Here is a 49,343-nt window from a genome sequence, read left to right on the forward strand (position 1 = left end):
AATAGAATCCAATGTACTCTGAGAGTATAAGTATAAATTTAAGCGTCAGAGCTGTCTTTTTTTATTCATAATTGACAGAGAAAGTGGATAAGAATATAATAAAAATGCATGTTTCATAAGAACGGAAGAAAAGGTAAAACATATTGCAGGGAAAATAGAATGGAAAAAGAGAGCGAAGTATATCAGTTTCCGGAAATGAACCTGATTGCAGGATGCGGAGCGGAAAAAATAATTCAAAAGATTTACAATTCTTCTTTAGGCAGCAGATTGCTCCTCAAAAATGATAAATATTTGAATAAGGAATGGTATCGGGAAAATTTAGTGAATTATCTCGAATTTTTTTCTCCGGAAGAAGGATTTGCAGATACCGTCAAGGAACTGGAGGGACTTTTTTTTATGGAGGCTTCTGAATGGGAGCAGGAAAATGATCCTGAGAAGAGCCAAGAGAAACTGCAGTCTGATCTGGAGAAGAAGCAAGAAGAATTACAGTCTGATCTGGGGCAGAGGCAAGAAGAATTACAGTCTGATCTGAATCAGAAACAAGGAGAACTGCAGGTAGTACTGTATCAGAAACAGGAAACAATATGGCAGATAGGGGACAAAAATCCCAGGGTTCATTTGAAAATCATGGAATGGCCTTTTCAGATTCCCTTTGAACTGGAATTGATCCCCTATGCGGGAAAGGCAGTTCAGGTGAAAGAAAAAGAGCTGGAAAGCAGATTTTCCGAAGAAAATATTACTTATTGCATGTTTTCCGAAGAAGAATACCTGTCCAGAAGTTTTTATAAAATGTTGGAACATCTGGAATTAATTAATCTCATGTCCTGGTACAAAGAAAGTTATGATATTCTGACGGGGCAGATGGTAAGTGGAAGAAGGGTATCTGAGAGTTTCGGACAGCTTCTTTTGGATAATAATATTCCTCTGCTGAAAGAACGTTTGGAAATTGTTGACAGTTTCAAAAATTACAGGTATATGGAGAAAAGATGGAAAAATTACATGAGCCGGTTTTTCCCAGAACAGACGCGGACGCAGGATAAACCGCAGTCTGTCTTGGAGCCTTTATCAGAAAATCCAATGGATCTCCATATGTTAGAAAAAGAAGAAATCGACGGTAACCTGCAGGAGGAGATCCGCGAGGATGAAAGTGATTGTCCTGAATGGAGCCAGGTAATAGAGCTTCTTGTGAGGTTTTTTACTCCGATATTTGATATGGTTTTGAGAAATGAATTATTTATCGGAGACTGGATGCCGCAGATTGGAAGGTACTTAGATTAAACAAGAGGAAATGAAAAATACAATATTGCAAGGCAGGAGGCTGCATACAGGAGAATATTTTAAGAAAAAGGGAGATTGTTTATGAATATTAATTCATTATTAAAGACAGTGGATGATCTGGTGTGGGGACTTCCGCTGATTGTACTGATTCTTTTAGTAGGCTTTTTTTTGACGGTACGGCTGCGGGGACTTCAGATCCGCCGTCTTCCACTGGCAATCCGCAATTTAATTTCAGATGAATCTGCCGGGGAAGAGGGAGAAGTGTCCGGATTCGGAGCTCTTTGCACTGCATTGTCCGCTACCATTGGAACCGGAAATATTGTAGGCGTTGCCACAGCTATTGTTGCCGGCGGGCCAGGGGCTTTGTTTTGGATGGTAATGGCAGCAGTATTGGGTACGGTTACAAAATATGCTGAATGCCTGCTGGCTATTAAATTCCGTGTCGTGGCAGAGGACGGGCATATTTTGGGAGGACCTTTTTATTACATAGAACGGGGAATGGGAAAGAACTGGAAATGGCTTGGAAAGCTGTTTGCTTTCTTTGGAATCGGAGCAGGAGTTCTTGGAATCGGTACTTTTACTCAAATTAATGGAATTACCAGTGCAGTAAACAACTTCTTTGATCCGGAGAACCAGTGGAGTATAAATCTGCTGGGAAGAGAGTATTCCTGGACAGTGATCATTGCAGGCATTATTCTGACACTCTGTGTAGCCCTGGTGCTGATCGGAGGACTTCAGAGGATTGCGGGCGTGGCCCAGGTGCTGGTTCCTTTTATGGCTGCTACTTATATTACAGCGGCTGCATTGATTCTTATCTTTCATTTCAAAGAAATTCCGGCAGCTTTTGTTACCATTGTACAGAGTGCATTTGGGTTGAGGGCAGCAGCGGGAGGTGCACTGGGAGCTATGCTGCTTGCTATGCAAAAAGGCGTGGCAAGAGGAATTTTTTCCAATGAAGCGGGTTTAGGAAGCGCGCCTATTGCTGCCGCTGCAGTTCAAACGGATGAACCTGCCTCCCAGGGCTTGGTATCCATGCTGGGAACAGTCATTGATACTGTGATTATTTGTACCATGACAGGGCTTACCATTGTAATTACCGGTACCTGGAATATAGGCCTGGAGGGTGTGAATGTAACTACGAAAGCATTTCAGATTGGGCTGCCTTTTGCTCCGGCGGTTTCTTCCTTTATTCTGATGTGCTGTCTGGTATGCTTTGCATTTACAACAATCCTTGGCTGGGATTACTACAGCGAAAAATGTCTGGAATACCTTACCAATGGAAATCAAAAGGCAGTGAAAATATACCGCCGGATTTATATTTTATGTATTTTGGCAGCGCCCTTTATGACTGTTTCTGCGGTATGGACCATTGCAGATATTTTTAACGGATTGATGGCAATTCCTAATCTGATTGCGATTATTGCTTTGAGCGGTGTGGTTGCTGCGGAAACAAAGCAATATTTGAAAAAAATTGATGGCAAAGCATAAATTGTCCTATTATGCCAGTGAGATTCTTATATAGCTTGTGTTGGGAAGGGCAACCCTGTATTTGAGCCCGTATCCAAAGAAAGTTCACTGCAGCAGAGATAATTCTACATAATTTGCGCAAGAATAACGCTGGCAATAGTTCCGACTAATGTGGTAAAAAGCGCACCGGCCAGGGTATATCGGGTTTTCTGTACCTTGGCGGTCATAAAATAAATACTCATGGTATAGAAAATGGTTTCTGTACAGCTCATCATAATGGAAGTTATGGTTCCGAAATAGGAATCCGGCCCAAATTCCTTGAAAATATCCAGCACCAGCCCTGTGGCTGCGGAAGAGGAAAACATTTTTACAATGGAAACCGGCACCAGCTCCGCCGGAAAATGCAGAGGTTCGGTGAGTATTCCAAGGGCTGAGGAGAGCAGATCCAGAAAACCGGAAGCCCGCAGGATGCCTACTCCTACCATCAGTCCAATGAGGGTAGGCATGATGCCAATGACTGTCTGGAATCCGTCTTTGGCGCCTTTGATAAAATCATCATATACATTGTGATGGCTTAAAAGTCCATATCCCACAATAGAAAAAATTAAAAGTGGGATCATGGCATCTGATAAAAAGAGGAGGATTTTCAATGAAAAATACCTCCTTTTTTCTTTTTCGGCAAACCAGTCTGAGATGCTTCGCGGCGAGAAAGATTCTTGTTATAGAGCCCTTGCCTTTTTTCCGGCAGGGCATACATAAATTTAGCAAATACAATGCCGGCCAGTGTGGAAAAAAAGGTGGCAATCATGGCCGGTCCCAGAATGGCTGCAGGATTGGCAGAACCGTACTGGCTGCGGTACGGTTGTGTCAAGTTAAGACTAAAAAATTCCTTATCTTTTTTGCCATCTGCTATTCCATAATGTCTTTTATCTTCCATTTTATTTCAACCCTGCCGTCATCATACACCTCAATCCGTTCAATCAGTTCGTCTGCCAGTTCTTTTGTCAAGTTCTGTACTCCTGCAAGCATCGTCAATCCACTCTTTTGTTCCATCTGCTTTTGGACAGAAACTCTATCAGACAAACATCGGCTTAACTGTTCCAATTCTTTCTGATATTCTGACTCTTCTGAATTCCTTTCCTCCTTCCCCTTAATGTATTCCTCTTTCGTGATTTTTCCATCTTTCCATTGATGGTATAGCTCTAAACGGCTAATTCTGCAATGTTTTGTCTTTATCTCTAAAATACGTTTTTTTTCTTGTATACCTGAAATGGCTGACAGTATCTCTATCCGCTCACCCTGCATCGCTTTTTCTTTCTCACAGCATACCACTATCATCTTCTGCAGTATATCCCAGACAATATGTTCCAACAGCTCAGATTCGATTCGTATATGTGAGCCGCAGCTATCTCCCATCCTGCAATAATAGTACGGCTTCTTTATGGATGCTTTAAAGCACATTCCGTATCCACAGCATCCGCATTTTATTTTCCCCCTTAATGGGGAAGGATTTTTGTTTTCCTTACGGCCTTTCCGTTTTTTTCTTGTAGAGATTGCTTTTTGAGCTTTTTGAAATACATCCTTTTCAATTAATTTTTCATGATGGTTTTCTAATTTCACATATTCAGATTCATGTACCTTTTTTACAACTCCCGGCTTAACCGTGAATAATTTATGACTCACAAATGTCCCTATATAAACTTCGTTTTGAATAATAAGAGCAATCTGGGATGAAGTCCATAGATTTCTCTTATCATTTTTCATCTGGTATCGAATTTTTTCATGTTTTCTTTTATATGCCCCCGGCGTAGGTATGTCTCTTTCATTTAGTATATCCGCAATCTTAGTCGTTGTGTTTCCATCCACGGCAAGAGTGAAAATCTGTCTTACAACCTGTGCGGCCTCTGGATCAGGGATAAAATCTGTTTTTTTGCTGTTTCCATTACCCCTTATATAGCCAAATGGAACACCGCCTCCACTATAATCACCTTGTTTCTGCATCAATTCTTTTGTAGATTTTATTTTTTTCGATAGATCCCGGCTATATAAATCATGTATAAGATTTTTAAGCCCTATCTCAATCCCGGCAGGATTTTTGAAACTGTCAAAATTGTCAACAATGGAAATAAACCGGACTCCCAGGAACGGAAAAATCTGCTCGATATAGTCCCCTGTTTCGATATAATTTCTTCCAAATCTGGACAGATCTTTCACGACAACACATTGAATCCTGTTTTCCCTTATCTCTTTTAAAAGCATCTGTACTCCGGGACGGTTGAAGCTCACCCCGGAAACGCCGTCGTCTGCAAATTCTTTCAGCAGATGTATGGATAGTTCCTCGTGTTTTTCTACATAAGATTCAATTAATTTCCTTTGATTTTCAATGCTGTTGCTTTCCTTTTTTCCTTCTCCCAAATCTTCATCATCATCAGATATTCTCATGTACCCAGCTATGTATCTGTCATCCACGGATTCCACCTTCTTCCCGATCTGAAATCTGCATCTCTCTACACCATTTTTCTAACAGATCAGCATAAGTACATTTTATTACTATCTGTTCCGGGGATTCAACGATTATTTTTTCGATCAGAATATTTAAAATTTCTAAAGGAATCTTTTTATCTTCTGCCTGTAAATTTTCTTTCAGGCAGATATTTAAAGTTTCTATAGCTTTTTCTTCTGCTTCATTTTTTCCTCCTATATTTTTTATTTCTATTTCATAGGATAGCTGTTTTTGGGCAAGCTGTTTCTTTTCATATTCAAAATCTTCCGGTTCAAGCGACCCTTCTTTCATATCCACATAAAGCTCCCGGCGTTTTCTTTTTATACTCTGGATTTTTTGCATTAACTCTTGTTTATGCATATCCCTATTCTGTTTATCGGCCTCAACACCATGTATAGTGCCTGTCATGCTTTTTTCTCGTCCGGCCCATTGATCAGACAGGATTCCATATAATTGCATCTGCTGATTGATTACTTCATTCACTGTTTCCATTAATGGTATTTCGTATATAGAAGCCTGTACACATTCTGTATCCAAAAACCTTCTCCTTGAATCACAATAATAGTAATATCTTCTCACTCCGTCTGTAACCCTGCTTCTTCGGAACATCTTTTGTCCGCACTGTCCGCAATAAACTTTTTTCCGGAGACAATTTTCCTCCTGTGGGATATCTGCATTTGCGTTCATTCGCTCACAATACATTTTATGACTTTTTTCTGCCATAGCTGCCGCAACGTCAAATTCTCTCTGTGTTATAAGCGGAATATGCGTATTTTCTGAAATGATCCAATCTGCTTTCGGCAGACGCTGTTTTTTCCCATTATTTCTGAAATGGCTCCCCTGTGATTTGCCCTGAACCAAATGCCCCAAATATACGGGATTGGTTAAAATTCCAGATACATGCTCCGCCCGCCACTTTGAATGACCGCTCCGCTTAAAAGACTGGAATCCATTCATAAAACGATATAATCCTGGTGAGGGTATCGCAAGCTCATTGAGATAATTGGCAATTCTCGTACACCCATTTCCCTGGATGCGCCATTCAAATATTTTTTTCACTACATCAGCCGCTTCTGGATCTACTGTCAGTTTCCTTTTATTGGCGTCATCTCCTTTATATCCATAGGGATATACCCCACTGGTATATTCTCCATTTTCCTGCATTACCTTTTTTGCCTGTAAAATCTTCCGGGAAATGTCTTTTGCATAATAGTCATTTACAATATTAGTCAAAGAATTCATCAGCATATTGCTCTCAAACGGCTGCTTTCTGCTGTCAAAATTATCATTCACCGAAATAATCCTTACCCCTAAGAACGGAAATATTTTTTCGAGATAATTTCCGACTTCAATATAATCTCTCCCGATACGGGAGAAATCCTTAAAAACCAGACAGTCAACCGCCCCTGTTTTTACATCTTCAATCAGTTCTTTCCATCCTACCCTGTCAAAATTAGTCCCTGTTGTGCCATTGTCCACATAGATATTCACCAATTGGAAATCACTTTCATTCTTTTTTACATACTCTTCTAAATAAGAAATCTGGTTTTGTATGGAATCTCTTTCAGCATTTCCATTATCCTCTACAGATAATCTCACATAAATGCCCGTTTTACTTTTGGAAGCTGATACCTCTGGCATAACAGGAAATGTATTCTGCATCTTTTTTCTACTTTTTCTTGCCATCTGCCCCACCTCCAATATCTGTATGCGGCTCAAAGTTTTCCGTGCTTTCCAAGTATCTGCATACTTCTTCGTACTCTGACTGAAATTTAAAAATAACCTCTATCCTATCCTTATCGTATATCCGAATCTCTTCTACAATTTTCAGGAGAATCTTCCTGGTCAGTTTTGGAAAGCCTCTACACTCTATAAACTGGTTTACCCACTGCACTTTATCCCTTTTTGTTTTGGCCAACTCTTCAATCTCTTCCTGAAGAGTTTCAATTTCTTTTTCTAAAATATGAATTTCATCGCGGAAGGATTCTTTTAATTCCCGATATTCTCCTTTCGTTATAACGCCATCTTTGAAATCTGTATAGACTTCCGTAGTATAATGACGTTTTTTTTCAATCTGCCGTTCCTTTTCCAGGATATGATCCTGCAATTTTTCGGCGAGATACCCGGTATAGGGGGTTTTTTGCGCTGTATCTAGCATTTTACTTAGTTCAAATATATGCTCAATGTGGAGGTTGATAATCTCTAAAATCGTCTTTTCAAACTTTTTTAAAGACAGTCCCTTATGAAAGGTACAGCTTTTGTTATTTTTATTTTCAACACATACAAGATATACATAGTTTTTCCCATTTGAAGGCACTGTTTTTCTGGTCATATTACCCCCGCAATGCCCACATTTGGCGATTCCCGAAAATAGATATAGTGTTTCCTCGTCCGGGGCAACCCTTGTATCCTCTTCGGATGTTCTTCTTACCATACCAAAATCCTCTGCAGAAATGATCGCTTCATGGCAGTTCTCACACCGAACCCAATCCTTTTCCGCTTTTTTGATGCGTTTCCTGACTTTATAGCTGGGAGATGATGTCTTGCCCTGCACAAGCACTCCTGTATATATCTCGTTTCCAAGTATACGGTTTACGCTGTTTGCCATCCATTTTGAATCTGACCGTTTCTGAAATTCACAATGAAGCGGTTCACCATTCATATGCTTGTACTCAATCGGCGTTGGTATTCCTAATTCATTCAATTTATCTGCAATCCTGGCACTGCTCATGCCATCAATCTTCCATTTGAAAATCTGGCGTACCACGGAAGCAGCTTTTTCATCAATGACAAGCTGATTTTTATTCTGTTCGGACTTCTTATATCCGTAAGGGGCAAATGGGCTGATATATTGCCCGTTCTCCCGCTTCATATTCAGATGGCTGCGTACTTTAATGGAAATATCCTTGCAATATGCATCATTGATCAAATTTTTAAAGGGAATCAGTAATTCATCTGACGCACTCGCTGCAGATGCTGTATCAATGTTATCGTTAATCGCTATAAACCGGACTCCAAGATAAGGGAATATCTTTTCGATATACCGCCCTGCTTCGATATAGTTTCGGCCAAATCTGGAGAGATCCTTGACAATTACACAGTTCACCTTGCCAGACTTTATATCCTCCAGCATAGCTTGAAAAGAGGGACGCTCAAAATTCACGCCTGTATAGCCGTCATCCACCCGTTCTTTATAAATTTGAATATCGGAATGCACTTTAAGAAACTCCCTCACGAGAGCTTTTTGATTTACAATGCTGTCGCTTTCCGCCTTATCCCCATCTTCTTTTGACAAACGGTAATAAGCGTCAGCAGTATAGATGCCGTTTAGAATTGTATCCATATCATCACCTCAAATAGTTTAAATTGACTTCTTAAACTATTTGGGCTTTATTTAGTCCGCTTATAGTATAGCACATTGGAATAAACAAATCTACATTTTCTTAAATAATCATAATCCGATACCATAATTTCCCCTTTCCTTTGATATTTATAATGAAAGAAAATAACTGTCCAGTTTCTCTTCCAATGTTTTTTCGTTTTTATTATATTTCATTTTGACAATGATTCCATTGCATACAAAACAGTATGGGTTTCTGATCTGCTGGAAAAATTCTGAGATTCTTTCCTGCTTTCCTTTCTCCATATCTATGGTAACGTCTTTTATATCAATCAATGATTCTTTGGAAATCGTGCTAATATCAGTTTCCGCCATATTTCGTAATGTGTGTATATCCATATGTTTTTCCCTTTCCATGCTCTTTTCAATATATTATAAATGACATGTCCAATATTCGTTAAATACATAGAAACATCCTGCAGGCGGCTGTCAGGAAACAGCGCCATTTGCCATAACATACGAAACAGACAGCCAGCGGCAGGTCTTCCGTAGAAATTGCAATCTTTTCAGACCGGATCAGCTTATATCCGGAAGTATCATTATCAGAAACAGCATCATCGCCGCAAAGTCCCTGTCTCTTTGCCAGTAATCAAATAGTTATCGCTCGTACCTTTACTTCAATGCCCGAATCAACATTCCATCGTTTTAATCCAAAAAATACTACACTGGGGTATTTTACCGGATATTTCTTAATACCTGCCACTTTGCGACATCGTGTCGCAAAGCGGCGGATACAGATAGTCATGGCGTATTCATTAAATAGCTCAACTGCTTCATACATCCTGCAGGATTCACCATATGAAATTGTCAAGGTGCGTATAAAAAGCGAATATCAAGCCGACAGAAAGGGATGACTGCTTGTTTCGTTTATCGTATCAGCTTAAAATTCAATATTGTCATGAGCAGTTTTGACTGTAAACGCTGGCGCAGCGTTTCATCCACACAATAATGAACATTTCCGAATTTGTCTTTCATCTTCCGGACAGATAAACTTGTTATATATCCTTCATAGTGGTTCAAAACTTTGTGAATTGCCAGAATATCGCCTTCCGCAGCTGCCTTAATGACACAAAAAGGCAGCAATCTTGTATCTTCATTGTTTTTTCTTTTTGTTTTCATTGCTACGTTCCTCCATCATTTGTTTTAACAATTCGAGCGAGCGTTTCCTATGCTCATTTACCGTACTCCTGTCCAGGTTCAGCTTCCTTGCAATATCGGCATCGCTTAGCCCCTGGAAATACGACAGCATGATTACTTCACGTTTTCTTTCCGTCAGCGCATTTAACGCTTCTGCAAGCAGCATGTCTTTTAGCCGGATGTCATAGCCTAATGCTTGAAAATCGAAATATTCCGCATCATACTCATCAATAACAGAAAGACTTTCTAACTTCTGTTCTGTTAGTTCAGAAAGAACCACTTCATGTTTACTGATATAATCTATATGCCTTGTATAATCTATCAGTTCACCTTTTAATGCCAGCTTGCATTTCCGGTCAAACTGGTGTCTGACAGTTTCCTCGTCTAAGGAAGAAGGTTGCTTCATAGAATTCACCTCCTTCCCGACAAACAGGATCAGAGCTAAGGTCCTTTTTCCCTTTCACTACTATCCCGTATGGGTGATGCCCGATGTTGGGGTCTGGAAGAAAATTTTCAAAAAATTTCTACATATATAAAATACGTCCATATGAGGCAAAACCCATTGGACGTTATTAACTGTAAATTAATTTATTTGCAGGTTTCAATATTTTTGCAGAGGATTTGAATATTTTTCTTTATCTGTAAATTATTTATGGGGACAAAGATTTTTCCTTGCCCCCTCAGCAGACATAATGCAATGTCTATTTATACAGTACAGAACTGTCAGGTCACAATAAACTGTACTATCAAGCCATTATATTTTAAACCTAAATCGTCTAATATATTAAGAAAGGTGGTGAATTTTGTGTGCGCAAAATACCTGATAAATTAAGTGAACTTATTAAAGCGGCTCGTGAAGGTGGATTGATTACCGTTGAATCTTTAGCTGAAAAAATTGGTGTTACTGAACGATATTTGTATCGTATTGAAAATGAGCATAAAAAACCAAGTTATGATGTTTTGTTCAAATTAATTCGGGAACTTGGTCTTGATTCTAATACCATCTTTTATCCTGAAAAAAATTTACAAACCGATGAATATGAATCAATTATGCGTAAATTGTTGGTTTGCGATAAACGTTCTTTATTAATAATCAAAGCCACCATAGAAGCTGCTTTAGAAAGTCAAACAAAATACTAATTTGTTGCAAAAGCATAATAGTTTTTTCTAAATATTATTATGCTTTTGCATATTATTTTGTGTCTAATAGTTTCTTTACATATGTTGATATATCATTTGAATCTATTTCAGATATTCTGACAATTTTATCCTGTGCATCCCGTTCAACAATTAGTGAAACATTTTTCTTATCATCTACATCTCCTTGAATCATTTTCGATCCATTTTCATCATAAAAGACATAGATAGCAGTTTCATTATATTTCCAAATTCCTTGCTTTTCATCATATGAAACCCCATAATTTTGATATTCGTTTAGTGTGTCATCGCCCACTTTGTCATCGCCTTCTTCATGAGCAGTTGCGTCCAAAGATTTTACTAGTTTCATTTCCTCAGTATTTTTGTCAAATTCTTCCTGACTCAATACACTGATTCCTATTAGTTTATATGACGTATCACGATCCACTTTCAAATCTATCTCGCCATTTTCAAACGAAAATCCATTTATGTTGCCTTCTCTATCTTTGACATCTTTAAACCTGCGTACCAGTTTCCCATTATAATAGAATCTTTCTTTATCTTTATCGTAATTAAGACCATAATCCTCGTATTGCCTATACTCACTAATATCAAAATTATTTTTTTCATCATCCGATACACTTTCGTCAAACTCTACTGCTTTACTTTGATCATCAGTTGTCTTTTCGGACTTCGAAATAGTTGTTTTTTCTTCCATTGTTTCTGCTTTGCCACAGCCTAACATTAACAAACCAAATGCCAAAGTTAAGCAAACACTATATACTAGTTTTCTCATATATCAATTCCTCCTGTTATTTTATTATTTTGTACAAAAAACTCACCTGACAGTATTCTTTATTTTGTTCACAAAAGACTACTGCAATAGTCTGCCTGATTAAAGAATAACATATTTCTATTTAATATGCAATATCTTTTTTATTTAGTTTTAATAACATTCTTTTTGAGCCATATACATCTCATAAAATTTTCCTTTCCTTTCTATTAGTTCGTCAAAAGAACCATTTTCAACAATTTGCCCATTTGAAAAAGTTAAAATCCTATCACATACTCGGCAAGCGCTCATTCTATGAGATATTAGTAGTAATGTTTTATCCTTACATAACTCAGCAATATTTTCATATAATTTGTTTTCGATTAAAGGATCTAAACTTGCAGTAGGTTCATCAAGAATAAGAATTTTTGATTCCCTGTTAACCCCTCTGCTAATTGCTAATTTTTGCCATTGACCACCTGATATTTCTGTTCCATTTTCCTCAAGTTGTCCTAATTTAGTTTTTTCTCCTTTTTCAAATGAATTTAAAAGTTCATTTAGCTCCAAGGCTTTTATAAATGGATTATGAAAATTTATTTTTTTCTCTCCTAAAGTTATATTTTCCTCTATCGAAGTTTGATATTTAATATAATTTTGAAAAACACATACTATTTTTTTCATGGACTCTTTGCTAATTTCATTAATATCCACATTGCCTATTCTTATCTTTCCGTCCGATACAGTATATAAGCCTAAAAGTATATTAATAAATGTAGATTTGCCACTGCCATTCTCCCCAACAATAGCAATTTTCTCTCCATCTCTAATTTTAACAGATATATTTTTCAATGCATAATTTAAGGATGCAGGATATTTGTATGTAACATTTTCAAACGAAATACTGTAATTTTCTAACAATTTGTTGCCCCAAATTTTTTCTGGTAATTGCAGAAAGCCTTCCCATTCATCTATTAACCAGGTCACATTCATTATCTCCTTAATAATATTTGTTAAATTTTCAAGTTCCTGTGTAAGTAACTGAAATACATTAACTAATAACAGAATACTGCCTAAACCTATGCTTTGATTATATACCATCCAAAATGTCTCATACATACACCATCCAAAAACTATATATTTTAAAACATTGGTTACTATTTCATAATAGCCATATTTTTTATTTATCTTTAAATATTTGTTTGTAAGTAAATTATTAAGAGATTTGGCCTTTTCATAAAAAAACTTTTCTAACTCAAGCAATTTTACGTCCTTTACATTTTCCCGTCCAAACACAACATTTAAAAAATATTCCTTTTTTCGTTCTTCTGTGAAAAATTCTTTTGCAGTATTAAATTTACATTTGTTCTTTTTACTTCCAAGGTATATTCCAGGAATCGCTGATACTATCACAACAAACGGAAAATAAACTTTCATTTGTCCAAGCATAATTGAGTATATGGATATAGAAATTATATTTGCAACTACTTCAAATAGTGTAGTTATTGCAATAACTGTTTCATCCCCTAACTTTGTATCTATTCTTTCAAGCAAATTGAATACGGTTTCATTTTCAAACTCTTCTATTTTAAGTTTCTTTACTTTTTGGTGAATATGTTCAAATACATTTTCACTAAGTTTATAACTAATTTTTAATAACCAATGATCCTTCAGTGTAGATACAATCTGAAGTATGCTTTGTAATAGCTCATATAGAATTACTACAACAATTATTTTATCTAATTTATGGTGGGAAAAATGTCCTGCATAGTCACCAAATATTTTATATAGCCATGCAACAAGTGGCTCAATAATACCGATGCATAAAATTATTCCTACAATTACACACAAAATTTTAATACTTTTTTTATCAACAATTTTATTCAGCAATTTTATATATTTTCCCATACTCTGCCTCACACATACCATTTTCCTTGTTCATAACAATATCTTTTGAACCATCCATGACTATTAGTTAAAAGTTTTTCATAAGTGCCATTTTCAACAATCTCTCCTTTTTCTAAAAACACTATATTGTCTGCAAATTTTGTAAGACCGATTCTATGTGTAATTATAATTACTGTTTTGTCTTTTAGTAATTCTTGTATTTCTTGAAAAACTGCTCTTTCGGATAAGGGATCCAATGCAGCTGTGGGTTCATCAAACACCACTAAATCCGCTTCCATTAACAATGCTCGTAATATAGATATTTTTTGCCATTCTCCTCCTGATAAATCTATTCCATCTTCATATAAATCAGGCCCCAGATGAGTGTCAAGGCCAGCAGGCAACTCAAATAGAAAATCAAGTCCTCTATTATTTTTACAAAAATCTTCTATTTTATTGTTTTCTATATTAATAACACCGGGTAAAATATTCTCTTTTACTGTTAGATAGAACTTACTAAAATCTTGAAATATTGCCATCTTTTTGTTTGTATTAACTATTATTTTTCCACTTGTTGGTTCTAATAAGCCCATTACAATTTTAGCCAATGTACTTTTCCCAGAACCATTTCTGCCTACTATTGCAATTTTTTCTTTATCATGTATAGTCAAATCTATATTTTTCAAAACACATTTATCAGAATTATAGCTGTAACAGATATTTTGCATTCTGAATCCATTATCTGTTATACAATGCTTTACTTCTTCCATCTCCTTTTCATTCATAATCTGTAACAACGAGATTATATAAGAAAAATCTTCTCGTAAGGAAGTAATATGTCCAACACAAGAGAAAATAGTGCCACAAAATAATTCTTGTGCTTGTATTACTAAAATTACAATATCAGCTGTGATTGTTTGATTGTACAGTTGCAAAAACAATATAACTAAAATTGATCCTTCTAAAAAATATAGAAGCATCCCAGTGAAGATATTGATTATCGACCATTTCTTACTGAATTGCAGGTGCTCGTGAATTATACTTCTATAATTTTTTAGCCTCTTACCAATAAGCCATTTATAACAATCATAACTCCTTATTTCTTTAGCATATGTTCTATTTTGTAATAATTCCTTATAATATCTTTCTTTATGTTGTTTTTTATCTTGATTCGCAAATAAATTTACCGTATCTCTGGAATTTAAAATTAATATTGTATTTTGCAAAACACTCATTATTATAAAATAAATTAAATAGAATGGACTAATGCCAGAAAGAACCACACCTAAACTTCCAATTGTTATTAATAAAGAAATTAAGGAAAATATTTGTCTAATATAATCTGCTATTTTTTCGTCAATAGCCCTTCTAGTACGTTCTAATCGAACTAAAAACTCTGACTCGTCATATTTTAAAATGGAAAGCCTATGCAATTTATCACAAACCTGTTTATAGAATGTTAAAAATATTTGTGCCTGTAATCTAAGTCCTAGAATTTCTGTTAAAGAGGGGGCTGTTTTTTTTAGTATCTCTATAACTCCCCAAATACAAATGAAAAAAATTAATCGTTCGCTATCAGGCTGTTGCACAAGCTTCACTATCTTTTGAGTAATAACTACATTTGCCGTTTGTAATATTCCCAAAATCGATTGAAATAAAAATATTCCTACAATAACAAACAAATTACTCTTTAATAGCATCCTAATACACCAGCCTGCTTGCTTTCTTTTTTTAATTGAATCGTTTCTTGCAAACATATTTCTCTAAGCCTCCTTCCTACTTTTTAAGTAATACATTCACTTTAGGTTTAACTAACCAAACATTTTTCGAATAATCCACCCCGATGCAAGTATGTGTGGTATCCTGCCCTAACTTTCCTTTTTAGAACGCTGCGAGTAGCGGGGAATTAGACCTTCGAAGGAATAAAGAATAATACAGATAGTATTACATTGTCTGTCCGGTCAGAGGAACTTGAATCGCTTATGTCTGCTTTGAAGATTCTACTTGTTGTACCAATGACACTAATCAAGCCTGCCTTGCATTGTTTATGTGACAAGGCCGTGATAAATCTCATTGGTGCAAGCATAGACCATTTAGGCAAAATTAAGCTGGTTTCCAATTTGTGAATATTCTTGTGGCTCGAAATCACGAATCCAGAAATTTGGAAATCGGAGTTCCGGTACTCGGAAATCGCCTTTTTTGTGCTTGATTAAGTGTTCATTTCTATAGGAATATTAGTCAAGGCCTTGCCGCATCTGCGGTGCGTAGCAGCCTTTACGAATATTTCTGTAGAAATTATCATTCGGTATGCACAAAAGCGAATCTAAAAAGTGATTTCCATATCGCCGGACAGCTGATGGAAACTCCTCTGGAATATTCAATTTGTCGGAATTGTAGTTTCTTCTGGCAAGAATATTCAATAAAGCATATACTTTTTATGCCTTTCGAAGATAATAACCAATTTTCTTGCATTTTATAGGCCATTTTCTACTATTTACATTCTTTTTCTCATATATTATAATTATAGTGATATTTTTCATTATCTAAAAAGAAAATGGAACTCCCATGTGAAAGTTCCATTTTACATTTAATTGGGCTATTAAAGAGTCAACAATAAGGTAACTTTGTATTTAGTTTTCAGTTGGCGAAAGTATGACTAATTGCGGTAGTTGGACTTATCGCCGGGTATTTTATACCCCTTTTACTTACCAAGATGTACATTTGAATTTTTTCTTGCAGGTATATCCATTACAAGAGAAACCTGATTTACAAGTAAAATTTGATGTACAAGCTCTGGGTTCGATAGCTGCTACTTCGGCTTTTGTTGCTACTGGTTTTGTATAAGTCATGTTAAATACCTCCATATGTAATAAAATTTTATTCTATAATTGACCTTTAATAGCCTGTTACCTTATTGACACTGTAAAAAATCTTCTGTTAATTGTTCTCTTCTAAGTTCGCATTCACCATCGGTTTCTTGTATTGATCCGTTGCTCAAGGCTAATGCAAGGCATCCTTTTCCACATGCCGATTGCCAAACGCATTTTTCACACTCATGCATATATTTCATTCCATATCTCATAAACCATACCAAGTGTGATAACCGATCACTTTCACAGATTTTTGTTAATATATTATCATATACATTTCCAATAGAATAATTCTCACCTGAAAATAATTGACATAAATATACATGGCCGTAGGAGTCTATTCTAGGCGTTAATGGTATTTTTCCACCATCAATTTCATTCAAAATCAAAGGACATACCCCTGTAAACTCGTCTGGAAACGATATTTTTAGTCCTGATTCTATTAAAGATTTTAAATGCTCATTAGAATTTATATCCTTTAAAAATTTTTTCTTCTGTTGTGGAGACAAATACATTTCTGCTTTATTCTCCTTTCCTCTCCCCAATAAAGTCAAAGTTGCTAAATCAATTTGTCGAATCCCTTTTTGAACTAGCATATCAATCATTTTTTCGATGTCATTTAAATTAAATGCTGAAACCATACATCTTATTAAAATGCGCTCTTGAATCTCCTCTTGAAGCAGATTATTAATCCCTCGTATTGTTCGTTCAAAATTTCCTTTTCCACATAATTTATCATGTGTTTCAGCACATGAGCCATTCAAGCTAATTTGAATTGAAATTTGGTGGTTTTTTAACTGTTTTGCAATCTGAGGTGTTATCAATGTTGCATTTGTAATCATTAATTTCTTTCCAAAGTTTTTCTTATCCAGTTCTTCTATAAATGTCCAAATGGATGGATGTAACAGTGGTTCTCCACCAGATAAAGTAACCGCAGTATCTTCACCCTCTTGGAGGCTATCTAAAATATTGTTAAATTCTGCAATCCCTAACATCCCTCGTAAACTACCCGATTCATTATAACAGTGCAGACATCGCAAATTGCATTTAGATGTAAGTTCAATATATACACCCTGCAATTTATAATTTTCTGCTAAGTTCTCATTAATCATATTTCTATTCCTCCTAATGATACTCTTTTATCAATCCATTTTCAGCTAAATATGTAAGTATGTTCTGACAATCATTTTCGATTGTTGCTTGATATTCTTCTTCAGGAAGTTTATATAATTCGAGTATTTTTTTGACCAATTCACGTAAATTCAAACCATCACATGTTTCCCATATAACAAATGCCGTTTCATTTAATATTATAATAGATTTTTGGTCTCCTGCAAGCACCAATGTCCTTGTATCGTTTTTAATCTTTTGATAAGGACGCTCTCTCCTTTTATACATAACATGCCTCCTAACAGCTATTTTTACTCTTCTGCACGTTTCCATGCCTGACTTTCTAAAATTATCTTTTTATCTTCTATTTCTCCTGAATTAGAACGGATAATTTCCAACCAAATTCCATTTTCGACCATTTCATCGACAAAAAAGCAATGCCCTACATCAATTAAACCCTCTATTTCCTCCTCTCCAATTTTCCATTTTCCATTTACAAATTCAATGTCAAGCTCTTTATATTTAGTTAAAGGATGATCATCAACTGAAATATCACTTCCTTCAACTGCATCCGGAACTTTCAAGCTTTTAAAAATTGCATCCAAGGAATCCATTCTAACAAACATCAACATTGTGGCAAACAAAATTAACATGCCTAAAGAAAATCTAAATTTTTTCTTTTCATAATCAAAATTTAAAATAGCAGAGATTCTTTTTTTAATGTTAGATTCGCCAAATCCATTCATTAAATATACTGGTTCATTTTCATACCGAGCAAATTTCAGCAAAAGCTCTGCATACTCTTTTTCTCCGCCCAAGCGTGAAATAACTTCGTAATCGCATCTTAATTCGATATCTCTATTTAAACAGATTGTCATTATCCATATCATAGGATTGAACCAATAAATTGCGACAACACATATCACTAAAATTTTCCACAAGCAATCTTTATGCTTTGCATGACATATTTCATGATACAAAAGATAATTTTGTTCTTTTTTTGTCATTTCCTTTACAAACTCTGGTATTATAATTTGACTTTTCGTCACTCCTACCGTAACTGGTGATTGTAAAATATCTGAACTTTTAAATTTAATCTTCTTTTCTATTTTCATTACAATATTATCTTTAATATCAGTTTTACTCAGCTCTCGTGCAAAATGTATTTTTTTTAAATACAAGCAATAGTTTCCTATAAATAGAATCAATAAAACACTACTTACTAATAGCCATATATATATATATACTTTATTAAAATTTTCAAATATTCCCAAACCGATATTCTCTCTTGCAAGAACTTTAGGACTAAGGAAAAATCGAAAAATTAGTACTAAAAAAGGAGTTACAAACGATGCTAACAACTTTAATAAAACTACTTTCCAAAGACTGCAATAAAAGTTTACTGCAACATAGTTATAAGCATAGCGCCTAACAAACAAAACTGCCAATATAACTATGCTGATTGAAATATTCAAAAAGAATAAATTCATTTTGTTTCCTCTGACTTGTGCTGTTTTATCATTGCTTCAATTTCTTCAATTTCTTTATCAGATAAATGACTGTGTACAAAAAAACTTGAAATAAAATTTGAAATTGATCCTCCAAACATTCTTCCTATCAATTCATTAGTTTCATATTCTTGTATTTCTGCTTTTTTAACAAGTGGTACACATACAAATCCTGGCTCATCTCTTCTGATTGCACCTTTAGAAATACATTTTTTTATAACAGTATATGTTGTATTTTTATTCCAGTTTGTTCTTTTAACCATTTCACGAACAATGTCCGTGGCTTTTAAATTTCCTTTTTCCCACAAAACTTCCATTATTTTAATTTCAGACTCAAATAATTTTACCATTTTGCTGTCTCCGTATATTTTTAATTTTATAATGCAAGATAACGTTTAGACTTCTGTAGTAGTCTTCTGTTGCTTATACTATCATAATAGTCTTTTCCTGTCAACAACATTTTTTTCGTTTTATATAATTTTTCCTTAAAAGTTATATAGAAAAAATTTGTTAAATCCTTAATTTCTATGCTTGATTTTTTATAACTGCCAAACATTATTCGAGAAGTTTTTCTTAGAAACCGTTAATAGATCATATTTCTATAAATTTTTTGGAATAACGAAACTTGCCCTTTATTTCAGTTCTGACATAAAGGGCAAGTTTCGCCAGAGTAACTCCAAACCCACTTCGTGGATTTTGCTTACCTGACAAACTTGATGGAGGATTCCGCTCCCCATACCCTCGGTTCTGGCATATTTCCCCAATATGCAGGTTGGCTCCTATTGAAAATAGTCGCAGCGTGATTATCCCAATCACGGAGAAACCTAAATATTTCTATAAAAATCTCTCTTTCGTTTCCCATTGACGTTCCCTAATCGGCTTTATTATAAGAACTCTTTTTTATCCTTATAATAAGGGAAGTTCACTTTTACACTTTTAACAGAAAGGAACTATACAATGGCAAGACCAAAGAAGGACAGGGAACTACGACACAAACACCAAATTATGCTCCGCCTTACTGATACGGAATATGAAATCGTTTCTGAAAACGCAAAGGCTACACATCTTCCAACGGCTGAATATGTTCGGAAACAGATTATGAAGCAGAAGGTCACAGCGAATTATGAGATTGTTGCAGACCTGCCGGAGTTGAAAAAGCTGGTTGCAGAGTTTGGGAAAATCGGGAGCAACTTAAACCAAATTGCAAGGCATTTTAACAGCGGCGGCATCCACTCACAAGAAATGCGTAAGGCAATCGACCAGAGCGTGGCCAGAATTTATGAAATGAAGTATGAAGTCTTAAAGATGGCGGGAGATTTCCACTCTGCCGCCGGAGGTAGTTTGGATGGCAATACTGAAACATATAGCAAGTAAAAATGCCGACTATGGGGAAGCACAACGGTATCTCTTATTCCAGTATGATGAAAGTACGAACAAACCGATACTTGATGAAAATGGTGAATTGATCCCACGAAAGGAATATATCATGGACGGCATAAACTGTGATCCGTTCACGTTCGACATGGAGTGCAGGGAACTAAATGCCCTATACCACAAAAATGAATCCTATGATGAAATCAAATCCCACCATTACATCATCAGCTTCGATCCAAAGGACGCAATAGAAAATGGATTGACCGGGGAATGGGCACAGCAGATTGGAATGGAATATGCAAAGAAAAACTTTCCCGGCCATCAGGCTCTTGTCTGTACCCACATGGATGGGCATAATGAAAGCGGCAACATCCATGTGCATATCGTAATCAACAGCTTACGGAAATATGATGTGGAACGTCAGGACTTTATGGAACGGGCCTGCGATTCCCGTGCCGGGTATAAGCATCATGTATCTAAAGATTATCTGATTCACTTAAAGCAGTCACTTATGGATATATGCCGCCGGGAGCATCTGCACCAGGTAGACCTCCTTGCTCCTGCAGAAAAGAAAATCACAGACCGGGAATACCATGCGAAGCGCAGAGGGCAGAAGAAATTGGATGAACGTAACAGACAGCTCCGTGCAGACGGGCTGACACCACGTAAAACAGAATTTCAGACACAGAAAGAATTTCTACGGTCTGCAATCGAAGATGCCGCAGCCGTTTCCTGCAGCCAGGAAGATTTTCAGAACTTGCTTTTGGAAAAATACAATGTCAAATTGAAGGTCAGCCGGGGCAGGTTCAGCTACCTCCACCCGGAACGAAACAAATATATCACCGGAAGGATGCTCGGCACACATTATGTAGAAGATTATCTTCTGGAGCTGTTTAAGGAAAATGCAGAGCATAAGGAAAACAAAAAGCAAACAGTTGATATGGGGAAATATAATATGGAATCGAAGAAATCTGCAACCAGCCCATCCAATCTACTGCAAGAGGAAACTGTATCAGTCCTGTTTATCAAATCAGATCTGCGTCTGGTGGTCGATCTGCAAGCTTGCGTAAAGGCACAGCAGAATGCCGCTTACGCTAACAAAGTAAAACTTTCCAACCTGAAAGAAATGGCTAAAACAGTTGCTTATATACAAGAGCATGGATATAATACAAGGGATTCCCTGGAAGATTCTTTTTCAGAGATTAAGAGCCATGCTTCCATTTCCAGAAAAGAATTGAAGTCTGTAGAAGATAATCTCCGGAAGGTAAATGAGCAGATCCACTATACAGGTCAGTATCTTGCCAATAAATCTGTCTACCAAAAGTTTGTGAAAGCAAAGAATAAAGGGCAGTTCCGGCAGGAGCATCCGATGGAAATCGCACTCTATGAAGCCGCACGGAAATTTCTGAAAGAGCAGTCCGAAAATGGGAAGCTCCCCTCCATGAAGTTATTGAAAGCAGAAAAGGAAAAGCTGCTCCAACAGAAAAAAGAGGCACAGAAAACTTACCATTACTTCCGGGATTACCAAAAAGAATTAAATACCGTCTGCTTCAATGTCGATAAGATTTTAGGACAGACGCACACCCGACAGCCGGAAAAACAGAAAAGCACCGATATTTCTTAATCTTACTGGCAGAAAAACAGCCGCATGATTCCTTTATCAAATCTTTGCGGCTGTTATGATTCCAATGAAACAAATATGTTTAAAAAATATCTTCCACTTTAGGGATTATTCCGCTAATGCCTTCGCTTTTCTCTCTCATGATACGACACATTTCATCCAGTTTTCTCTCCACATATTTCTGCATTTCCTCCCGTGCCGCTTCTGTTGGTTCAAAGGAAAAATAGAGCGGCTTCTCCCATTCCGCTTGGAACGGGTAGGGGAAAACATATAATTTCTTCACTTCCGGCATATCCGTGAACAACTGGAAAATCTCATAGGGCAGGATTTCCCCGCATACCAGGATGGAGCCTGTATCTACATAATAAACCTGTCCCTGGTACGTCGGCATACCTTGAGCCGCAAGCTGCTTCAAAGCATTCATCCGTATCGGTTCTATCTGGGTTCCTTGCCCCACACGCCATCTTGTCTGTGGGGCAAGCTCCCTGTAAATCCGTTCAGCTTCTTCATCCTTCCGGATATTATCGTCATAGTCATACCTGTAATTTTCTACCTGTATCTGCCCGTATGCAATCAGGCTTGTGAAAAGCGCAAGGGAATCCAGGTCAACATATACTGATTGATGTCCCCTGCCCTGATAAGAGCATAGAATATCCTCTAATGCGTCCATGATTTTCTTCATGGTTTCATACTTTTTTTCAGATTCTTTTTCCATTCCTTCTCCCCATTTTACGCTCCGCTTCTGCTGTCAGAAATATTTACTGGCATATCTTGTGTCTTATCCGATATTTCAGCCTGGTTTGCAGCTGCCGCTTTCTCCATCTTTTCTTTCTTCAACTGCTCTGTCCGTCCTAAATCCACATAGTGTGTCGCATATGCTTTTTCAATCTCCGGATTTCCGCTTTTGCTGAACCGCAGGGGGATTACCGGCTTATGTCCATGCCTTTTCTTCACACCCCACCGCTTGTAATAACAGAAAGACGGTTTCAGGTTCGTTTTCTTTGCATAGGACCGGATCTGTTTCATAATAAAGGAGAGCTTCTTTAAATTACACGTACACACCGCTTCCAGATACCGTACTTTCCCGAATCTCCAGTCCTCATACTTCTGCTTAGGCAGGACACCTATATCAACCAGCACATCAGCAGGGGCGGCATATCCCCTTTGCTGGCACTGGTGGTAGACAGCAGAATGTACTTTCCCTATCAGTTCTGATTCCTTCACTTTATCCTCCATGTGAATAACCCCGGCTGTATTCATTTGCAGCCGGGGATTCTATATACTTTTCTTTTTGTATCTGCCTGCCACCAAGTATTATATCGTTTGGAGCAGCCCTTTTTCAATTTCTCGAATGTCTTCCACAGACAATTCAGGAAAACAGCCTGCAATTTCTTCTGCCGACATTTTCCCCAACTTTAACATATTTTCTACTCCACCCCTTACTGCCTCCTTTGCAGCCTCACGTCTTTCACTTGCTATATGGGTACGCATGATCTTCTCTTCATCAAACAAAGCCATCATAATAGATATAACCTCCTTTTCTCTGCCTGCCAAAAACTTCCGAAGCACATCCCTGTCTTTACAGATACGGATGGTTTCCGTGACAGCCTCCCGGCTCCTTCCATACTGTTTCACCTGTTCATTATATACTTTTGTAAACGCAACATACTGGCTGATAATGTCATTCCCTTTATCTCCGTAAAGCACTTTAACCTTTACTTCAATAGCACATTCTTTCCCGCCGAAAAATTCTTTGGAAAGTGAGATTGTTTCCGGTCTGCTGGCACGCTCTCCTGTAAAAATCATGTATAATTCTGGTTCTGGAACATGAACCTTCTTGCTCCCATATAAATCTGCATCCTGTTCCTCAAAATAGTCATGGTAAATCTGCACTAAATACATCAGCACACGTATAATAATATTCATCGTCCATGAAGATTGATGCTCGACCAGAAACATGACTTTATCCCCAACCCTGAAAGCTAGATCGTTATAAATTCCATTCGTGAGGACGTTCCTTATGGTAATATCCATAAGCGCATCTTCCGTCGTCTCCGTATCCTCCGGATGGAGCGCACGGTATAACTGTATCAGATATTTCTTATCCTGAAAGAGCGTTGAAAAAACACTGTCTTTCGCCGTATATTTTGCAAACGCATTCTTTTTCTCCGCTGTTTTCTCTTTTGGTTCTTCCTGTAATGTTTCACCCTGCATCATATCACCTCGGTTCCAGATTTTGCCAATCAGTCCGGCAAATCGGCTATGCCCTGCCTTATAGTTTTATTATACAGAGAAACTCCCGATTGTTCAAGACATAAAAAGGGAGAAGCATCCGGCAGCATTCGCCAGACACTTCTCCTTTTCTTACTTCCGTCTGCGCTCCATATCCTCTGCCATTTCCATCTGCTGTGCCGGTTTTACACTCCGCTTTGCAATCTCTGCCTGTTTGCGGCGCAGCTTTGCCAGGACGGATACCCTGCCATTTTTCCCTTTTGGGGACATATTATTCCGCCTGCCGTCGATCATGTTGTAATTCTGTTCTTCATCTATCTCGGAACTTCGAAGATACTCCCCATTCTCCATATATTTCTGCCAGTTTTCAAGAGGCGGCTTATCCATAGCATTGCTGGACTGCATCTGGATATGCCCACCGGATATTTCCTGATTTTGCGGCTCTGCGGTAAGCTGTGGCGGATTAAGGTAATCCTTGATCTGCTGCTGCACCGACTGGTCAAATCCATGATATGCATGGTCTACAACCAGCTTCCCTTCTTCATCCAGCACAACCCATGCCACTTCCTTCCCATAAGTTTCATGCTCCATCAGAAAGAACTGCCTGCCTTCTATGATAATACTGTCAAAGGCAAGCCATTTCCCCTCCTTCCCCTTGATGTGGAAATCTGTTGTATCAAGAGACACAAGTGTGCCGGACGAACTTATCCGGATAAACCCAGCTATGACAGTAAACCCATCTTTTTCAACATAGTAAGAAGTCACGACACCGCCCTTATTCAGCACAAGCACATCGCTGACGCTGATCGAATGCCCGTGGAATGTCCTTGGCAGCTTCTCATTGAAACGCTTGCGAATTTCTCCTGGCTCGTCCTCCGGCTGCATCCGTGCCAAATACACCTGCTCATAATCCTCATACTGTATCTGGATTCCCTTCTCCTGCAGCGCACGGTAAGGCCGGAACCGTATCTGCCTGTTTTCCGGGATATTTTTAAGCTGGTAAACAGCAAATTGGTTCACATCCATCATTCGTCCTCCACCGGTTCCTCTTTGTACGGTTCCAAATCCATGTTTAAAAATGCTTCATCCGTAAGGAACCACAGCTTTTCCAGTGTGCTGTTAATAAGTGCAAGCATTTCTTCATCCCTGCCTATGTAGGGGATCACATTATATATTTCCTCTATGGTTGCCTGCCTGCTTTCCTTCTGGAACATTGCCATCAGGAAATATTCATTTTCCTCAAACCTCACCATCATAATTCCGGTTCTCCTTTCTTCTTTGCCTGTGCCTTCTGCCCCTGTTTTTCCTGTCCCGGTTTTTCCTTCTCCTGCGCTTTCATTCTTGCCTGCCGTTCCCGGAGGGCATTTAAGACAGACTGCTTCTTGCTGCCGCCGGATATGGCTCTGTCTGTTCTGGGGGCATTTTCAGCCGCTTTTTTCAGTTCTGCAGGCTGCTTTTCCGATACCTCTGTATCTCCAACAGATTTCCGTACCTCTGTGGCTGGATTCCTGTTTTCTTCCATCTGAACAGCTTTTCCTTCCTTTACCTCTGGCATTGTCTGTTGCGGAAGCGCTGCTTTCTCTTCCGGAGCTGATACTTCCTGCCCCGTCCTTTGTTCCAAAAGCATTGCTTCCATATCCGCAATCGCTTTCTGCACCAGCGGGCTTTCTCTGTAATGAGGAATTTCATTGATAAACTCTGTCTGAATTTCACCCGCTACCATAAGGTCATAAGTCGTACCATCATAAATGCTGTCATCTTCTAATTGAATACCAATACTTTTTATGCCATTTAGCCTGTCCGCAGGGATTTTTTCATATAATTCCATTGCTTCCTGCAATGTCTCCAGACGCTCATGAAATTCCCCCAATATATGAAATTCTGAACACTCTGCCACATAAAATGTTATAGACTGTTTCCGGTCTGCCCGCCCATTACTTTCAGGAATCTCCATATAGCCTTGCTTTTCATCCAGATATTTCTCCGCATTTTCCAGATATTCCTCCAATGTCCCCGTCTTTTCCGTAGAGATTGGATTGATGTCAACCGGGATTCCTGCTATCTTTAATCCATCCTCATGGAGCGCACTGAAAAAAGCATCCTCCTTCAGATTGCCGCTGTAAGACACCACAACATCTATATCCGAGCCTTCATGGTACAGCCCTTCTCTGGTTCGGCTCCCATATACCCTTGCACCAAGCAGCTCCACTTCCTCCGACAGCCCCATTTCATCAATCTGCGCCTGGGCATAACAGAGTACGGTTTCCTCAGTCCCTGCCCGGCTCTGACTGTTTAATGCAGGCTCCGGCTCTGTCATATCAGAAACCAGCGGCAGCTTCCCCTTCTCCGTTTCTTTCGCCTGTGCCTTCTGCAGATCTTCCTGTGCGACTGCTTCTGCCTTCTCCTGCAATTCCTCATAATCCATAACCTTACATGCCGTCATGGAGATTCCTTCATCAGAAAGGATTGCTTCCATCGCTTCACCGATGGATATATCTGGGTTATCATACACGCCTCCGTCAATCTCCCGGAAATCTTTGCCATAAATCGTATAATCATAGCCGTCTGAAACCGTCTGGATGGAAAAATAGCCTTTTCCTGTCTGGTATGCAATTTCAGCATCATAATTGTCGAGATATTCTTTTGCTTTCTGTAATGCCGACATCGTTTCCTCACGCACCCATTTTCCACTCAGGGAATATTTTTCTATGTCTGTGAGTGTTTCGATTCCATTCCTGCACTCAATCAGGGACATCCTGGAGGGCGGCTGCTCGCTGCTCTCCATGCCAAGCCGCTTGTCCACATGGTTTGGAATCTCATGATAAGCAGTAACTGCCGTATCCATATCTGAAAAATACTGATATGCCCTTTCCGCTTTGCCGCCCTCGGCATTCTGTATGACATAGTATTGTGCAATGAATGGCGGTTCCGGCTTCATCTCTATTCCTTTTTCCGAAAAATACTCGCCAATGGCTTCCATTGCCCCCTGGTCAAATCCATGCTCCAAGTCCTCTGCCACCAGCTCCCCATTCTGATTGACGATAATAGAGGCAACGGAATCCCCATATTCCTCATGCTCCATCCGGTAAAACAGCTCGCCGCTGATCTCCTTTGCTTCTACCGTATGCCATGTGCCGAAATGCCCGGTTGCAATAAACCCTTTCGTTTCCTCATTAATCTGCACGTTTTCTTCCATCACTAATTCCTGTTCCCTTATCGCATCCCTTGCCAGCCCGATAAACCCGTCCAGTACCGCCGGGTGGCTGTTTACCACATAGTCAGCGTTCATGTCCATCCCCCGGTTTATGTTTTCCGGTATCCCATATCCCTTTGCCCATGCCTTATTCCCAATAGAAAACCGCCCGTCATATTCCAAATGTTGTACGGTATTCGCAAGGATGAATACCACACGTTCCGCACCGTATTCTTCAATGATCTCCTTAGCGGCGTCATACGCCAGATGCAGCCCGTCAAAGTTCTTCCGGATCGCGTCCTCAATGGCATTTTTGCAGTCCAGGTTCCGTTTTCTTGATTCCAGGTAATCATCCGCCCGGCCATGCTCCATTGCATAGGGAAGCGTATGCGTATAAAGCGGCGGGTAGGCTTCTTCCTCAAAATACTGCGCTGCCTCTTTCCTTATCCTCTGTTCCCTCTGGCTTACAAAATCCGGCAGTTCCGTAAATCCAAAGCTGTCTACAAAGTGCGCCGACACATGCCCTCCACGGTTCAGGACCACAATATCACTCACCGAAAGGGAATGCCCTGTATATCCTTTGGGATGATTGAGATTGAATTTCTCATAAATAGTGTCCAGGTCGTCCTGTTGCCCCAGCCTTCCGCCATAGAGCAGCGCATAATCGCCTCCCTCCACTTCCATCCCGCTTTTCTTTATAAAATCCATATTGAAAAACAGGTATTCCCTGCCTTTCCCCTTTTCATCAATCTGAAAAATGCCATACCAGTCATTGGTATCCGTATAGAGCAGTTCTTCATTGGAACGGATCACCGCATCGTGCATCTGTCCTTCCAATACAGAAACATCTAAGCCTGTGAGGGATTGCCGGAATTGCCCCGGCGTAGACATCCCTCCCACAAAATTCAGCTCCTCTCCCAAATTTAAAAATCCCCTTTCCGGGATTGGGATTGGCTGTATGGCAAGGACGGTTCCTGCATGGTTCACGACTACGTGATTCTCCAGCACGGCCGGATCTCCGGGATCATCGCCAGACCCCCGCAGGTCATAGCGGTAAAATCCCTTCGGCACGTCCCCCTCCGCTATCCGTCCGTTAGAAAACAAAGCCGGTACTTCAAATACTTCTACTTCCTGATATTCCTCGTCCATTTCCCTTTCTTCCTTCTCCTTATGCACAGATTCCATCACCAGGTGGCTTTCCCATGCCCTGGCGTCAACGCCGAATATCCCGCCAGTCTCTAAAATGTCCTGTTCCGTATTCATTAATGTGGAACTCCCATCTTCATGCAGACTATATATAGGAAGCCCGGCATTGTGTAAGGCAGCCGCCCGTTCTACCGTAAGCGGCAGTACCGAATCATTCCGATAGCCAAAGTCATGCATCTGCAAAAGACCGATCTGGTTATCCGGCAGGAAGTCAATCTCCGCCTGTGCCTCCTCCATAATCCGCCCGATGTCCCGGCTTCCCGGATTTTCTGCCGCTTCTATCATTTCCCCGACCAACCTTTTTGTTTCCCTCAGATCATCCAGTTTATAAGCATAGCGGACAGCCAGGTTATGTCCCTCCCTTCCCAATGCCTCACGCCCATACTCCGCACGGCTGATGATAAGCTCCACTTGTATCAGTGTGGGAGATTTTGACGCATCTATGATATGCCCTGCATCTATATACAGGACATCATAGAAATCCGGCATATTTTCATTCCTTTCCGGATTTTCAGAATCCTTCCATAAATCCAGATGCACGCCATGCTCTTTTAAGAACTGTTCCGGGCTTCCGTTTTCTCCCTTTTGCTCTGCAAATGTCTGTAACAGCCTTAGAAAATCCACCCTGCCTACATTGTCTACAAGGTAAAAGCGCTTTGCGTCCTCACCGGAAAGGGCAACCTGGAATACCAGATCATCCTCCCCCAGCTCCCTCTCAGCCTCTTTTTCTTTCTGCAGCTTCTGGATATTCTCTACCATGCTGTCAATGAAAGAGCCTGCCGTTTTCCGGATAAAATCCATAGAGCTGCGCAGCTCTTTCATCTCCATGCTGCTGGCCCATCCCGCCAGATACGGAAAGGAGTAGTCTGACACATCATCTAAACCGAAGAAACTACAGACCGTAAAAGCCACGCTCTCGGCCTCCGTTTCTATGGTCATCTTGTTTTTCTTCTCCCCAAGTTCCTCCATCACGTCCCGGTCATGGCACATGGCATGTGTCACTTCATGGATGGCTGTTTTCATGGTCTGCTTCTCGCTCATGCCATCCCGGATTACGATTTCTTTATTCACATTGCTGTAATACCCTTTAGTATCCCCTTCAATCTTTGCATAGCGCATAGGGGCCGGGGACACCATCCGGATCGCCTCCATGAAAATGTCAAAGTTCTCCACACTCCCCATCAGTTCCGGCGCATCCAGCTCCGGGAGCGGATCACCTTGCGTTTGCGAAATGTCAAATACCGTAGATACACGGAACCGTGGGATGATATGCTCCACTTCCTCCGTTTCCGGCTGTCCGTCCGGGCGCAGCACTGGCTCGTTTGTCTCCGGGTCAAATTTCTCCACTTCTTCTTTTTCCCTGATCGGCACAGGGGCAATAATCTTGATCCCCTTCTCCCCACGCTTCACCTGACGGTGAAATTTTTTGCTCCATGTGCCGTAGCCTGCCACCAAGGTTGACTCCGGCTTTTGCATCGCTATCAAAAGCGTGTTGTTAAAGCTGTAATTATGGAACTGCGACATCGTTTTCAGGTATTCCGTGTATTTTTCCGAAGTAAATAAATCCTTCACGCCCTGTTCCAGCCGTTCCGTAATCTCCTTTAACTGTTCTTCCCGTTTTCCGGCCATAAATTTCCTCCATTCCCTGCCGGGACACCTATGTGGAATCCCGGCAGATAAGATATAAATAGAAAACGCCATCCCATCATCTGCTGACAGTATGGCCTCCTGCTTATAATTCCTGTTCTTTTTTCTTTGCTAATTTCTGACTGCCCTTATGGTTTCCGGCAAGCCTGTCTTTTGCCTCTTTCAACTTTCCAAGCACGGAAGGCTTTCTTGCCCCATCTGCAATCCGGGAAGCATCCGACACCCGGCCTGCATAGCTGACAGCTTTCCTCGGACGGTCTGCCACTTCCTGTACATCTTCCTCCATGCCAAGCGCCTCTGACGGCCCTTTGTCGTCCATGTTAAGCAAAGCATTTAATTCTGACAGCCGTTCAATCTTCTCTGCAAGTTCGTCCTCCTTTGCAAACGGCTTCTCCACTTCCTCCCTTGCCGTGGCAAGCTGCTGTTGCACGGTTTCCAGTTTCACTTCCGATTCCGTCAGTTTTTTCTCAATCCCGGAAAGTGCATTGCTGATACGCTGCAGGTTCCCTAACGGGTCTTTCCCCACTTCAATCTGGTAGCTGCACTGCCGTTTGATGGTAAGCTGGTAGGTCTGATTAAAGCTGTCAAAATTAGCGGAAAGGGTAAAGCCGTGGAACTCCCCAATCTGACCGGCTGTTTTCACTGCTTTCAATCCGGCGCAGGCGGCAATCAGCGCCGTTCCTGCTTCTTTCCGGTCTGTGTACGCTTTCCCGCCGATGACCATAGAAAAATCATCTTTTTCCTTATCTTTCTCCAAAAGTGGCTTCACTGCCTCCGCATCTGCTTTTAAGCCTGCAATCCGCTCTTTCAGCGCTGTGATCTTCACTGGGTAATTCCTTGCGATCTCCGTTTCCAGGCGGTACTTTTGGCTGGTATGGTTTGCCTTCAAAAGTTTCAGCTTGCTCACCTGGATGTCGAGATCCATCTTCTCTTTGATGTAGGGATTGCCCGTAGCCAGGGCTTTGATCTCTGCATAACTTAACGCCGTATCGTCCACGTCCTCACAGGCTCGTACCGGGGATTTACTGGTCATGATCTGGCTGATGAACTTCTGCTTGTTCTCCAAAATCTGGTCGGGTAGGTCAGCGGTATTACTACCGCCTTCCCCCCTAAGAACCGTGCATGAAAGTTTCCCCTCACACGGCTCAAGCACTTATAAGCCCTGTGTCACCAGAGCCGGTTCATCAGTGTTTTTCAAGTAATATAATGCCCTATGGCATTCGGCATGTAACAACATTTTCTTTTCTTTGAAGTCCGCCCCTATCTCTGAATGGATTCTGAAGCCCCTCTCTACCGTGATTACTTCTCCACAGTGAGGGCATATTCCCTTCTGCGCTTTATAAAGAGCATTCAGCTTCTTTCTCCCGTTGATTTCCCGAAACATCCTCTCTGTATCCCTATCCTCGAAATATTCTGTAAACTTTTCATCAAATGGTGTCGCTTCCGATTTTGTTTTCAGCCACCGTATGATATTGGTGTCCGTAGCATAAATCAAATGCAGTTCGAACGAATCTAACGTTTTAACGCTGAATGTCCAACTTCTCTTGCCAACCTGTCTGAAATATTTCTTTGCAATCCATTTATGGCTCTTTTTCGGATGCCTGCGCTTACACCATTGCCACAGGCATCTCCAGACATCAAAATCAAACCGTTCAAATGCCTGTGAGGAAACATTATATTTCTGGAAATTCACCCAGCCACGAATGACCGGGTTCAGCTTGCGTATCAAATCCTCCTGCTTCATAGACGGATTTTTCTTGATTATCTCCCTTATCTTGCTTATTATGGCTTTATAATTCTTTTTAGATGGTTTTGTAAGAAGTTTGTCTTTGTACCACCTTATGTTGCTTCCGAGAAAATCAAATCCATCTTCGATATGGGTAATGACTGTCTTTTCTTCTGACAATTCTAATCCTCTCTCTGATAGAAAATCCCGGATGATTGGAAGCACACCATTCTCCAACAATTCCTTGCTTTCGCCTGTAACAATAAAATCATCAGCATAGCGAATAAAATTTACTTTTGGTGAATATGGCTTCCCCCCGATGGTTCTCTTGTAGTATTTCTCTTTCAATTTTACTTCCAGGCCATCTAAAACCATGTTACAGATAGTTGGTGAGATAGATGAACCTTGCGGGCTTCCCAAGTCTGTCGGGAATAACCGCCCGGTTTCAATGTAACCGCTTTTTAGCCATTTACGCAGGATATCCTTGTCCATTGGGATGTTATCCAGAATCCATTCATGGCTGATATTATCGAAACAGCCTTTGATATCTCCTTCTAACACCCACTTTGGGGATTTCCTTTTATTCAGACAGGTGAAACATTGTTCAATGGCGTCCTGCACACACCGTTTTGCCCGGAATCCGTAAGAATTCGGGTCGGCGGTGATTTCTGCAATCGGCTCCAATGCAAATTTATATAATGTCTGCATTGCCCTGTCCTTCATGCATGGAATACTTAATGGGCGCATTTTTCCGTTTTTCTTCGGTATATACACCCTCTTTAGTGGCAGGGGCTTATATCCCCTGCGCTTCAAGCTGAGAATCGCTTCGTATTTCAATTTTGGGGTAGACCATAATATTTTATCTACTCCTGCTGTTTTCTTGCCTTTATTACTTGTCACCCTCTTTACGGCTAAAGCACGTCCGTAAAAAGAATGTGTGAGCAGCCACTGCAAGGATTTTACCTTGCCTGTCCTGCCCTGCTGATGAGCCTTTACGATACGCATTTGCAGTTTTTTAACGTATGCTTCGGCTTTGTTCCAGTCAATCCTGTTCCAAGCCTTTGCAACGTCAGAAGTCGCACACGTTTTACCGTTCATTTGCTTTACTCCTTTCAAAAATTCTATAAATTCTCTCGTAATCAAGCACCACGCGGAATTGGGCACCCTTTCGGGCAGGGCAAATCTTGAACCCCTATCCGGCTTCATTACAAAGCCGGCATTCGCTTCTTCCGCAATCCTATACCCGCATTCCCAACGGCTTTCCTTACGGTCGGCTTGCCTTTGCAGGCGAGAATACGGGCTTGACACGTTCCACTTAATCAACAATTATCTGATAGTTTAGGTCCCACCTCTACTCCGGCAGTTCTATGTCCGTGTATTCCCAATGTGGAAAGGAATATCCAACTGCACACCTTTTTGGTTCAAGCCTGTCAGCTACTTTGGCTTGTTCAGCCTTAACGAAGCTTACGGTGATTCAGTTAATTAACCATGCTATCAATAAAAAGCCTGCACCCTAACCGCCTTGTAGCTGGCAGCTTCATCCTCCCCTCACGGTTTGGATTCTAAATAGGGCTACGTTTATACCCGCTTCCGAACAGTGCCATTACTGGCAGAGCCGGGGGCAACGGCTTCATCCAACGGAATGGATGGTTTGGTCGGTATTACCGCCAAACAGTTAAATTAAGCGACTTCGTGTCGCACCCACATGTACGCATCGAATGTATTTTCGGTAACGTACCGGTAGATCTGTACCTTGTCATTCTGGTTCCCCTGCCTAAGAATACGGCCCTCCTGCTGCTCCAAATCGGCCGGTTTCCAAGGCGCATCCAGGTGGTGTAGGGCAACAAGCCTGTCTTGGATATTTGTCCCTGCGCCTAACTTCGGTGTAGAACCGAGCAGAATACGCACCTGCCCGGAGCGCACCTTTGAAAATAATTCCGCTTTTTTCGTTTCCGTCCCGGCTTCATGGATAAACGCCACTTCCTCTCTGGGGATTCCTTTTGCCACCAGCTTTTCCCGCACATCGTCATAGACATTGAACGTGCCGTCGTTTTTCGGCGTAGACAGGTCGCAAAAAATTAATTGTGTCCCTTTGTCTGCAGAAGTCTTTTCCCAAATGCCAAACGCATTATCCACACAGCGGTTGACCTTGCTTTCCTCCGCATCCGGCAGCATATCGTTAATCAGACGCTGATCCAGGGCGCATTTCCTCCCGTCGTTGGTGATTTTCAGCATGTTATCCCTTGACGGGTCTACATTCCCGGAACGGACAGCCTCTGCCCGTTCCGCAAAGGAGCTGACCAAATCCTGCTGTTCCTCGCTCGGTTTCAGCACTTCGTTGATATATTCCGCTTCGGGAACTGGAAGGTCAAGCATATCCGCTGTCTGGATGTCGGCGCTCTCCTTAAATAATGCGATCAGTTCTGGGAGATTAAAAAACCGGGCAAACCTTGTCTTTGCCCGGTATCCTGTGCCTTCAGGACTTAACTCTATACTTGTGACAGTCTCGCCAAAAGCTGCCGCCCAGGAATCAAAATGCCCCAGACCCATCCTCTGTATGGTGTCATACTGCAGATAGCGCATGATCGTATATAGCTCTACCATGCTATTCGATACGGGAGTCCCGGTTGCAAAAGTGACGCCCTTCCCTCCGGTAATCTCGTCCAGGTACTGGCACTTCATGAACATATCGGAGCTTTTCTGTGCGTCCGTCTGGGAAATCCCGGCAACATTGCGCATCTTTGTGTATAAAAACATATTTTTATAGTTGTGGCTCTCATCTACGAACAGCCGATCCACGCCTAACTGCTCGAACGTCACAACATCATCCTTCCGGCTCTGGTCATTCAGCTTTGCAAGCCTTGTTTCCAGTGTTTTCCTCGTCTTTTCCATCTGTTTAATGGTGTAGCGTGTGCCATCTTCCGCCGCAAGCTCTTCAATGGCTGACGTGATGTCGTTCATCTGCCGCTCTATGGCTGCAATCTGCCGTTCCCTGGAAAGGGGAATGCGCTCAAACTGGCTGTGCCCGATAATGATGGCGTCATAATCCCCGGTTGCGATACGGGAGCAGAACTTCTTCCGGTTGGCAGGCTCAAAATCCTTCTTCGTTGCGACTAAGACATTTGCGCATGGATACAGGCGCAGGAAATCGCTGCCCCACTGTTCGGTCAGATGGTTCGGCACGACATAGAGGTTCTTCTGTGCCAGCCCAAGCCTCCGGCTCTCCATCCCGGCCGCAATCATCTGGAAGGTCTTGCCGGCCCCCACACAATGCGCAAGCAGCGTGTTGTTTCCATATAATATATGCGCCACCGCATTTTTCTGGTGTGGCATCAGGGTAATTTCTGGCGTCATGCCTGCAAACTGGATATGGCTCCCATCATATTCACGGGGACGGATGCTGTTAAATAAATCGTTATATTTCCTGCACAAATCCTCCCTGCGGTCAATGTCCCGGAAGATCCACTCCTTGAAGGCTTCCTTTATCATCTCCTGCTTTTGTTGTGCGATCATGGTTTCTTTTTTGTTCAGGACACGCTTTTCCTTGCCGTCCTCCACAACCGTATCAAAGATTTTTGTGTCTTTGAGATTCAGCGCATCTTCTAACAGACGGTAGCCGCTTGCCCTTGGTGTCCCGTAAGTGGCTGTGACAAGGGAATTTCCACGGGAATCCGCACCTTTCCCGGAAATGTTCCACTGGCCGTTGACTTTCGCATACTTCACGTCAATCTGGTTCCCCAATAAATGGCCCGGCGTATGGAACAGCTCCCCCATGAACTCTGTGATATAAGCCGGGTCTACCCAGGTTGCCCCAAGACGCACCTCAATCTCCGATGCCTCCAGGTCTTTCGGCTGCACACGCTCCAATGCCTGCACATTGATCCCGTATTCCGGATTATTTTCTGCAAATTGTTTTGCGACCGTAAGTTTCTCCCGGACATTGCCGGATAAATACTCATCCGAAGATTCCCACTGGTCTGTCAAAGGATTTTTAAAGATCACCCCCGCCAGTTCCTCCGTAACTTCGGATTCTGCCCTGCCGGATAACTCTGCCATAAACGGCACGTCCACCTTTGCCCGCTCCCCGATGGAAACGGCCAGGGCTTCACTGGCGGTATCCACGCTTGTCACCGGCACAGCCTTTCGGATGGTACGTTTCGTAAAAATATCCGCCTTCCGTTTCAGCTTCCCTTCCTCGTCCACCAATTCCAACGACGATAACAGGCAATAGCTGCTGTCCTGGGAAAATGCCCTCCGGTTGGCATTGCTGCTGATCAGTCCATACTGTGCGGTAAAACGGTCATACTGCGTGTTCAATTCCTTCTGCAGCACGGCAACTTCCGCATCGCTGCCGTCCTCCATCTGGCACTGCAGAAGTGTCTGCGTCAAATTCCGCAGTTCAATCATCCCCAGCACACGCTCTGTTGTTAAAGCGGGAAGCTCCATCAAATTCATAACGGAATTTTCCCGGTAATACACTTTCCCATCCACATTTGCAAAACTGAAATTCTTGATGGAAGGGTCTGCCGGGATGGATGATGCCGTTTCCTCTAGTTCTGAATCTTCCAGCTCCATTTCCGTAATCGTCCCCTGGATGTGCTTCACCGCTTCTTTCAGCTGCTCCGAAAGGACTGCTCCCTCTATCGGCTTCACCGTGGTTTCCTGCTTGCCATACTGTGTACTTTCCGTGGTAAACTCCCCAAGCACCATCTCAGGGTGGTTTGCAAAATAGGAATTGACCGTATGGCCTTCTGGCGTTGTGCCAAGTTCCACCCAATCCGGCTGCTCCAAAGACGCCCGGTCACGCTTCTGAAAAAACAGAATATCCGCAACAACGCCCGTCCCGGCATTTCTTTGGAACGCATTATTGGGGAGACGGATCGCCCCAATCAGGTCTGCACGGTTGGCGATGTACTGGCGCACGGATGCGCTTTGCTTATCCATCGTGCCGCTTGACGTCACCACCGCCACCACACCGCCTGGACGCACCAGGTCTAAGGATTTTGCGATGAAATAATCATGTATCATAAAGTTATGGCGGTCATACCTGCGGTCTGCCACCTTATAAGCGCCGAACGGCACATTGCCGATTACGCAGTCAAAGAAGCTGTCCGGGTATGCAGCGGTTTCAAACCCCTGCACGGAGATATTATTTTTCTGGTAAAGCTGTTTCGCTATCTTCCCGGAAATGCTGTCAAGCTCCACGCCGTACATATTCAGCCCGTCCATAGGCTCCGGCACTAATCCCATAAAATTTCCGATTCCGCAGGACGGCTCCAGCACATTCCCCCGCTGTAACCCCATGTTTCCCAGGGCTTCATACATCGCTTTAATTACCGTAGGGGAAGTATAGAACGCATTTAAGGTAGATGCCCTTGCCTCCCGGTATTCCTCCGGCGTCAGCGCCGCTTTCAGTTCCGCATATTCTGCCGCCCACGCTTCATTCTTATCGTCAAACGCCGCCGGGATGCCGCCCCACCCGACGAAATGTGATAAGGTTTCCTGTTCCTCCGGCGTGGCAAGGCGGTTTTCATACTCCAATGCTTTCAGGATAAGGATTGCGTCCATGTTGGCACGGAACTTCTGCTTTGGGCCTCCTGCGCCCAGGTCATCGTCGGTGATATGAAAATTTATCTTCTCCCGGCGTTCCAGCCCCGGTGACGGTTCTCCTGTCCCGTTATCCCTTCTGGACTGCCCGGAAGCCTGCCGGGTACTGCCGTTTCCGATCCCTCCAGCTCCCTCTATCCCATCTGCGGCAACAGGCTCTAAGGGGAGCCTGCGGTCTTTGCGGATATGGTTGATTTCCTCCGGATTCATCACGTGGCTTGTCAATGGATTGATCTCATTCCCAAATGCAGCCTGTTCATTGGCTACCATCCGCTCCATCACGTCAGCAATCAGCTGCATCTGCTCCGGAGGGAACTCCGGGTTCAGCATAGGCACAAGGTTCAAACCTTTTTCAGCAGCTTCATAGATAACATCCACCTGCTCCGGTGAAAAATCATCCAGATATACGTCCGCTTCCTCCATTGCAAGGAACAGCCTGTTTTCAATCAGACCGTATTCCTCAGTGTCCGGTTCCTCCTGCAATTCTTCCAGATTAGGAGCCGCTGCGCCCGTCTGAGGCAGCTCCGCTTCTTCTTCCTGCGTCTCCTGCTGTATAAAAGGGATAAATTCCCCCACATACTCAAACAGCTCATGCTCCCCTGGGAGATAGTTCTTCCCCGTTTCCACGCACCGGAAAACATCTGCGGTTTTGTCTGTGCTTGCTTCATAAAAGCTGCTGTGCGAATACGGATGCTGCCCATCTTCATAATCAGATATGCCAAGTTCGTTATGCGATCTGGTATTCAGGATAATGTCCTGTGCGTTGAAGTTTTCCTGCAGTTTCCCAACAGCTTCAAAATGGAATCCCCCATACTCAAATATGCCGGGTTCTCTTTGCATAAGATCCGGTTCTGCGGATTTTGCGGAATCTGCGGTTTCTGCTTCTGCCGCCGTTTCCGCTTCCCGCATATTTTCCTTTGCTCCTTCTGGAAATGCCGCAATCTCCTGTAACTCTGCATCCACCGCCATGCCTTTTGCCCACTCCGGCGCATCCGGGTCATTTTCATGCAAGGCAATGGCGTCCCGGCTGTCCACAAGGTAATCCTGGTACGTCCTCTGGAAAATATCTTCCGCCATCCAGTCCCGGAAGTTATCCCAGTTCCCATAGGCTTCTGCCATAACGGGGGCGTTTTCCCTGTTGCGCACCATTAAATTGTCCAATTCTTCCTGGACAATATCATACGCCATATCTTCATCTACGTCCCTGGAACGGATGACATCATAGGCTGCGCTGCTTTTAATGGCGGCAAGGGCAGTATACAGACATTCTTTGTAAATAGCCCGGCTGTCCCTCCCTAATGCATTTCCGCCAATCAGCAGATGCCGGTTCAGTTCCGGGCAGACATCTAATCTCCCATCATACGAATCAAGAAAGATTATACTTTCTTGATGGTCTGGATGTTCCATATCCTTTACCGATATGTGCTGATTCTTAATTTCTGTAATACGGTGTAACTTATCCGTATCCAGATATATAAAGTTCCCTACTGCGTAAGTGTACTTCCCGGTTTCGCCGGAGCCGCTGCTATCTTCTATCGGTTCCGCACTTTTAATTTCTGATTCTTCGTTTTTTTGCGGTTCTTTTGTTTCTTCCTGCTTTCCTGGCGTCTTTTCTGGGGCCATGAAATCAAAGAGGGATAACTGTCCTCCATTTTCAATCTGTACTTCTTCTCTTTTCCTTTCCGGGAAAATCGTATATGTCCCTTCCACATATCCGTGAAGATCAGTAAGGATTTGTACCTTTTTCTCATAATCTTCAAAATCTAATGGCAATTCCGCTATTGCTTCATCCATATGCCGCAATAAGCCTTCCTGCCCTTCTGGATTGTTCAGAAGACTCACCACATCGTCCCGGTGGGTAAACATATCCGGATTTCCCGCCCAGGGACGTATCATATGGTCTGGAAGATGGTGATAGAAATTGACAACACGCCCCGCCATCCTTTCCCGTTCATAAACAGGCATACGGGAATAATCGGACGGTTTCAGGTAATTGCCGTTTTCAATCAAAGCCGCTACCCGTTTTGCCACTTTCGGCCATCTCAATAAGATTTCCACATCCGGCTCACTATAAGAGCCTCTCGCCAGCTTCAACCCCTTCCCGCTGTAATCCGCATGGGAATTGTCAGCGCCGGACAGCGCATGGCTCCGTCCGCCTATCCCATAGCTTTCCTTAATAAAATCCGTTTTTTCCTTATCAGTCTTATCCTGTATAAAAAATGCGTAAGTGGAAAGCCGCCCGTCCGAATATGCGCCCCCTCCCTGCAGAAAAGCGTCAATCTCATCCTCTGTGATGAAAACCGGGTGTTCTTCCCATGCAAACCCTTCTCTTGCCTGGTAAGGTACAGCCTCCTTTGCAAACTTCTGGAACTGTGCAAGAATCCGTGTAGGATTATATAATTGGAATCGCATGACCCCATGATCTTCTTCATACGCCTCCGCAAGGCCTTCCAGTCGTTCTATCAGGTCATAGAGATATTCCGGCTGTGCGATCAGCTCCGACAGCCGTTCCACTTTATCAGGGAATCCGCCATAGAATACCTCCACATCTTCAAATACAAGCTCCGCAACACCCTCTGCCATATCCTGATACATATAGGCAAGTGCGTTGGCGTGTTCCTTCAAAGCGTTATCCCTTGCGGCATCCAATACCACCTGCGGCGCATACTCCCCCTGTTTTAAAAGCTGGTGGATACGTCCGCACACATCTTCCCAGGATAAAAATACCTTATCCAGAATCCGGTCTGTCACCGTATGTCCTACGGCAATCTGCATCCCCAGCTCATCATACCAGACAGAATATTCCTTGCCGTCTATGATAAGCCCGATGCCGCCTTTGCCATACTCCCTCTGGACAAATTCCGTATATTCCTCCGGCATCTGGTCTATCATAAAATTATAGATGATCCGGAGCTGGCTCCCATTCCGGTTGCCGCCGCTGCGCAGGACTTCATCTATCACCTCTGGAGAAATCGCAACCTCCCCGGCATAGAGCGCCTGCATCCGTCCCTCAATCTCCCTCTTCTGCTGTTCCACAGTCGGAAAATCGGGCAAAGATAAAGCAGAGGCTTGTTTCTCCTCTGCTTCGCTCAAATCCTGTTCTGTTGTTTCCTCATTTAACTGTATACCAATTCCTTCAAGATGCTCTCTTCCGCCATTGCCGTCAGTCCATTCATATGCGCTGCCCACGCCATCTGGTCTTTCTCCTTGTCTGGAGCCGGGTATTTCTCCAATAATCCTTTCATCAGTGTTTCCATCCTCTCCGTCGCCGATCTCTCGATCTCCAGTAAGTGCCTGTCCAGTTTCCCCGACAGCATCATGCTCTGGTACCATCCTTTCCGGTTCTCTTTCAGGTATGTCCGGCGCAGCATCCCGTACTTCCCGATGGCCACTTTCGGTTCCTCTATCGTCAGGTTCGGGAACAGGTAATCCCCTTTGCGGTGGTAAGTCAGTTCCATGCTCATTTCCTCCTTTTTTGTTTTCGCTTTCACGCTTTAAAGTGCTAAATTCATTATAGCCGATTCCATTCTCTTTTGCAACCGTTTTCTGATATTCTTCTATCAGAATCCTCCGCACCGTCCGTCCAATATCCACAAGGACAGGCTCCACAAGCTGGCTTGTGGCATTTCCCAGGAAGGTAAGCACAGGCAGCGCATTGTAATCGGTGATTGCCGAAAAATCTTCTTCCTCCAGATACTCCATCGGGTCAAGGCCGCAGCGGACAGCCAGCGTATAAAAAGCGCTGTTCATCAAAAGCCGCCGGAACTCCACACGGATCGTGTCCTCGTCCAGCCCCTCTAAAAATGTCCCCTCTGTTTCATACAGAAGGCCGTCCATCACTTCCTCTAAGTTTTCTTCCGTCAACTGGTGGGAAATTTCGGATAAGGCAGACGGCAGGTCTGCGCTGTCTGTCTCTGACAGTCCATAAGCGTCCGCCAGATGGTCAAGGATATCCTTTTTCTGTGCATCCTCAATCTTCCACAGGTTTGGCGTCCTGCCGCCACGCACCATATGCGTGTCGGAAATATCGAATACATACCGCAGCCTCCGTGTCGGCCCGGTATCGTCAATCAGTGCAATCCCCTTTGCCCCACGGTTCACCCACCGGTTCATCTTCCCATTCCACAGCTCCAGCGACGCACAGGCCGTCGCATCCGGGCGCTGTGCATGGATCAAAAGCGTATCTGGGAAGGAATAACGGTACAGCTTCGCCGCCGTGTCCAGATATCCCATCCAGTCCCGTGGGGAACTGGTGACAGCCTTTGCCTCATACTCCGCAAGCCCACGGATTTCATTTAACATTGCCATATAAACCCTCCATAAAATACCGCCCCTGTGCCTGAAAGTTTTTTATCCAACAATACTTTTCCAGACACAAAAGCGGCATGTACCCTTATTCTGCTTTTTATTTCTGTTTTACACTGCCTTTGCCGGATTTCCCGCTTCCCTTTTTCTTCGGAAATTCCAGGCTGAAATTCGCACGTCCATCCTCTGCCGTCATCAACAGGTCTGCCGCAAAGGTTCTCCCTGTTTTCTGTGAATAGAGATCCTTCACATGGGTACGCCCCTTCTCCAGCAGCTCTGCCGCCATCTTCTTATCCACCAGTTTTTTCATACCGGATAGATAGCGGTTCTCCTTCCACAAGGAGAAAGCACATTCCCGGTTACTGCAGTAAAAGTTCTTCTTTCCCTCATACACAGGATTCCCGCATACCGGACAGATTCCAACACTTTCCCTCTGATGGAAACGACCCTGTTCTTCCCCGGATATGGCGCTGCAGCCTGCAATCATCGTATCAATCAAATCTGTAATCTCCCGCAAAAACTCCCGGCTGTCCATCTGCCCATTCTCCATCAGGAGCAGTTTATTTTCCCATTCCGCAGTCATAGCTGCAGACTTTAGATAATCCGGCAGCACCGCAATCAGTTCCTTCCCGTCTGCAGTCGGGAGGATCTGCTTCCCGTTCCGCTTTGCATAGCCGGAGGAAACCAGCTTTTCCAGAATGGATGCCCTGGTTGCAGGCGTGCCAAGTCCCTTTTTCTCTGTATCTTCATCAAAATCCTGATTCCCGGCCCGTTCCATCGCTAAAAGCAGTGTGTCCTCGCTGTACGGCTTCGGAGCTGATGTGAAATGCCTGCTCTTCTCTGCCCGGACTTCTGCAATCTCCATCCCTTCCCGCAATCCTCCCGGAATGGAGAATGTGTCATCTGTTTTGCCTTTATCCGCTGGCTTTCCTTTTTGCACAGCATTACGGAAGGCTTCTTCAATGCCTTTAAACCCTGGCTGGACTGTTGCCTTCCCTTTTGCGGAGAATTCATGCCCCTCACACAATGCTGTGACTGTTGTTTCCTCATAAATGCATTCTTCGGATACTGCCTGTGCCAGACGCTGCCCGATCAGACGGAAGATATTCCGCTGCCGTTCTGATAATTCTTCAAAATCCTGCCCCAGCGCCTCTTTTGTCAGTAACAGTGCATGGTGGTCGGAAACTTTGTCATTATTGATAATGCGCCCTATATTCTCCCCGATAGATTCTCCCTGTAGGAAAGGCAGTAACTCAGGTAACAGCTCTAACAATTCTAAAGCTGTCTGCTCCATATCTGCTGTAATGTACTGGCTGTCTGTCCGGGGATAGGTGACTAACTTTGCTTCATACAGTTCCTGCAGCTCCCTTAATGTTTCCTGCGCCGTATATCCAAAGAAACGGTTTGCCTCCCTCTGCAGCGTGGTAAGATCATAGAGTTTCGGCGGCTGGTTCTTCTTCTGGATTTTCTCCACTTTGCGGATAACTGCGGATTTCCCATTGCATTTTTCAGCCAGGGCAATGCTTTCCGCTTCATCCTTAATAGATTCTGATATGACACGAATCCCATCCCCCTCAACCGCCACCTTGTAATAGGCTTCCTTCACAAACCCGTCAATGGCATCCTGCCGCTCCACCAGCATTGCCAGCGTGGGTGTCTGGACACGCCCCACCGTCAATCGCTTATAATATTTTGTGGTAAATGCCCTGGTTGCGTTCATTCCGATCAGCCAGTCCGCTTTTGCCCTGCATATGGAGGCTTCGCAAAGGTTCTTGTATTCCTCCCCATCTTTCAGATTGGCAAATCCTTCCTGAATTGCGCTGTCCTCCATAGAGCTGATCCACAGCCGCCTGACCGGGATTTTGCTGCCCGACAGGTCATAGACACGCTTGAAAATCAGTTCCCCTTCCCGGCCTGCGTCACAGGCATTGACAACGTAATCCAGGTCATTCCGGTTCAACAGTTTTTTTAAGACCGCAAACTGTTTTTTCTTATCTTTTGCAACGTCTAACTCCCATTTCCCTGGCACAATGGGGAGGTCTGTAAACTCCCATTTCCCATATCTGGAATCATAATAATCAGGGGAAGCATATTCGGCCAGATGCCCCAGGCACCAGCTTACAATACAGTCTTCCCCTGACAGATAGCCGTCCTCCCGTTCCGTAACGGAAAGAATCCTGGCCAGGCTCTGTGATACGCTCGGTTTTTCGGCAATGACCAAAAACATTATTCATCCTCCTCCTCTTCTTCCTCAGAATCGTCCTGCTCCTCATTGACATATGCACCGCCGTAAAATTCCAAATCCTCATTGTCTTCTCCATCCTCTTCCTGCCTTGGTTTCACCACTTTAAAATAATAATATCCGCCGATGCCGCCAGCCAGAAGCACAATCACCGCAAGCAGGGCGCCCGTATTCGTGCCGCCTTTCTTTTCTTCCGGCTCTGTCTCCGTTTCTGGTTCTTCCGGTACAGACGGCTTTTCTGTTTCCGGGATGATTACGGAAGGCTGCTCCTGCTTTGGGTCTTCCTTTGTTTCCCCAATAAATTCTGCCAGGTCATTTTCATCAATCATGGACAGCATATAGACATTCTCCGTATTGTTGGAGCGGTCTAACACCATGAAAAAGGTATTGCCGTTCTTAGTCTGCACAGTTAAAAACTGCTTGCTTTCATCGTCTGCCATATCGTCCACCAACTGCCCGTTCCCAGGCACAGAAAACGGCGCCCCCTGCACCCTGCCCTGTGATTCTCCCTCTTCTGGTTCTTCTGTGTCTGACGGTTCCTCTGCAATCGGCGCATCCTCCGGATCTTCGTTTTCCACACTGCTATTTCCTGTCGCTGTCCCAACATTTGCGGTGTCGGCTTCCGTCTGCCCTGCACTGTCCGTATAGGCAAATGCAGGCATGGCCGCAGAGAACATCATCCCCACGACCATCGTAATTACCATCAGATATTTTTTAATCTTATCTTTCATTATATAAATCCTCCCTCCGTTGCCGCATCCTCCGGCAGTCCCTGTCCTGCAGATAACTCCCCTGCTATGTTTTCTGTTGTTTCTGCCGCATTCTCCGTTGTTTCCGTCATGCTTTCTGCTGATCCGGCCAGTTTCTCCGATTCCATGCTTTCTTCGCTGCCAGAATCCATATCTGTTCCCGGCTTCTCGGAAAATACCACCGTCCCCTGCTGTATGCCCTCCAGGACAGACAGCAGTTCCCAGCTTCCAAGCCGCATGGAATGGACGCTCTTTAATATCTCCGCATCCTCCAGCATTTCCCTCTGGACGTTCAGCTCTCCCAAATGCTCCTGCCATGCGGCAATCTTCTTTTCCGTTTTCTGGATTTCGTCCAGGACACGCCGCAGCTTTTTGTTCATATCGCCACCCCATTTTCTTTATCAAATATAATTGTCATTGTTCATGCGTTTTTATCAAACTTTATTGTCTCTCCAAAACTGTATTTTTAAGGCAGCCTTCCAAATCCGAGTAGATGTTGCTGCCAGTATGCAGAACTTATGTTTGTATATTGGATTGGGTCGCCGCAGTGGATCATCATGTTGTTGCCAACATAAATCCCCACATGGCTTGCTCCAGATGTCGGGTAGGTGTTCTGGAAAAATATCAGATCACCCGGCTTTGCCTGTGAAGATGGTACATGGGCACAGCACCCTCGCAATCCTTCTGCCGTCTGCCTCCCTACGTTCCATCCATTCCCGCAGTTATTGATGACCCAACTGACAAACCCGGAACAGTCAAACCCGGTACTTGGCGAAGCTCCGCCCCAAACATAAGGACGGCCTAAATATTTTTCCGCCTCATGGATCATCCTTGCAAACTTTTCATCCGACAATGCCTCGGACGGGATTTCATACCCATATCCATCCGCACCGCCGCCACCGGGCAGGCTCCCCACGTCAAATAAGTAATCCCGGTTGCCGTAAGTCCCGTTGTAAAGGTTATACCGCTTTTCCTCATTTTCATCCATACGGCTCCGCAGGACGGCATCCAGATTGTGGTTCATAAGCGTCACTTCCAGGCGGTTGATTACTTCCGTCGTGGTCACTTCCACTTCCTGATTGCCGTTATCGTCCGCAATAAACGCTTCCCAGGTCTGATGCCCATGTGCGGACGCAGCGGAATGGCTGTCATAATAAACATCAAACTGCACCCCATACCGGGCAAACGCCCCTGTGTCCTCCACCACATACTCCACGCCGTTCATCACGACCTTCGTACCCATCGGCACAAAGGGACTGGCGGCATCCACCGCTATCGTATGGTTTGCCGTTGGATATACGCCGCTGGCCGTCGGCCCTCCTGACCATACACCGCAGCAGATGGAACAGTTACAATACCCACTCGTCACCACCTGTCCCAGGGATTCCCCGACACGCACGGTTTTTGTCTCCGTCACCGTATCGTTGACTTCGTCCACATACAGGCTGTACTGTTCCCGGAAAATATCTTCCACCTCGTCTTTTACCTGTTCATAAGTAAACTCCCCGTATTTCGCAGTGAAATAGGAGATCAGATGGTAGGGATTGTGGGAAATTTCGTCTACCTGATACCAGTATTCGTCATATCCCGGATGTGTGGATTCCATGTTGTTAATCTGTCTGTTTAAGCCAGCTTCCAATGCCGCATACGCATTTTCCGTCTCATAAATATCTTCATCCGTGCTTGGATAGGTAGAGCCAATAATACTGGAAGATGTTCCCTCAATCATAGCGCTGCAGCTTGACAAGCCTGCAGAAAGCATCAAAAAAAGCAGCCCTAAGACTGCCGCTGCCCCAAATATCCCTTTATTATTTTTTAAGACGGACGCCGCCTTACTTTTTATTTTGTCAAATACGGATTGTGTGGCTTTTGCCGCCTCCGCTGTTGTTTTCTCACCCCTCTTTGCCGCCTGGTAGGATTTTTTAATCCGCTGTTTCTGCCAGAATTTTTTTCGGATTGTTTTCTCTGCCTGCCCCGTTTCTGCCAACTGCTTCCCCGCCGATTCTGCCGTTTCCTGTGAAGCTTCAAACTGCAGGCGGATTTTCACCCCTTCCCCTTCCGGGGATTCCCTCCAACGGGAGAGCTTCCGCTGCACCATCCGGCGGGAGGTACGCATGGCATTCCGCAAAGAATGTTCCGCCATGACCTCTGCCCGGTGTGCCCCCTCTGCCGCAGAATTATCCTGCTCCGCTTCATGCACCTTCCCGTGTGCATAGGCTGACATGGAATGTGACGCCGCAGACGCAGCTTTTCTACCGATCCCCATACCTGCACCATGCACCATAACACTTTCATCGTCACCGAAGGAAATCCTGGATTCCTGCTTTTTCTGCTCATTATGCAGCCGCTCCCGCTTCTGCTTTTTCTTAATATTTTCACGGACAGACTCTAAGGTTTTCCCTGCATCTTCCGGCGTCTCCCTGTAATGGGCATCATTTTTCCGAGAATCCTTACTGCCTGCTTCGCCGCCTGCCTGCTGTCCATCCCCTTTACGGAACTGCGCCTGCACCTGCTTTTTCTTCCGGCTGTGGCTTGTCTCTGCCACAGCTTCCACATAGTTCCTTCCGCTGGACGGATGCCCCCGGATACTCTCCATGCGTGAGGAATGTCCCGATAATCCCCTGGCTGATTCTGTCTCCGGGATTTCCGGTTCTGTATCTCCGTTGCCGTCCGGCTCCTGTGCGAAATATGTATGGTTTTCCGGCTGCACGGGCAATCCGGATAACGGATCGCCTGCCTGCTCAGACAAAGGATTCTTTGTATGTGCTTCATACAGCCGCCGCTTTTTTGCGGACTGCCTTTGCTGCCTGCTTGCCTTTGAGGGATTTTCCGCACTGGAAGAAATGCTGTCCTTCTGCCCCCGTCCAATAGAATACGCTTTTTCCCTTTGGAAATTGACAGAATCTGCCGCCTGCCCCGGCAGTGTCAGATTATCCAATTCCCTCTGGCTTATCCGGACAGAATCTTTCTTCTGCAGATTTTCCTCAACCAAACCGTCACGGCTCATTTTATTGACTGTCTTATCTCTTGCTTTAAACTCTTGTTCCCGCATATCGCTGTTCCTTTCACCATCCAAGTTTGCGACACGGTGTCGCAAAGTATCAGGATCTACCAATCTGTTTCTTACTGGCTGATTTTTTTCGCCATTACCACAACCCTTCCGTTCCTCTGGGAATACTCACAGGTGGATAACGTCAACAGCTTATCCCCGAAAACTGCTGAAATTCCTGTATCGTACAACGCACGTTCCTTAACTTCTTTGATATATTCCCGATAATCTGCCGCATCCTCCGCCTTTGTAAATGTATAATAGGGAAAATCATTTCCTGTATATACCGGCGTACAGAATACGGCGAAAACCTGATACGTTTCACTGCCATGCAATGTGTCATAGGAAATCAATGGATGTTCCAGATAAAATGCGCTGTCCTTGTACTGTTCCAGTGCCGCAAACATCTTCCCGCTGTTCATATGGTGTCCGTAGATAATCAAGTTATCACTTGTAGCTGGATTGCACAGCTCGGAAAGAAACAGACAGCCGTTTGCAGAATACTCCCCATTAAAATCCCGATGGAGATAATAGTTTTCTTCCGATGGACGGTACATAACCGGATAATCAATCACTGTACCCTCTATCTGAATCCATCCGATACAATCTGGATTTTCCCTGTGCAGCGCAAGCAGGCCCGGATGAACCGGAGAAGAATCTCCCCCGGTATCCCTACCTCCATCATTTGTTTCTTCCTCTGATAACCCTTCCGTCTCCCCATTGCCAGACTTTTCATAAATTTCTTTCAACTGCTCTTGCAATGCATCATCCTTCCTCTCCTGCATAAGCATATCTGCGAGAAAATACCCACTGATGCTTAGAAGGAGCAGGGAGCAGAGCAATATTTTTCTTGCAATCCATTGTTTCATGCTTCGCCTTTCTGATCTCTGGCAGGCCGTTTTTCCCGGCTTTCCTCCAAATCCGACAATTTTGTTGTCATCAAAGCATAGAGGCGTAACGACTTATCGAATTTATCTTTAAAAGGGATTATGGTACTCCCGTAAAAAATCAGTCCTTCACCTTCTCCACTGTTCGTCACATAAGATAACTGATGTGGGGAAATATTGAGCTGCTTCGCCAGTATCTGCCTGTCCCCCGCCGCCTGGTTCAACATATAAATAAAGTCCGAGTTTTCAAAAATGTTCTCAATTTCCCGGCTTGACAGCAAATCTTTAATATTCTGCGTTATTCCCGTCGGAATGCCGCCCCATTTCCTAAAACGCTTCCAGATCTCCACTGAATAAGCCGCCGTCTGTTCTTCTTTTAAAAGCAATAGCGATAGGTAATCCTTTGATGTTATCTCCGGATTTTCCCCCGCTCTAAACC

34 protein-coding genes and 1 pseudogene are annotated in these 49,343 nt (G+C 43.0%); 5 read left to right on the forward strand and 30 right to left on the reverse strand.

Going from position 1 to position 49,343, the window contains the following annotated elements:
- The first annotated feature begins 159 nt into the window (after positions 1 to 159).
- Both E5329_RS16710 and E5329_RS16715 read left to right on the forward strand, forming a co-directional pair.
- Complete coding sequence (locus E5329_RS16710; protein ID WP_135990614.1) at positions 160 to 1,278, forward strand: hypothetical protein; 1,119 nt, start codon at positions 160 to 162, stop codon at positions 1,276 to 1,278.
- A 75-nt stretch (positions 1,279 to 1,353) separates the two neighbouring features.
- On the forward strand, positions 1,354 to 2,766 hold the full coding sequence (locus tag E5329_RS16715; RefSeq protein WP_456320032.1) for an alanine/glycine:cation symporter family protein: 1,413 nt from the start codon (positions 1,354 to 1,356) through the stop codon (positions 2,764 to 2,766).
- 104 nt (positions 2,767 to 2,870) lie between these two features.
- On the opposite strand, the gene E5329_RS16720 is transcribed toward E5329_RS16715, so the two are convergent.
- From E5329_RS16720 to E5329_RS16755, 8 genes are all read right to left on the reverse strand, one after another.
- On the reverse strand, positions 2,871 to 3,395 hold the full coding sequence (locus E5329_RS16720) for a spore maturation protein (RefSeq protein ID WP_135990616.1): 525 nt from the start codon (positions 3,393 to 3,395) through the stop codon (positions 2,871 to 2,873).
- Positions 3,392 to 3,682, reverse strand: coding sequence for a hypothetical protein (locus E5329_RS16725; protein ID WP_330572228.1), 291 nt, complete (start codon positions 3,680 to 3,682; stop codon positions 3,392 to 3,394). The genes E5329_RS16720 and E5329_RS16725 overlap by 4 nt, the downstream gene beginning before the upstream one ends.
- Positions 3,655 to 5,214, reverse strand: coding sequence for a recombinase family protein (locus tag E5329_RS16730; RefSeq protein WP_135975736.1), 1,560 nt, complete (start codon positions 5,212 to 5,214; stop codon positions 3,655 to 3,657). The genes E5329_RS16725 and E5329_RS16730 overlap by 28 nt, the downstream gene beginning before the upstream one ends.
- On the reverse strand, positions 5,207 to 6,934 hold the full coding sequence (locus E5329_RS16735) for a recombinase family protein (RefSeq protein ID WP_135975735.1): 1,728 nt from the start codon (positions 6,932 to 6,934) through the stop codon (positions 5,207 to 5,209). The genes E5329_RS16730 and E5329_RS16735 overlap by 8 nt, the downstream gene beginning before the upstream one ends.
- On the reverse strand, positions 6,918 to 8,591 hold the full coding sequence (locus E5329_RS16740) for a recombinase family protein (RefSeq protein WP_135975734.1): 1,674 nt from the start codon (positions 8,589 to 8,591) through the stop codon (positions 6,918 to 6,920). Before E5329_RS16740 ends, E5329_RS16735 begins: the two co-directional genes overlap by 17 nt.
- 147 nt (positions 8,592 to 8,738) lie before the next feature.
- On the reverse strand, positions 8,739 to 8,987 hold the full coding sequence (locus E5329_RS16745) for a DUF6870 family protein (protein WP_135975733.1): 249 nt from the start codon (positions 8,985 to 8,987) through the stop codon (positions 8,739 to 8,741).
- 528 nt (positions 8,988 to 9,515) lie between these two features.
- A complete protein-coding gene (locus tag E5329_RS16750; RefSeq protein ID WP_135975732.1) occupies positions 9,516 to 9,767 on the reverse strand; it encodes a helix-turn-helix domain-containing protein in 252 nt (83 codons plus the stop codon).
- The gene (locus E5329_RS16755; RefSeq protein ID WP_135975731.1) at positions 9,742 to 10,191 is read right to left on the reverse strand and encodes a sigma-70 family RNA polymerase sigma factor; all 450 of its coding nucleotides are present in this window, start codon (positions 10,189 to 10,191) and stop codon (positions 9,742 to 9,744) included. The genes E5329_RS16750 and E5329_RS16755 overlap by 26 nt, the downstream gene beginning before the upstream one ends.
- Positions 10,192 to 10,592: 401 nt before the next feature.
- On the opposite strand from E5329_RS16755, the gene E5329_RS16760 reads away from it, so the two are divergent.
- Positions 10,593 to 10,925 carry a helix-turn-helix domain-containing protein gene (locus E5329_RS16760; protein ID WP_135975730.1) on the forward strand — a complete coding sequence of 111 codons (333 nt, stop codon included), beginning with the start codon at positions 10,593 to 10,595 and terminating at the stop codon, positions 10,923 to 10,925.
- Positions 10,926 to 10,977: 52 nt separating this feature from the next.
- Here the strand turns inward: E5329_RS16760 and E5329_RS16765 are convergent, their stop codons facing one another.
- The 7 genes from E5329_RS16765 to E5329_RS16800 form a co-directional block, all read right to left on the reverse strand.
- Positions 10,978 to 11,718 carry a hypothetical protein gene (locus E5329_RS16765; protein WP_135975729.1) on the reverse strand — a complete coding sequence of 247 codons (741 nt, stop codon included), beginning with the start codon at positions 11,716 to 11,718 and terminating at the stop codon, positions 10,978 to 10,980.
- Positions 11,719 to 11,868: 150 nt separating this feature from the next.
- Positions 11,869 to 13,599 (reverse strand): ABC transporter ATP-binding protein, encoded by a 1,731-nt coding sequence (locus E5329_RS16770; RefSeq protein WP_168354768.1) that lies wholly within the window; start codon positions 13,597 to 13,599, stop codon positions 11,869 to 11,871.
- Between the two features lie 8 nt (positions 13,600 to 13,607).
- Entirely contained in the window at positions 13,608 to 15,335 is a 1,728-nt protein-coding gene (locus E5329_RS16775; protein ID WP_135975727.1) for an ABC transporter ATP-binding protein, read from the reverse strand.
- A 1,154-nt stretch (positions 15,336 to 16,489) separates the two neighbouring features.
- Positions 16,490 to 17,560: a radical SAM/SPASM domain-containing protein gene (locus E5329_RS16785; protein WP_135990617.1), complete on the reverse strand. Its 1,071-nt coding sequence runs from the start codon at positions 17,558 to 17,560 to the stop codon at positions 16,490 to 16,492.
- 13 nt (positions 17,561 to 17,573) lie between these two features.
- A complete protein-coding gene (locus E5329_RS16790; RefSeq protein ID WP_168354767.1) occupies positions 17,574 to 17,846 on the reverse strand; it encodes a PqqD family protein in 273 nt (90 codons plus the stop codon).
- Between the two features lie 23 nt (positions 17,847 to 17,869).
- Complete coding sequence (locus E5329_RS16795) at positions 17,870 to 19,048, reverse strand: M56 family metallopeptidase (protein WP_135975721.1); 1,179 nt, start codon at positions 19,046 to 19,048, stop codon at positions 17,870 to 17,872.
- Positions 19,045 to 19,416 carry a BlaI/MecI/CopY family transcriptional regulator gene (locus E5329_RS16800; protein ID WP_135975720.1) on the reverse strand — a complete coding sequence of 124 codons (372 nt, stop codon included), beginning with the start codon at positions 19,414 to 19,416 and terminating at the stop codon, positions 19,045 to 19,047. Before E5329_RS16800 ends, E5329_RS16795 begins: the two co-directional genes overlap by 4 nt.
- A gap of 607 nt (positions 19,417 to 20,023) precedes the next feature.
- Between E5329_RS16800 and E5329_RS16805 the strand changes: the two genes are divergently transcribed.
- Complete coding sequence (locus E5329_RS16805) at positions 20,024 to 20,440, forward strand: plasmid mobilization protein (protein ID WP_004074407.1); 417 nt, start codon at positions 20,024 to 20,026, stop codon at positions 20,438 to 20,440.
- Positions 20,412 to 22,064: a relaxase/mobilization nuclease domain-containing protein gene (locus E5329_RS16810; protein ID WP_135975719.1), complete on the forward strand. Its 1,653-nt coding sequence runs from the start codon at positions 20,412 to 20,414 to the stop codon at positions 22,062 to 22,064. Before E5329_RS16805 ends, E5329_RS16810 begins: the two co-directional genes overlap by 29 nt.
- 79 nt (positions 22,065 to 22,143) lie before the next feature.
- Here E5329_RS16810 and E5329_RS16815 read toward each other — a convergent pair whose 3' ends face one another.
- The 15 genes and pseudogenes from E5329_RS16815 to E5329_RS16885 form a co-directional block, all read right to left on the reverse strand.
- Positions 22,144 to 22,776, reverse strand: a complete 633-nt coding sequence (locus tag E5329_RS16815) for a hypothetical protein (protein WP_004083166.1) — start codon at positions 22,774 to 22,776, stop codon at positions 22,144 to 22,146.
- Positions 22,777 to 22,790: 14 nt separating this feature from the next.
- On the reverse strand, positions 22,791 to 23,285 hold the full coding sequence (locus E5329_RS16820; protein WP_330571583.1) for a hypothetical protein: 495 nt from the start codon (positions 23,283 to 23,285) through the stop codon (positions 22,791 to 22,793).
- 90 nt (positions 23,286 to 23,375) lie between these two features.
- Positions 23,376 to 24,275 carry an RpnC/YadD family protein gene (locus E5329_RS16825; protein ID WP_016221413.1) on the reverse strand — a complete coding sequence of 300 codons (900 nt, stop codon included), beginning with the start codon at positions 24,273 to 24,275 and terminating at the stop codon, positions 23,376 to 23,378.
- A gap of 150 nt (positions 24,276 to 24,425) precedes the next feature.
- On the reverse strand, positions 24,426 to 25,319 hold the full coding sequence (locus tag E5329_RS16830) for a YodL domain-containing protein (protein ID WP_135975749.1): 894 nt from the start codon (positions 25,317 to 25,319) through the stop codon (positions 24,426 to 24,428).
- A complete protein-coding gene (locus E5329_RS16835; protein ID WP_135975718.1) occupies positions 25,319 to 25,549 on the reverse strand; it encodes a transposon-transfer assisting family protein in 231 nt (76 codons plus the stop codon). The genes E5329_RS16830 and E5329_RS16835 overlap by 1 nt, the downstream gene beginning before the upstream one ends.
- A complete protein-coding gene (locus E5329_RS16840) occupies positions 25,546 to 30,321 on the reverse strand; it encodes a DUF3849 domain-containing protein (RefSeq protein WP_135975717.1) in 4,776 nt (1,591 codons plus the stop codon). Before E5329_RS16840 ends, E5329_RS16835 begins: the two co-directional genes overlap by 4 nt.
- A 103-nt stretch (positions 30,322 to 30,424) precedes the next feature.
- Entirely contained in the window at positions 30,425 to 31,492 is a 1,068-nt protein-coding gene (locus E5329_RS16845; protein ID WP_135975716.1) for a helicase, read from the reverse strand.
- Complete coding sequence (gene ltrA / locus E5329_RS16850; protein ID WP_135975715.1) at positions 31,493 to 33,163, reverse strand: group II intron reverse transcriptase/maturase; 1,671 nt, start codon at positions 33,161 to 33,163, stop codon at positions 31,493 to 31,495. It lies immediately after the preceding gene.
- 582 nt (positions 33,164 to 33,745) lie between these two features.
- Positions 33,746 to 41,980, reverse strand: coding sequence for an Eco57I restriction-modification methylase domain-containing protein (locus E5329_RS16855; RefSeq protein ID WP_330571579.1), 8,235 nt, complete (start codon positions 41,978 to 41,980; stop codon positions 33,746 to 33,748).
- Between the two features lie 97 nt (positions 41,981 to 42,077).
- Positions 42,078 to 44,204, reverse strand: coding sequence for a DNA topoisomerase III (gene topB, locus E5329_RS16860; RefSeq protein WP_135975714.1), 2,127 nt, complete (start codon positions 44,202 to 44,204; stop codon positions 42,078 to 42,080).
- Entirely contained in the window at positions 44,204 to 44,950 is a 747-nt protein-coding gene (locus tag E5329_RS16865; RefSeq protein WP_135975713.1) for a CD1107 family mobile element protein, read from the reverse strand. Before E5329_RS16865 ends, topB begins: the two co-directional genes overlap by 1 nt.
- Entirely contained in the window at positions 44,950 to 45,348 is a 399-nt protein-coding gene (locus E5329_RS16870; RefSeq protein ID WP_004083182.1) for a DUF4315 family protein, read from the reverse strand. The genes E5329_RS16865 and E5329_RS16870 overlap by 1 nt, the downstream gene beginning before the upstream one ends.
- A gap of 86 nt (positions 45,349 to 45,434) precedes the next feature.
- Entirely contained in the window at positions 45,435 to 48,020 is a 2,586-nt protein-coding gene (locus E5329_RS16875) for a C40 family peptidase (protein ID WP_016219892.1), read from the reverse strand.
- A 71-nt stretch (positions 48,021 to 48,091) separates the two neighbouring features.
- Complete coding sequence (locus E5329_RS16880; RefSeq protein WP_004083190.1) at positions 48,092 to 48,886, reverse strand: class B sortase; 795 nt, start codon at positions 48,884 to 48,886, stop codon at positions 48,092 to 48,094.
- Positions 48,883 to 49,343: pseudogene (locus E5329_RS16885) on the reverse strand (hypothetical protein); the annotation flags it as partial. The gene E5329_RS16880 and the pseudogene E5329_RS16885, both read right to left, overlap by 4 nt.

It is taken from the genome of Petralouisia muris (assembly GCF_004793545.1).
In the GTDB taxonomy this organism is placed as follows: Bacteria; Bacillota; Clostridia; order Lachnospirales; family Lachnospiraceae; genus Petralouisia; species Petralouisia muris.

What these genes read in the sequence shown, in the direction of transcription:
- ltrA (WP_135975715.1), bottom strand. Translation starts at nt 33,163, where the DNA reads ATGAACGGTAAAACGTGTGCGACTTCTGACGTTGCAAAGGCTTGGAAC.
- E5329_RS16855 (WP_330571579.1), bottom strand. Translation starts at nt 41,980, where the DNA reads ATGGCAATGTTAAATGAAATCCGTGGGCTTGCGGAGTATGAGGCAAAG.
- topB (WP_135975714.1), bottom strand. Translation starts at nt 44,204, where the DNA reads ATGTTTTTGGTCATTGCCGAAAAACCGAGCGTATCACAGAGCCTGGCC.
- E5329_RS16740 (WP_135975734.1), bottom strand. Translation starts at nt 8,591, where the DNA reads ATGGATACAATTCTAAACGGCATCTATACTGCTGACGCTTATTACCGT.
- E5329_RS16745 (WP_135975733.1), bottom strand. Translation starts at nt 8,987, where the DNA reads ATGGATATACACACATTACGAAATATGGCGGAAACTGATATTAGCACG.
- E5329_RS16835 (WP_135975718.1), bottom strand. Translation starts at nt 25,549, where the DNA reads ATGATGGTGAGGTTTGAGGAAAATGAATATTTCCTGATGGCAATGTTC.
- E5329_RS16865 (WP_135975713.1), bottom strand. Translation starts at nt 44,950, where the DNA reads ATGAAAGATAAGATTAAAAAATATCTGATGGTAATTACGATGGTCGTG.
- E5329_RS16735 (WP_135975735.1), bottom strand. Translation starts at nt 6,934, where the DNA reads ATGGCAAGAAAAAGTAGAAAAAAGATGCAGAATACATTTCCTGTTATG.
- E5329_RS16840 (WP_135975717.1), bottom strand. Translation starts at nt 30,321, where the DNA reads ATGGCCGGAAAACGGGAAGAACAGTTAAAGGAGATTACGGAACGGCTG.
- E5329_RS16770 (WP_168354768.1), bottom strand. Translation starts at nt 13,599, where the DNA reads ATGGGAAAATATATAAAATTGCTGAATAAAATTGTTGATAAAAAAAGT.
- E5329_RS16775 (WP_135975727.1), bottom strand. Translation starts at nt 15,335, where the DNA reads ATGTTTGCAAGAAACGATTCAATTAAAAAAAGAAAGCAAGCAGGCTGG.
- E5329_RS16755 (WP_135975731.1), bottom strand. Translation starts at nt 10,191, where the DNA reads ATGAAGCAACCTTCTTCCTTAGACGAGGAAACTGTCAGACACCAGTTT.
- E5329_RS16830 (WP_135975749.1), bottom strand. Translation starts at nt 25,319, where the DNA reads ATGGATGTGAACCAATTTGCTGTTTACCAGCTTAAAAATATCCCGGAA.
- E5329_RS16810 (WP_135975719.1), top strand. Translation starts at nt 20,412, where the DNA reads ATGGCAATACTGAAACATATAGCAAGTAAAAATGCCGACTATGGGGAA.
- E5329_RS16815 (WP_004083166.1), bottom strand. Translation starts at nt 22,776, where the DNA reads ATGGAAAAAGAATCTGAAAAAAAGTATGAAACCATGAAGAAAATCATG.
- E5329_RS16825 (WP_016221413.1), bottom strand. Translation starts at nt 24,275, where the DNA reads ATGCAGGGTGAAACATTACAGGAAGAACCAAAAGAGAAAACAGCGGAG.
- E5329_RS16880 (WP_004083190.1), bottom strand. Translation starts at nt 48,886, where the DNA reads ATGAAACAATGGATTGCAAGAAAAATATTGCTCTGCTCCCTGCTCCTT.
- E5329_RS16750 (WP_135975732.1), bottom strand. Translation starts at nt 9,767, where the DNA reads ATGAAAACAAAAAGAAAAAACAATGAAGATACAAGATTGCTGCCTTTT.
- E5329_RS16785 (WP_135990617.1), bottom strand. Translation starts at nt 17,560, where the DNA reads ATGATTAATGAGAACTTAGCAGAAAATTATAAATTGCAGGGTGTATAT.
- E5329_RS16710 (WP_135990614.1), top strand. Translation starts at nt 160, where the DNA reads ATGGAAAAAGAGAGCGAAGTATATCAGTTTCCGGAAATGAACCTGATT.
- E5329_RS16800 (WP_135975720.1), bottom strand. Translation starts at nt 19,416, where the DNA reads ATGGTAAAATTATTTGAGTCTGAAATTAAAATAATGGAAGTTTTGTGG.
- E5329_RS16790 (WP_168354767.1), bottom strand. Translation starts at nt 17,846, where the DNA reads ATGTATAAAAGGAGAGAGCGTCCTTATCAAAAGATTAAAAACGATACA.
- E5329_RS16765 (WP_135975729.1), bottom strand. Translation starts at nt 11,718, where the DNA reads ATGAGAAAACTAGTATATAGTGTTTGCTTAACTTTGGCATTTGGTTTG.
- E5329_RS16870 (WP_004083182.1), bottom strand. Translation starts at nt 45,348, where the DNA reads ATGAACAAAAAGCTGCGGCGTGTCCTGGACGAAATCCAGAAAACGGAA.
- E5329_RS16875 (WP_016219892.1), bottom strand. Translation starts at nt 48,020, where the DNA reads ATGCGGGAACAAGAGTTTAAAGCAAGAGATAAGACAGTCAATAAAATG.
- E5329_RS16795 (WP_135975721.1), bottom strand. Translation starts at nt 19,048, where the DNA reads ATGAATTTATTCTTTTTGAATATTTCAATCAGCATAGTTATATTGGCA.
- E5329_RS16805 (WP_004074407.1), top strand. Translation starts at nt 20,024, where the DNA reads ATGGCAAGACCAAAGAAGGACAGGGAACTACGACACAAACACCAAATT.
- E5329_RS16725 (WP_330572228.1), bottom strand. Translation starts at nt 3,682, where the DNA reads ATGGAAGATAAAAGACATTATGGAATAGCAGATGGCAAAAAAGATAAG.